We start from the raw sequence: 57671 nt of genomic DNA on the forward strand, positions 1-57671 counted from the left end.
ATCTTTTATTTCTTCCGTGATATCTTCTGTAACAGAGATTTTTAAGTATTCACTTTGAATTTCTATTTGAATTTGCTCTTTTTGAACGCCTGGGAGTTCTGCTTTTATGACCAATTCTTCGCCAGATTCATATAAGTCGACAGGAAATGTTAATAAACGGTTTCCTTTTTGAAAAAAGTGATTCATATCTGCGATTACATCACGTAGTGGCGTTTGTTCAAAAAAATCATCAATTTGTTTTAAGTAACTACGAATTGGTGGACGAGACGAAGAATCTTTTTTTTCATCACTCATGTTTTTTGCCTCCTAGAAATCAATTTGCAATATCATATGACAAATGTGTTCAAATGTGAGTGCCTATTTTTCATGTTTGCTCAAAAAAAATGGGTAAAATGTGAAATGGAGTGATTTTTTTATAGTTTTTGTCGCCATATTTAGTTGATTATGCTAGTATAAATAGGGTTGATATAGTAGTATAGAAACAGAATGAAAACTGAAAGAGGGTAAGAAGTATGTGTGGTTTTGTAGGATGTTTATGTGAAAACCCTAGAGAGTTTTCAGAAACAGAAAAACATCAATTTGAAAATATGAACACGATTATTTTCCACCGTGGTCCAGATGACGAAGGATATTTTCGTGATGAGCATGTACAATTTGGCTTCCGCCGTTTAAGCATCATTGACTTAGAGGCAGGACATCAGCCGCTAACTTATGAAAATGATCGATATGTAATTATTTTTAATGGTGAAATTTACAACTATGTAGAATTACGTGAAATGTTACTTGAAAAAGGTGCAACATTTGCAACGCAATCTGACACAGAAGTTATCCTTGCTTTGTATGCACACATGAAAGAAAAATGTGTAGATTATCTTCGTGGTATGTTTGCATTTATGATTTGGGATCGTGAAGAAAAAAAACTTTTCGGTGCACGTGATCACTTCGGTATTAAGCCGTTATATATCGCACAGCAAGGCGATACAACCTTCTTTGCATCTGAGAAGAAAAGTATTATGCATGTAATGCAAGACAAAGGGGTAAACCCAACTTCATTGCAACATTACTTTACGTACCAATATGGTCCAGAACCAGAAACATTAACAACTGATATTAATAAAATTGAACCTGGTCACTATTTTGTAAAAGAAATCGGTAAAGAGATGGAAATTCATCGCTACTGGAAACCGTATTTCAATGCTTCAAGTGCAACGAAAGAGGAGCATATTCAAGCGATTCGCGATGTGTTATATGATTCTGTAAAAGTTCATATGCGTAGTGATGTGCCAGTAGGTTCATTCTTATCTGGTGGTATCGATTCTTCTATCATTGCTTCTATTGCAAGAGAAATGAATCCAAATCTTTTAACATTCTCTGTTGGCTTCGAACGCCGCGGCTTCAGTGAAGTTGACGTAGCAAAAGAAACAGCAGAAAAACTAGGTGTAACAAACCATAGTGTCTTCATTACAGCAAAAGAATTTATGAATGAATTCCCAAAAATCATTTGGCATATGGATGATCCTTTAGCTGATCCAGCTGCTGTACCCTTGTACTTCGTAGCAAAAGAAGCACGTAAGCATGTAACAGTAGTTCTTTCTGGTGAAGGTGCAGACGAGCTGTTTGGCGGATATAACATTTATCGTGAGCCGAATTCTTTAAAAATGTTCTCTTACATCCCTACTCCAGGAAAAAGCGTTTTAAAAGCATTGAGTGGTGCGCTTAAAGAAGGATTTAAAGGGAAAAGCTTCTTAGAGCGTGGATGTACCCCAATTGAAGAACGTTACTATGGTAATGCGAAAATCTTCCGTGAAGAAGAAAAAGCTGAATTAATGAAGTATTACAATGAAAGTGTTAACTACATGGATATCACGAAACCATTGTATAATGAAATTAAAGATTATGACGACGTTAGCAAAATGCAATACATCGACATGTTCACATGGCTACGTGGTGACATTTTATTAAAAGCTGATAAAATGACGATGGCAAATTCATTAGAACTTCGTGTACCATTCTTAGATAAAGAAGTATTTGACGTTGCGTCTAAAATTCCAACAGAATTAAAAATTGCAAACGGAACGACAAAAGCAATTTTACGTGAAGCAGTGCGCGGAATCGTTCCGGATCATGTATTAGATCGTAAAAAACTTGGCTTCCCAGTACCAATTCGTCACTGGTTAAAAGATGAAATGCACGACTGGGCTGTTAATATTATTAAAGAAAGCAAAACAGAGCATTTAATCGACAAACAGTATGTATTAAACCTACTGGAAGCACATTGTGCGGATAAAGGCGATTATAGCCGTAAAATTTGGACAGTACTTGCATTTATGGTATGGCATCAAATTTATGTAGAGCATAAATACGATACAAATGAGTTTCATGAAGAAACAAAGCGTGCGTATAGCTTAGTATAAGCAGGAAAACCTTAAGATCGTATACGATCTTAAGGTTTTTTTCATAAATATGTATTGTAGTTGATACAATAAGAATAAGAGGGTGGACAAAATATGATTACGTTTGAAAAAGTGAATACAGAGACAAAAAAAGTTGTGGAGGAAATGTTTGCTTCTCATGGTTTTAATATGAAGGAAGTTCAATATTGTATAAAAGTCGATGATACATATATTGGTGTAATGGATTATACAGTGCAAGGTGAGCATGCTATATTGTCTAATTTAATGATTCATTTTGATTACCAAGGTTACGGATATGGAACAAATACTTATTTTACATTGGAAGAAATGATGAAGCGTAGAGATATAAAAGATATCAAGGTGTTACAAGGGGATCTAACGGAACAAGCTAAATCTTTTATATCGGGGCTTGGTTTTATATTGAGCGGTGAAATGTATATAAAACGCTTTTAGAAGGAAAGGGGATACCTAAGAGGAGAAATGAACATAAGGCAGGTGGATGTATGACGATGACGTCTGGCTTTTTACTAATAGGGAGTTGTTTTGTAGTAGCAGAAATATGCCAAATTTTCATTCGGAAAATGATGCGTAAAAAGCGTAAACCGTATGAATGGCAATACATTCCGGTATTTTGTATTCTGTTTTTTACTCTGTCTGTATTACAAAATGTGATTCACTTTCCTCCGATGTTAAACATCTTTTTGAAGTTTGGCTTAATATATAGTGGTAGTGGAATGATTATTCTATTTGGTTTATTTTGCATACGGCATGTTCATTATCAGTCATACATATTTATTTTAAATTGGCTCAATCGGGACGATGGAAACCGCCTTACTTAAGGGGGTTTTTTGTTTGGAACCAATTTTTTATGTTATACATAAAATAAAATAGGACGAGCATAATTATCAGCTCTATTAAATATAGAAAGGAAAGGATATATGAAGTTAGTTATAGATGCAGGTCACGGCGGTTACGATTCTGGTGCTGTTGGAAACGGTTTGGTTGAAAAAAATCTAACACTTCAAATTGCTAAACGTGTTCGAGATATATTACTTACAAATTATACAATTAATATTAAAATGACACGTGATAGTGATGTGCTTATCTCGTTATCAGAACGTGCAAATATTGCAAATTCTTTTGGAGCAGATTTTTTCATCTCATTTCATATTAATAGTGGAGGTGGAACAGGTTTTGAAAGTTATATTTATAATGGACTATCAGATAGCAGTTTTGCGGCAGCCAAACAACAAAAGATGCATGCAGCCGTTAATCCTGTTTTAACGAAATACGGTTTGCGTGATCGTGGTGCGAAAAAAGCCAATTATGCAGTACTAAGAGAAACAGCTATGGATGCTTTATTAACAGAAACAGCTTTTATTGATACAACATTTGATGCAAATTTATTAAAAAATCCGCAGTTTATAGAAGATTTATGTCAAGCATATGCGAGAGGAATTGCCGAAATTTTAGGATTAACGGCGAATCCAAATCCACCAAATCCAAATCCAAATCCAACACCTAAAAAGATAGGTATGGCCTATATTCGAGGAAAGAATGTAAATTTAAGAAGCGGTCCATCAACATCATCCTCAGTAATTCGGCAGTTAAATTCTCCAGAATCTTACGTAGTATATCAAGAAAATAACGGCTGGTTAGATTTAGGTGCAGGACAATGGATATATAACGATCCATCGTATATTAATTATGTGAAATATGGAAATAGTGATGGTAGTCCAATAGGAGTGGCAAATATTCGCGGAAAGAATGTGAATTTAAGAAGCGGTCCATCAACATCATCCTCAGTAATCCGTCAGTTAAATTCTCCAGAATCTTATTTAGTATACACATATCAAAATAGTTGGCTAAACCTTGGGGGGAATCAATGGATTTATTATGATCCATCTTATATCGAATATAATCAATATTAAAATATAAAAGATTATCAATAGAAGCAAATGAAGCCCTGTCTTGAATGTCTTGTAAGCAGAAGAACTTAGAGGGAGGGCTTTTTTGTGTGAAAATAATATATTAAAATTGCAAATTATAAAAGTATTAATTGGACTTATCATTGTACTAGCTATGCAATTCGTGTTGAAAAAAGAAATTCCGGATATGCACTAAGTACGTTATGTATTGATTGGAATGACAATTACTTTTGTTTGCCTGTTTATCCCGCATTAACGGGCAGTAAGACTCCCACCTCAAAATTCAGAAAAAGCAAAGAAGTTAGGTGGGGGATGAAGAAAATCCCCACTGATTAAAGTTTCACTTTATCTTTCGGATTTGTCGCATTCATTGATAGGATGAACTTGAGGGAATATATTCTAGAAAAGTTTTTTGAAATATATTGACAACTTTCAGTCTATACATTAATCTTTAAAATGTTAATGATAATCAATTTCATCCAGGAGGAAATATGATCCAGACTAAAAACATCTTTATTCTCTGCATTGTAATGTTAATGGTTGTGATTGCAGGGTGTGGCAAAGAAGAGAAGAAAGAAACGAATGCAGCAGCAAAAGGAAAAGAATCGTATGTAATTAAGCATGCGATGGGAGAAACAACGATTAAAGGGACACCTAAAAACGTCGTTGTCCTGACAAATGAAGGTGCTGAGGCACTTTTAGCCGTAGGAATTACACCGGTTGGTTCTACAAAACCAAGAGCCGGTGATGAATGGTATCCGCACCTAGCAAAAGAATTAAAAGATACAAAGGTTGTAGGAACTGAGCGTGACGTTAACTTAGAGGCAATTATGAAACTAAAGCCTGATTTAATTATTGGGAATAAAATGCGTCATGAAAAGGTATATGAACAATTAAAAGAGATTGCACCTACTGTGTATGCTGAAACACTGCGCGGAGATTGGAAAGAAAACTTTGCGTTATATACAAAAGCAGTAAATAAAGAAAAAGAAGGTCAAAAAGCGCTGACTGATTATAAGAAGCGTATTGAAGAGATAAGAGAGAAACTAGGAGATAAAGTATCATCTAAAGTTTCTATCATTCGTTTCGTTCCAGGTGATGTTCGTATTTATCAAAAAAATTCATTCTCTGGTGTTGTTTTAAATGATATCGGATTTAAGCGACCACCACTTCAAGATAAGGATGACTTTGCGATAAAAGGTGTTACAAAAGAGCAAATTCCGAATATGGATGGAGACTACTTATTCTATTTCACATCTGATAAAGATGCTGACAAAAATAATGAAGGAAATTCAATAGCGAAAGAATGGACAGAAGACCCACTCTTTAAACAATTACAAGCTTCAAAAAATAATAAAGTATTTGAAGTAGATGAAGTCATTTGGAATACAGCGGGCGGTATTAAAGCTGCAAATCTTATGTTGGATGACATTGAAAAATACTTTCTGAAATAAGAAAAGTAGAGTAAAAGACACATCACTATTTAAAGGTGATGTGTCTTTTACTTTTAAATGACAGAAAATTCTTTCTGTTAAACAAGGAGAAGTTGTACAATGAAATTAATGAAAAGTAAAGGAGTGGAGAAATGATGACAGGTGTTCATAAAGATTGGATTTTGTTTAATGGAAGAATTATAAATACGAAGGAAGAACAGCCAATGGTTGCATTTGAAGAGAGAGGGCTACAATTTGGGGATGGAATATATGAAGTATTTCGTTTATACAACGGTAAACCTCATTTACTAGATTTACATTTAGAGCGATTTTTTAAATCTATGAAGGAAATTCATCTTGTTCCACCTTTTACTAAAGAAGAATTAATTGAGCAACTTCAGCAATTAATTGAAAAAAATCAATTTCAAGAAGATGGGAATGTGTATATTCAGATTTCAAGAGGTATGCAGCCTCGAAATCATGTATATGAATCAAATCTAACGCCAACTTATTTCGCAAACATCGTTGCATTCCCGAGACCAGTATCTGTAATGGAAAAGGGAATAAAAGTAACAGTGGAAGAAGATATTCGCTGGAAGTTTTGCCATATCAAATCTTTAAATCTTCTTCCTAATATTATGATTAAGAATAAAATTAATGAAGAAGGGTATCAAGAAGCAATATTAGTTCGAGATGGAATTGTAACAGAAGGGTGCCATTCAAATTTCTTTATTATAAAAAATAATAAAGTGATTACGCACCCGGCAGATCATCTTATTTTACATGGAGTTGCTCGTCATCACGTCATTTCATTAGCAAAATCTTTACATATTGAAGTAGAAGAGCGAGAGTTTTCATTACAAGAAGTATACGAGGCAGATGAATGCTTCTTTACAGCAACACCTCTTGAAATATTCCCTGTCATTCAAATAGGAGATGAGGAATTTGGTAATGGAGAAAGAGGGGTAATTACGAAGAAGCTACAAGTTGCTTATGAGGAGAGTATTGCACCTTTAAAAGTAATAAACTGAATGTACAAGGAAAGAAAAGCTGGTATTACTCCAGCTTTTTTTCGTGATATAATCAAGCGTAGGATAAATTTTGAAAACGCTATAAAAGGGGATTGCATATGAAATATGAAGCATTTAAAGAAATAATTCACGGACGTCGCAGTGTTCGAAAGTTTACTGAACAAGAAGTATCTGTTAGTGACATAGAAGAAATTATTGATTGTGCTCGTTACGCACCAAGTGATACGAATTCGCAAACGTGGGAATTTATTGTCATTATGAATCGAGATAAAATTAAAGAGATTGAACAAATGACATGGGATGCTTTACATAAATTGGCTGCACAAGCAACGGAAAAAGGAGAAGAAAAAGCAGGTAAATTACTTACACGTTCGTTTGGGCCATATGCAACGGCTTTTTCTGATGCACCGGTCTTAATCGTATGTTTAGCAACGCCTTATGAGTCAAAGTTTCGTGAAAAAATATTTGATCCCATTGACTTCGTTTCAGATTCAGTATGGGAAGAAGAGGGAATTAAGAGTAGCTGTTTAGCTGCACAAAATTTAATGCTAGCAGCACATGCAAGAGGACTTGGGACTTGCCCGATGACAGGGCCTGTGTTATTAGCTCAAAATGAATTGCGACAATACTTACAAATTGAGCCTGAGAAACAAATCAATATGGTAATTTCACTCGGTTATCCGAAAGACCAGCCGAAAAAACTTGCTCGAAAAGAAATTAAGGATATTACGAAATTTATTTTTTAGGATATTGTATGAAAATTAAAAAAGACATTGGTACGCCCAATGTCTTTTTTAATTTTTCTAGAAGGGAATATTTTTTGCTAATAATGGGCTAAAATGGAGAATAAGAAGGAATTCCCAATTATTTCTTGAAAAAATTAATGATGTTAAAAAAGAAAGTATGGTACAGTAATGGTGAACAGAATGTTGTTCACGGAAGTTTAAAAAACTGAACTTAGAATAGATAATTATTTCTGTATAATAAATAAAGAATAAATTTACAGGGGGGATGAATTTTGAAGAAATTCATAATCGCTGGATTGTCTGCGTTATTATTGGTTGGATGTGGTGTTTCAAATGAAAAAGAAGAAACCCAGTCTGTAAAAGAAGAACAGGTTGTAAATGCAAGTGATGAGAGTGTAACGCCTTTTCCAGAGGGGGCAACTTCAATTGGTGAAGGAAAAGTAAAGGTAATCACACCAGATGGTACTTCTGAAGCTGGGAATGTACCAACTGTATTTGTAAAGAAGGATGCTCTCATTCAGCAAGTCGAATTAGAACTTACTAATTTTCAGAATGATAAAGAGACATTTGTATTCGTAGATAATATATTTGAAGCTAAACATCATGTTACTAGCATGACGCAGACAACAGTAGAGTTAAAACAAAAAACGTTAGAGACAGGGTATCACACGATAACTGCAGTTCAATTTGAAAATAATGATCCAGCAGGAAAAGTTATTAATTTTGTACAGGCTAAATTTGAAAATAAACCTGCACATTAAAAAGATAATACTCTGTTATGTTAGACAGAAAAAGGCACATCACGTTAAAGAGTGATGTGCCTTTTTGTTTTTATTTGCTTTAGATCTTCTATGGAGTACAATTTTATATGTGAATTTAATGCTACATGATAATATGTTTATCCCTTATAAATGCGTAGTTAGAAGAAATTGAATAAGTTACAATGAAAAGTACTTTGGGGAGATCCCAAAATTCTATTTTGACTTTGAAAATAATGAATACTATTTGAGAATTCCTGAGAAAATTGCACCTAATATGTCATATGGTATCGCATGTGATTTTCATGATGATGGAAATTTTCCGTTCATTGTTGGAGAAGAAGTGAAGGGGAGTGTCGCAAAACTAGGCAATGGATTTATTAATTTTAAAATTCCAGAAGGTGAATATACTGAATTTAAAATAAATGGCCCGGTTGACTTAGTTCAAAATACGAGAAGGTATATTTATGGCACATGGCTACTAAACTCGAATTATGAAAGAAGAGAAGGGTCGGATTTTGAGATTACCGATGTGTTGCAATCAATATATCCAAATCAAATGAAAATATACATCCCTATACTTTAAATATAAATATTTCGTAGGAATTTTGTTTGAATATGTCGAATGGAATATATTGCGTCGTAAAAACACGTTTTCTATTGTTTAGCGTGAAACGAGTAGGGAGGAGAATGAGTGATGAAACGTGCTCTTATAAATATTGATTATACATATGATTTTGTAGCAGAAAATGGTGCTTTAACGTGTGGAAAACCAGGACAAGATATTGAACAGCCTCTTGTAGAGATTACGAAGCAGTATATTGAAAACGGAGATTATGTTGTGTTTGCAATTGATAAACATGAAAAAAATGATTCTTATCATCCGGAGACACAATTATTTCCGCCACATAATATAGCAGGAACGAAAGGGAGAGACTTATACGGGGAATTACAACAAGTATATGAAAACCATCGGGATAAGGAAAATGTGTATTACATGGATAAAACACGTTATAGCGCTTTTGCTGGAACGGACTTAGAAATGAAACTAAGAGAAAGAGGCATACAAGAAGTTCACCTTGTTGGCGTATGTACGGATATTTGCGTTCTCCATACAGCGGTGGATGCTTATAATAAAGGATTTCACATCGTTGTACATGAAAAAGCAGTAGCCTCTTTTAATGAACAGGGACATGAGTTTGCTTTAGGGCACCTCAAGTCTTGTTTGCATGCAGAAGTGCAGTGAAGATAACCCAAAAATGAGAGCTATGTAAAAAGAGACCTTTAAAAATAAAAGGTCTCTTTTTTATACGTTCTAGTGCCTTATATGGATACAGCTTGCTGTTGCATGAGTTTTTTTATAAATGGGCTAATATTTTCTGGTAATTGATTCAAGCTGAAAAATTTCACTTCCAAAGACTCTGTGCCATCAGCTTGTAAATTTCCACCCTTTATTTCTTTACTCATATAAGCGATGGTGATGGGATAAAATTCATCACCATTCGGTAATTTCACAAAAAATTCTTCTCCTGAAAAAATATCTACTAAATCGAGTTTTCCAATTTCAATACCTGTTTCTTCTAGAACTTCACGTCTTCCTGCTTCTTCTGTTGATTCGCCCAATTCCATAAATCCACCAGGAACACCCCAAACACCACTTTTTCTCTTCTGTAGTAAAATTTGTCCTTGCTCATTTAAAACAGCAACAGCAACTCCAGCTAAATTGAGCGGTCGTGAACCTACAATTTCGCGTAAGTCTTCAATATATCCCATAGTATGGTCCTCCAAATGATAATAAATTAAAATTCCCAATTATGTATTCGGGATGACTTTACTATATTCCTTTATATTTGGATTTTTAAGACGTTAAAGAGGTAATGTTTCTACAAAACACAAAAATTTCATATACCATACTATGTTTTGGATGGGAAAAAATACAAAAGTATTAAACGAAATGTTTGATCTTTTTTGACTATTAGGTGTAATAAAGACAGAAAGAGATAATCTTTCATTCATATCTATCAGGAGGAATAAAGCATGCGTGATTTATTTCCAGAAGTAACAAATCGTCGTAATGGTGTTATTGGATTTGGACCTTCCTTATTTGAGGTGATGACAAATGCTTTCTTTAAACCAATGAACATGAAAAGTTTTCAAGTAGATGTTCAAGAGGATTCTGATAAATATAGTGTGCAAGCATATTTACCAGGATTTTCAAAAGAAAACATTCAAGTCGACTTTGAAAAGGATATCCTAACAATTCAAGCGACTCAAAATAATGAAGTAGAAGAACAAAATGAAAATGGCACATATATCCGAAAAGAATGTTCTACAGAATCATTCATTCGCCGTTTTACATTAGATAACGTAGATCAAGAAATCGTCGTGGCAGCATTTAAAGAGGGTGTTCTTACTGTCATATTCCCTAAACTAGAAGAGGAAAGCCAAAATCGAAAATTGATTGATATAGAGTAAAGAAGCTGGTCTATTCAGCTTCTTTTTTTGTTTGTAGTATTTAGAAATTTCTTAATGTTATAATGGTAGTTGGTGATGAACATGAGCTATGATGAAAAGCAAATGCGCCGGTTAGAGGCGTTAAAAGAAATTGCAGAGTTGTTAAATGAGGCAACCGATTTACAGGAAATGTTGGAAAAAGTATTACATACATTATTACAACTTATGAAATTACAAACAGGCTGGATCTTTTTTATTGATGAAAAAGGAACGCATCGTATGCTTGTTGATAAAAATTTGCCACCAGCGCTCACATGGAAAGAAAAAAAACCGATGTGTGAAGGGGACTGTTGGTGTGTAAATCGATTTGTGAATGGACGTTTAGAAAAGGCAACAAATATTATTGAATGTAAACGAATTGAAGATGCAATTGAATATAATTGGGGAGAGACCGAAGAGATTACACATCATGCGACGATTCCTCTTCGCGCTGGAGCAGAGAAGTTCGGTTTATTAAATGTTGCTGCACCTCATAAAACACATTTTTCAGAGGAAGAACTAGCATTGTTAGAAGCGATTGCCTTCCAAATTGGAACAACAATAAAACGAATTCAGCTAGTTGAGAAAGAGCGCAAATATGTGGTTGTGGCGGAAAGAAACCGACTTGCCCGTGATTTACATGATTCGGTGAAACAATTGCTATTTTCCATTATGTTAACTGCTAGAGGAACTCTTGATATGACAAAGGACAAAGAATTACAAGAGATGCTAAGTTACATAGGGGAATTATCGCAAGAAGCGCTGCAAGAGATGACATTATTAATTTGGCAATTAAGGCCGGAAGGATTAGAAAAAGGGCTTGCAGAAGCAGTGCAGAATTACGGAAAACTATTAGGTATTCAAGTAGTGATTCGAATTGATGGAGTTATTTCAATTGGTGATGAAATAGAAGAAGTGCTGTGGCGTGTAAGTCAGGAAGCGTTACATAATTGTAAAAAGCATGCTTCATGTGAGAGGGTATCTGTTAGTTTGAAAACAGAAAATAATAAGTTGAACTTTCAAATTAAAGATGACGGCATTGGGTTTGTTAGAGAAACAGTAAGAGATTCAGCACTTGGTTTAAAAAGTATGAAAGAACGAATTGAGCTGATGAAAGGAACATTTAGAATTAGAACGAAGCTGGGAGAAGGAACAAAGATTGAGATTCAATTACCGGTTTGAAAGGGAGAAGTTCATTGAAAATTAAACTATTACTTGTAGAGGATCATCATATTGTTCGGAGGGGACTCGTTTTCTTTTTAAAAACGAAAGAGGAATTTGAAATTATAGGGGAAGCGGAGAATGGGGAAGATGCATTAGCGTTTGTCAAAAAAGAAAGACCAGATGTAGTATTAATGGATGTGTCAATGCCGAAAATGGATGGAATTGAAGCGACAAAAAGATTGAAGCAATATGACGCTACAATTAAAGTTCTCATGCTAAGCAGTTTTTCAGAGCAAGATTATGTTCTTCCGGCACTAGAAGCTGGCGCGGATGGTTATCAATTAAAAGAAGTACAGCCGGATCAACTTGTTGCTTCCATTATCGCTGTATATCAAGGGAATGCAAATCTTCATCCAAAAGTCACTCCTGCGTTGTTAGGACGTTCAGTAGCGAAAGAGGAAAATCAAGATAGTTTATCTATGCTGACAAAAAGAGAAAAAGAAGTACTTCGTGAAATTGCGAAAGGAAGAAGCAATAAAGAAATAGCAGTAGAACTTCATATTACAGAACAGACAGTTAAAACCCATGTTTCAAATGTACTTGCTAAATTAGAAGTAGATGATCGAACGCAAGCGGCTTTGTATGCTGTGAGGCATGGTGTTGTATAGAAAAAATATATAACAATACCAAATAACGGTTTTTCTTCTTTCAATAATTAGGTACAATAAAGTGAAACTTTAATTAGTAGGGGTTCTTCATCTCCACTGATTATCAGCCCTCACCAATCGGGCTTTTACGGGCAGTTGATCTCCCACCTAACTTCTTTGCTTTCGCTGAATGTTGAGGTGGGAGGCTTACTGCCCGTTAATGCGGGATAAAGCTACTATGGAAGGAGAAGATACATCATGCCTGGTACAAAAAGTGGAATAGGAAAGATTCAGGCTTCATTAAATGGGTTATCACCGAAGCTTCGAAGTATTGCTGAACATATTATTAAACATCCGCAAGATGTTGTACATAAATCAATTACGGAATTAGCTGAAGTTACGAATAGTTCAGAAGCAACGATTTTTCGCTTATGTAAACATCTCGGTTTTCAAGGCTTTCAAGATTTAAAAATTACATTAGCTCGTGAAATTGTACACACACCAATGCAAAATATTCACGAAGAAGTATCTGCAGAAGATGATATGGTGACCGTTGCTAAAAAAGTTTTTCATGCGCATATTACTGGGTTACAAGATACATTACATTTATTAAATGGCGCAGGTTTAGAAGAGGCAATAAATCTGTTGAAAATAGCTGCACGCATTGAATTTTATGGGAATGGTGGTTCAGGTATTATTGCAATGGATGCGTATCATAAATTTATGAGAACGGGTATTTCATGTATTGCGCATGTCGATTCGCATTTTCAAATTATGGGAGCTGGCTTGCTAACAAAAGAAGCGGTCGTGATTGCCATTTCTCATTCTGGGAGCAATAAAGGGTTGCTTGAAGCGTTAGAAGTAGCAAAAGCAAGAGGAGCACATATCATTGCAATTACAAGTTATCAGAAATCAGCACTGAGTCAATTGGCTGATATTACATTATACACTTCAACACGTGAAACAGAATTTCGTACAGAAGCAAGTTCATCGCGGTTAGCTCAGCTTAGTTTATTGGATACTTTATATGTGGGACTGTCATTACAACGACAAGAGGAAACGTTGCAAAACTTACAGAGTATACGTGAAACGATTTCAATGAAGCGGATATAAAAGCAGTGTATCTATTTGCACTGTTTTATGCATCCTATGAACAACTGCAAGTTCTTGATAGGGAATTAATTTTAACATATGTTCCGAAAAGAAGTCCCCTTCCTCAAGGAGCGAGAAGGGCGTGGCCCAGTGAGTAGGTGGGGGATGAATTTTCGGTAGATGGTAGCTTACATGTTTTTTGTACGCGATTTTGCTCATATACGATATAATACATGTGAAAATAGAAAGAAAGGAGAGCATATATGGCAACCACAAAAGAGGGTGTACATATAAAAGGAACAAAAAAGTCACTGCCAGATGGATGGGCTACCTATGCCTTTCGATACGCGATTTTCCCCACACAGGAACAAGCAACGAGATTAGAGAGCGCGTTCGGATGTGAACGAAAAGTGTATAATGAATACGTTTCTGGTTTGTATGAATATCTAGAGTCTATAGGTTTTGAAAGTGGGTTCGTTCGTTATAAGGTGCCGAATTACACAACGATCACTGCCAAATATGATTACTTAGATAAAAGTAACGATTCTTTTGTGTATAATGACGCAAAAATGAGATTTCAGGCAGCCATTAAAAAATATAATGAGACGTATGCAAAACGCCCCGTACAATACAAAAAAGCAGTGCGAAAAAAGATGAAAACAATCGGATATGTTCCCACATTAAAAGACATAAAAGGTATGCCAAAGTTCCACAGTAAAAAACAAGGGAAATTCAGCTATACGACGAACCAAACAAATGGAAATATTAAAATCACGCAAGTAAATGAGTCTCATTTTTTATGTATTCCAAAATTTCAAGAGGGTATTTCTATTCATCTACATCGAGAATTACCGATGGAAGGGATTATAAAAAAAGCAACAATTAAGCGAGAAGGCACAAACTATATTGTTTCTCTCTCTGTTGATTCGTTTTGTCCAAATGAAAAACAGGTAGAATCCCTTACTTCTAAAGAAGTAATTGGATTAGATTACAGTCAAAGTGAATTGTATGTAGACAGCGAAGGACGAACAGCGCAGTATAGTCGATACAACAAACTCATCGAAAAACGACAACGAAGAATGAACAAATCCTTAGCGCGCAAGAAGAACCGTGCGAAAAAAGATGAAACAGGGAATATCATATATAGTCAGAATTATGAAAAACAAGTAAAAGAATATCAAAAAGTAACAACAAAAGCAAAAAACCAAAGAAAAGATTTTCTACACAAGAAAAGTAATCAGATAACCAATGATTATCACGCTATTGTTGTAGAAGATTTGAACTTAAATAACTTGGCGCAATGTTTACGGTTAGGAAAAAAACTACATGACAATGGATTTGGTATGTTTCGCACGATGTTACAATACAAATCTAAGAAAAAAGGCAAATACTACATCATTGCGGATCCGTATTTTGCATCGAGCAAAGTATGCAGTACGTGTCATCACAAAAAAGATACGCTGAAGTTGTCAGAAAGAATCTATATGTGTGACAATTGTGGCACGAAAATCGATAGAGATTACAATGCGGGTCGGAACCTAAAATATTATGGCATTCGTGTTCTACAGGAACAAGATCTACTCGCATAGTTTGTATCGATTTGAGTAGCGGTAGGGACGCCGCGAATTCAAGGCTTTGGATATGAGCCAGTAGGCTTGTGGAGGAAGGAGCAATAAAAGAGAAAGTCTTTTGACTTTTGAAGCCCCCACTTCAAACAGACTGTAAGGTCGTTAAGTGGGGGGGGAGTTCACATGTATTTCATGGGAATCAAATGAAAGCGTCTATTTGAAGGGAAAGTAGTGTCCCTTTAAATAGACGCTTTTTGTATGCTGCAGAAGGTGTTGCTTTAAAATGAGGTTTCTTCAAATTAGGCTATTTCTTTTTGTTTATCCCAAATACTACCCCAATTGCAATACCGATTCCTATTCCTAAAGCCAGATTATCCATAAGCAAACCAAAAGATACTCCTAACGCTGTTCCTATAGCTATACCGATTCCCATGGCTTCATTATTGTGTTTATTATTAGCCAAGAGAGTATACCTCCTTTTCTTAAATATATAAAGGTGGATCTTACTGCCAGCGAATAGCGGGATAAATTGTATACGAGTGATATATATACTGATAGTGTAGCAAAAATAAAAGAAATTGTATTTTTAGTACGAAAGCAAATGAAATGTTATATATAGTTTAAATGTATGATAAGCAGAGTGTTTTTTTCAATAATTTATTTTAAAGAATATTAAAAATCACTTAATTTAAGGGAGCTTATAATTTTTATGAAAAAAATTTTCTTTTTAAAACTTGATTTAAGAAAAAATATTTTATATACTAATTCATGTAAACGGTTTACTAGATTTGATTTTGCTAGAAATGAAGGGAAGATTCAGTATGGAAACAAGGGGGAGAGTAATCGGGATTGATATCGGTACCACAAGTACGAAAGCGGTTGTGTTTACAGAGAGAGGAAAAGTAGTTGCTTCGCATGCAATTGATTATCCAATAATTCAACCGAATGTAGGGTGGGCTGAGCAAGATCCTGATGTAATATGTTCTGCTGTATATAAATCTGTAAGCGTTGCCATTGAAAAGGGGAACGTACTGCCGGAAGATATTTCTTCAATCGGTATTAGTACTGCAATGCACGCATTAATTGCGGTCGATAAAAATGGATCTCCGTTAACTCGATCTATTATTTGGGCGGATAACAGAAGTACCGAGCAAGCTGAAAAATTATTGAAAGATATGAATGGACACGACATTTATCGCCGCACAGGTACACCGATTCATCCGATGTCACCATTATCTAAATTATTGTGGATGAAAGAAGAAGAACCGGAGTTATATGCAAGTACTCATAAATTTATTTCGATTAAAGAATATGTAATCTATCAATTATTTTCGCGCTATGTCGTTGATTATTCGATTGCATCGGCTACAGGTCTATTTAATTTAGAAACACTAAATTGGGATTTAGATGTATTAGAGATGTTACATATAACACATGCGCAATTATCAGACCCTGTACCAACGACTTATATTTTATCGGGAATGAAGCCGGAGTTAGCTCAGAAAATGGGGATTCATGAACAGACTCCAGTTGTAATTGGAGCAAGTGATGGAGTACTTGCTAATGTTGGTGTTGGTGCAGTATCGCCTAGTGAAGCAGCGATTACGATTGGAACAAGTGGTGCTGTTCGAACGATTTCATCGAACATTAATACGGATGAAAAAGGTAGAACGTTTTGTTATGCGTTGACAGACGAGCATTGGGTAATTGGTGGTCCGACAAATAATGGTGGGATTTTACTAAGATGGTTACGTGATGAATTTGGTAGCCCAGAACAAGAAGTAGCGAAAAAACTGGGAATCGATCCGTATGATTTATTAATTCAGTATGCGGAACGGGTACCAGCTGGAGCAGCCGGTTTGCTATTTTTACCATTCTTATCTGGCGAACGCGCTCCATATTGGAATGCCAATGCACGCGGCACATTCTTTGGTATCAATCTACAGCATAAACGAGAGCATTTTATTCGCGCTGTGATGGAAGGAGTTTGCATGAGTGTATATTCAGTCGCGCTTGCAATTCGTGATTTAACAGGACCTCTTTCTGAAATTCGTGTTTCAGGCGGCTTTGCGAAATCAGCGTTTTGGAGACAAATGTTGTCCGATATGATGGGGAAAGAATTACTTGTTCCTGAAAGTCATGAAGCATCTGCACTTGGAGCTGCAGCACTTGCTTTATATGCAATTGGGAAAATTGATTCACTTGAAGAAGTGAAAGATTGGATTGAAATTGTCCATCATCATGTACCGAATAAAGAAAATACGGCTTTATATTTAGAAATGTTTTACATGTATGAACGACTTTACGATCGTTTGAAAGAAGAATTCGATTGTATAGCTGCTTTCCAACGTAAACAATAGGGGGATTGGGAGAAATGGAAGTTGGGATCGTACTAGCGGCTGTTGTCATACTACTCTTGCTTATTACAGTAGTAAAATGGCATCCATTTGTCGCTTTAATTTTAACAGCAATCGGAGTTGGGCTAGCAATGGGGATGCCCTTGATTGCAACTTCACCAAAAGATCCAGGAATTATCGATTCTATTAAACTAGGTCTTGGTAATACGTTAGGATTTTTAGCAATTGTTTTAGCGCTAGGAACAATGCTTGGGAAAATGATGGCGGAGTCTGGCGGTGCTGAAAGAATCGCCAATACATTAATAGAGCGTTTTGGGACGAAACGTGTTCACTGGGCAATGATGTTTGTAGCATTTTTAGTAGGAATTCCGGTCTTTTTCCAAGTAGGATTTGTATTGTTAATTCCACTTGTGTTTACAATTGCATTAGAAACAGGGGTTTCTCTTATTACAATTGGTATTCCACTTGTAGCAGGACTTTCTGTTGTACACGGACTCGTTCCCCCGCACCCAGCAGCAATGGCAGCGGTTGGCATTTTCAAAGCTGATGTAGGAAAAACAATTTTATATGCATTAATTGTCGGACTTCCAACAGCGATTATTTCAGGACCGATTTATGGGAAATGGATTGGTGCTCGTATACATAAAAAGGTGCCAGTAGATGTAGCTGAGCAACTCCTTGAACGAGATACGAAGAAAGAGCTCCCTGGATTCGGTAATACATTATTTACAATTTTACTTCCTGTATTGCTCATGCTTGGAGCATCAGTAGCGGAGATTGCATTAGAAAAATCTAGTCAGCTTGCACAGGTGTTACATTTTATTGGAGATCCTGTAGTTGCGTTATTAATTGCGACGATCTATTCATTCTTTAGTCTTGGGTATGCAAAAGGATTTTCAAAAGATAAGGTACTACAATTTACAAATGATTGTTTAGGTCCAATCGCAAACATACTGTTAGTTATTGGTGCGGGCGGAGCATTCAATAAAGTGCTATTAGATTCAGGAATCGGTACTACGATTGCAGAAATGGCTAAAGAATCACACATTTCCCCGATACTATTAGGCTGGGGTATCGCAGCGCTTATTCGAATTGCGACTGGTTCTGCAACGGTTTCGATGATGACAGCTGCGGGTATTGTAGCGCCGATTGCAGCTAGTACACCAGGGGTAAATGTGGAGTTATTAGCGCTTGCAACAGGAGCTGGATCACTGATTTTATCACATGTGAATGATTCAGGATTTTGGATGATTAAAGAATACTTCGGAATGACTGTGAAAGAAACATTATTAACATGGACAGCGATGGAGACGATTTTATCTGTTGTTGCTTTAGGACTTATATCATTATTAAATCTCATTGTATAGAATAGGAGTTTGGTTACTATGAAACTAGGATTAATTGGATTAGGAAAAATGGGTTTTCCATTAGCTGAGCATTTAAACGACGACGGGCATGAGGTTGTTGTATACGATGTTAATAAAGAGCTTGTTGAAAAAGCTGGAGACCTTGGTATTACAGCTCGTCATACATTAAAAGAGATGATAGCAGAACTTGAAGCTCCACGTACGATTTGGGTTATGGTACCGGCTGGAGAAATTGTTGATTCAGTACTAAATGATGTCTATCCATTATTGGATAAAGGAGATATCGTAATTGAAGGTGGGAACTCCTTCTATAAAGATACATTACGCCGTGCTGAAGCAGCAAAAAGCTTTGGGCTTCATTATGTAGATATCGGTACATCAGGTGGTGTAGAAGGAGCACGCTATGGTGCTTGTTTAATGATTGGCGGGGAAAAAGAAATTTTTGATCGATTAGAGCCATTATTTAAAGACTTATCAGTAGAAAACGGTTATTCCTATGCAGGTCGCGTTGGAAGTGGCCATTTCTTAAAAATGGTTCATAACGGGATTGAATATGGAATGATGCAAGCGATCGCTGAAGGATTTGAAGTATTAGATAAAAGTGATTTTAATTATAATTACGAAGACGTGGCAAAGGTATGGGCGAATGGATCGGTTATTCGTGGTTGGTTAATGGATTTAACGGAAAAAGCATTTGCAGATGATCCAAAATTAGATGGAATTAAAGGTGTAATGAATTCTTCTGGCGAGGGGAAATGGACAGTAGAAACAGCGCTTGAATTACAAGCATCTGCTCCAGTTATTGCAATGTCATTGTTCATGCGTTATCGTTCTCAAGAAGATGATACATTCCATGGTAAGGTTGTTTCAGCACTTCGAAATCAATTCGGCGGACATGCTGTTGTGAAAAATGACTAATTGATAGATTAGGAGCTCATACGAAAGTATGAGTTCTTTTTGTATTTCTCATACTATTTTCTCAAGGCTTTTCCCTCTTTTTACTGTTTTTTGTATGGAATTTTCTGATAGTATAGAGATAGAAGCTAAAATAAAGGAGAGAAATAAACATGAAATTAGTCGTAATTAACGGAACACCACGTAAATTTGGCAGAACACGTGTCATTGCAAAATATATTGCAGAGCAATTTGAAGGAGAGTTATACGATTTAGCAGTAGAGGAATTGCCTTTATATAATGGAGAAGAATCACAACGAGAATTAAAGGCAGTAACAAAATTAAAAACTTTAGTGAAAGAAGCAGATGGGGTAGTACTTTGTACACCTGAATATCATAATGCGATGAGTGGTGCGCTTAAAAACGCATTAGATTTCTTAAGCAGCAGTGAATTTGTCCATAAGCCAGTTGCTCTATTGGCAGTTGCGGGCGGCGGAAAAGGCGGTATAAACGCGCTTAATAGTATGCGTATTGTCGCACGAGGCGTATATGCGAATGCAATTCCTAAACAAGTTGTATTAGACGGCTTATATGTGCAAGATGGTGAGCTTAGTGAGGATGCAAAACCGTTAATTCACGATCTTTTCAAAGAATTAAAAGCATATATGAGTGTATATAAAGAAGTGAAAAAGCAATTAGGTGTTGAGTGATAACTTGTTAGGGGTTAATGGTCTATTGTCCATTGCCTCTAACATTAATATGAAAACGATTCCAGCCACTAGAGTTTACAGAATAGTAACGTGAAATAGGGAGAGGTTTTAATAAAAATGATTGTACGTATTGAAATTAAGGTGGTGAATGAGGATGATTACACATTTTTCAGAATTAAAATTACAGACTGTATCTATTCAAGGAGTAGAACAAGTATATAGAGAACGTCTAGGACTTTCAATATTATCAAAAACAGATAAACAAATAAGCTTTCAATTAACTCCGCATGTTACATTATTTTTTGAAGAAGTATATGAACCGATTTCACCGGTTCATGTTGCTTTTCAAGTACCATTTTCAAAGTTTTACGAAACTGCAAAGTGGGTTCAAGAATCAGGTTTGCTTATTATAAAGTGGGAAGATGGTCATGAAATTGATGAAGAGGACGGGCGGTTAAATCTATATTTTCGCGATGGAGATGGAAATCTTCTTGAAATTATTGCACATAATTATATTATTGAGGAGGTTTTAATTCCATGCACACCGTTGAACATTTTGTATGTAAGAGAAGTAGGTTGCCCAGTCGAAAGTGTACCTATATTTAGAGAGTGGTTAAAATCTAATTTAAGCATGAAAACATTTGAAGATGGTGAAAGTTTTAACTTTGTAGTTGGTGGAACAGCTCATGTTGTTGCAAGTTGGAAGGGGAGACCTTGGATTCCGATTGCAATGAAAGCTTTGCCGCCGAAGATGCATATTTCATTTGGGACGCCGAGTCTTGATTTTATTCAAATGGTTCAGAAGCATCTAAGACAAAGCGATGTACCATTTCATTTTCATAATAATGAAATATCGTTTGTTCAAGAAGGATATTCTTTTGCTGTACAGCATACTCCGCATTTTCAAGCCGATATCCCCAATAAGTTGAACGTACCACTTTCTATATAAGTGGTATATTTTAAGGTTTTATTTCTTAATTATATGTTTGCAATCGAATCCTAAAAACAGGTGTTTTGACTTACGTTCAAAACACCTGTTGCTTAATTCATTTATTTGATATATAGATTAATGACTTGGATACGTTTCTTCCAAAAAACGAATAGATTGTTTGATTAGCGCTTTTAGAACATTAATATCAATATCTGCTACTTTGTTAATATATATACACGCTTTTCCAGATGTGTGTTTTCCAAAATCCTTTAATAAGTTCTCTCTCTCAGGGTCGCCGGTTGCGAAATATAAACTAATCTTGGCTTTTCGGGGGGAAAAGCCTACTAATGGTGCATCTCCTTCATGACCAGATGCATATTTATAATGGTATGTACCAAATCCAATAATGCTGGGTCCCCACATCTTTGCTGGATAACCTGTTGTTTCAGTAAAGATATCTAATAACTGATATGCGTTTTCTCGTTTTTTTAGGCTGTCAACATTTTCAATAAATTCGATTACACTATTGTTGGTTTCTGTTGTTTTGAGTTTGTACATAATGGAATCCTCCCCCTTTTAGATATAAGTTTTATCACATATTTAATTATAATACAGAGTTAGAATCAAAGTTGCAGAATTTCATGTATGGTTGAAAGAAATAAAAACTTTTGAATAAAAGTTTACTTTCCCTTTTAATTAAAAAATAAAAGACGATTTCACAGTAATCGTCTTTCATCCTTAAAAATAACACAAAATTATTTTATTTCATCTAACTTATCTTTTTTTTCTAAATAAATTGTTTTTTGTTATATCTCTAGAGATAATAAATAAAAATAAGTTAACCAAAACTAAAATGACATCTATATAAATGACCCAAAAATCACTTTTTATAAAAGAATTAGTCAAAACCAATATTAATAAGCTAATTCCTGAAATTAAACGTACTTTGTTTTGTTCTATTTTCAACATAAAATCATCTCCTATTAACTATATTACACTATTCTCAATGCGATTAATACACATATCAAGTTATACATATGTAATGAATACACTAAAAGTAAACTTATTAATAATAGTTTACTTTTAGTTTCTATAATACAACCTCATAAATGTTAATATATATTATGTATGGAAAATATTCACTTTATAAAAAAGGGGGAATATTATGACTGAAACAAACGAATCTTCAAGGGTAGATTTTAAAAAAGATGTGAAGTTTTCTATTATAATCCCTGCACATAATGAAGAGAAGTACATTAGAAAATGTTTGGATTCAATTGCAAGGGCATCAGAGACATATAAAGATCAAACTGAAGTCATAGTTGTTTTAAATCGTTGCACAGACAAAACAGAGGAAATAGCAAAGTTGTATAACTGTATTACATTAAAAAATAACGATAAAAACTTATCCAAAATCCGAAATGCAGGGGCCAAAATAGCTAGCGGAGAAATAATCATTACTATAGACGCTGATACCCAAATGACAGAGTCTATGTTGTCTAATGCAGACAAATATTTAGCTTCAGGTAAATACATTGGCGGTGGAGTAACTGGAAAGTTTGAAAGAATATCTTTAGGAATATTCGTTTCCGCAATATTAATAATAATCCCCTTATTTTTTAAGTATGGAGCTATATCTGTAGGGATTTTTTGGTGCTATAGAAAGGACTTTATGGCAATCAACGGATTTAATGAAAACATGCTTATGGCAGAAGATGCAGATTTCGCTAAACGGTTAAAAGAATGGGGAAAACAAAATAATAAGAAATTCGGTACAATTAAAAATGGAATGATAACTTCATGCAGAAGATTTGATAAATATGGAGACTGGGCTTTACTTAAAAATCCCAAAATAATCCTAGCCTATCTAAAAGGAAATGATAAAAAATACGCAGATAAAACATATTATGATAACCAAGAAAGATAACTGTGAAGATTCCTAAACATATCATCATCAAATAAGCTAGTAAAACAAGGTAAATAAAATTTCAAAAGAACTAAAAGAATCTTATTTATTTAGGATTCTTTTAGTTCTTTTGAATGTAAACTTTTGAATATTAATGTACATTCAGATCTCCATAATCATTAACTTTTTCTTGATACCCCAAAAATAAAATATACTCTTGAAATAAGGAGAAACTTCCAATAAATCCATTGTATGATGAGAGAGAAAATACAAAATCTATAAGGGAACCATATAAAAAGAGGATGTGAAACAAAATGGGAAAAACGAAAGCATTAGGATCAGCGAAGCATAAAGGGAATCAAACTCAGTGTCATACATCTTCTAAAAAAGGGCGTAATGCTCAAAACGCAGGGCAACGCAGTCACTAAAAAAACACTTCTGTCTCCCTTTCTTTTTCTATATAATATAAAGAAAGGGAGTGTAAGCTTATATATGAACAAATGGATACTACTTGTTATCTTATTATTTCCACCATTATGCATAATTTATATGACATATCGAATGAAAAAAGTTGCTTATGAAAAAGTAAGTGATAACGCTCCATATGTAATAATTTTAGGTGCGAAATTATTTGGGGATAAACCTTCTTTATCTCTTCAAAATCGGTTAGATATAGCTTTAATATATCTGAATTCTCATCCAGAAACAAAAGTAATTGTATCTGGAGGACAAGGTGAAGATGAGGATATTCCTGAAGCCCACAGCATGCGGAATTATTTAATAAAACACGGAATTGAAGAGAATCGCATCTTCGTTGAGGATCGTTCGACAAGCACATATGAAAACCTAAAGTTTAGCATCGATTTATATCATGTAACGCACGCGGTAGTTGTAAGTAATACATATCATCTATATCGAACAAAAATTATTGCTAAGCGATTAGGTATGCAAATGGAGGCACTTGCTGCACCAACGCCAAGGCGCTCAAAGAAGAAAGCGTATATACGTGAATATGCAGCAATTATTAAAACAACATTATTCGACCATTAGAGCTCAAATAAGGGCTCTTTTTTGTGAAGAAAAAGCGTATCATTTGAAAAGAAGGCAAGATTCTATCAGAATGAAAGAAACAACAATAAGGGAGTTGTATTTGTGATTCGATTTAATCATGTGTCAAAAGCATATGAAGACGGTACAAAAGCAGTAGATTCATTACATTTAGAAATTAAAAAAGGAGAATTTTTTGTCCTCATTGGTCCGAGCGGCTGCGGGAAAACGACAACGATGAAAATGATTAATCGTTTAATTGAAACGACAGAAGGCTCAATCTCTATCGATGGAAAAGACATTCAAGATTACAATATTCATGAACTGCGTTGGGATATTGGGTACGTTCTGCAACAAATCGCATTGTTTCCTCATATGACAATTGCCGAAAATATTGCGATTGTACCTGAAATGAGAAAATGGAGTAAAGAAAAAGTTCGAGAGCGTGTGGATGAGTTGCTTGATATGGTTGGATTAGATCCAGGTGTGTATAGGAATCGTATGCCAGATGAATTATCTGGTGGGCAGAAGCAACGTGTGGGGGTGGTAAGAGCACTGGCTGCTAACCCGAAAATCGTTCTGATGGATGAACCATTTAGTGCGCTAGATCCATTGAGCCGAGAACAGTTGCAGAAGGATATTGTAGAATTACAGAAAAAAATTCAAAAAACAATTGTGTTCGTGACACATGATATGCAAGAAGCGTTAACACTTGGTGATCGTATTTGTGTGATGAGAAAAGGGAAAATTGTTCAATTAGATACACCGGAAGGAATCATACATAACCCAGTAAATGATTTTGTAGAAGAATTTATTGGAAATCGTGTTCGCCCTTGGTATGAAGGGAAGGTTATTGAAGATGTGTTGCCCCTTGCGAGTGATAGACAAGCAGACAATGATGTTTCACCTCTCTCTATATATGCTTCACTACAAGAGGCGTTGATTCGTTTGAAAGCAGAAGGGGCTGTCCCAATTGAAAGAGATGGACAATACGCGGGGACATTAACGAGTCGCCATATTGTGGCGTATTTGGCTGAGCAAATGAAGGAGAGGGGGTAAATCGTGTCTGCATTATTACAAACGTTTCAAGAACGAAAATTAGAATTACTTAGTGCGCTGATTGAGCACTTACAAATTTCACTTATTTCTTTATTCTTTGCGGTGATGATTGCAGTTCCACTCGGTATTTTGTTAACGAGAAGAGAGCGAATTGCTGAGTTTATTATAGGGACATCCGCTGTTATGCAAACAATTCCTTCATTAGCTTTACTGGGTCTTTTAATTCCACTTGTCGGCATTGGTAAAGTGCCAGCAATTATCGCGTTAGTTGTATACGCGCTGTTACCGATTCTACGAAATACATATACGGGAATCCGTAAGTTAGATGCATCACTTATTGAAGCAGCAAGAGCGATGGGAATGAATAGCTTTAAAAGATTATGGAGAGTGGAGCTACCGCTTGCAATGCCGATTATAATGGCTGGAATTCGTACGGCAATGGTATTGATTGTGGGAACAGCTACATTAGCAGCTTTAATAGGAGCTGGAGGGCTTGGGAAACTTATTTTACTCGGTATAGATCGAAATGACCATGCTCTTATCGTATTAGGAGCTGTACCAGCCGCATTGTTAGCTTTATTCTTTGATGGAGTACTTCGGATGTTTGAAAGCACTAGACACTCTCCTAAGCGAATTATATTGGCAATATGTATCATCGCTGTAGTTATAGCTGCACCATTTCTTTGGAATACGCAAAAGAAAGATATTGTGATTGCTGGAAAACTTGGATCTGAACCAGAAATTTTAATTCAAATGTATAAGCAGTTAATCGAGAAAGATACTGATTTAAATGTAGAATTGAAACCAGGACTTGGAAAAACAGCGTTTGTTTTTGAAGCTTTAAAATCAGGAGAAATTGATATATATCCTGAATTTTCGGGGACTGCTTTATCTACTTTTGTAAAAGAGGATCCAAAAAGTACAAAGCGTAAAGAAGTATATGAACAAGCACGCCAGGGGATGGAAAAGAAATATCATATGGTGATGCTAAAGCCGATGGAATATAACAATACATATGCACTTGCCATGCCAAAGAATGTTGCAGAGCAGTATAATGTGAAAACAATCTCAGATTTACGAAATGTTGCAGTAAATGTTAAAGCTGGATTTACGTTAGAATTTGCAGATCGGGAAGATGGGTATAAAGGGATGCAAAAGTTATATAAATTCCAGTTTCCGAATGTCAAAACAATGGAACCGAAGTTACGTTATAGTGCAATAGAATCCGGAGATGTTACTGTCATTGATGCTTATTCTACGGATAGTGAACTTGAGCAATATGGACTAAAGGTACTAGAAGATGATAAAGGGCTATTTCCACCTTACCAAGGGGCTCCTTTACTAAGAAAAGAAACGCTTGATAAATATCCTGAACTTGAAAAGACATTAAATAAACTTGCTGGGAAAATATCAGATGAAGACATGAGAAAAATGAATTATGAAGTAAATGTAAATGGTAAAAGTGCAGAAAAAGTAGCGAGAAAATTTTTAGAAAAAGAGGGATTAATTCATTAATATTTGCAAAAAATATACAAATTAATGACTGATAATTAACCGTTCATAATAAAATGAACGGTTTTTTCGTGCATACTTATACATTTTTTCAAAAAAGTATTCCCTTTTTGTTCATTTTCTTTTAGAATAAGTAATGTTTTCCTGAAAAAATATAATAGAAACGTCTATTAGAGAAAAAGGTGACTTTAATAGTTGAACGGATAAACATAACACCTAGAATGACAGATGGGGTGGTACCGATAGAAAAGAAATTAGGATTTTTTCCATTAATCGCATTAGTAGTAGGAACAATGGTTGGTGGTGGTGTTTTTAGTTTACCGCATGATTTAGCAGTAGGTGCAAATAGTGGCGCAACGATAATTGGATGGTGTATTACAGCAATGGGAATGATTCCCCTTGCGCTTGTATACCAAACGTTAGCAAGACAAAAACCAGAGCTTGAAGGTGGAATTTATAGTTATGCGCGTGCAGGGTTTGGAGAATATGTCGGTTTTAACAGTGCTTGGGGATACTGGCTTGCAGGGATTTTAGGAAACGTAGCTACGATTATGTTATTGTTTAGTACGCTTGGATATTTTTTCCCTATTTTTAAAGGAGGAAACAACGCTGCATCCATCGTTGGTGCATCTCTTTTATTATGGTCACTGCATTTCCTTATTTTAATTGGAATTCGTGAAGCATCTATTATGAATTTTGTTGCAACAATTGGAAAATTAGTTCCGATTTTATTATTTATTGTAGTTATGGTTACAGCGTTTCGCTGGGATACATTTACACATGATTTTTGGGGAGAGGGAACCATTTCTGTTTCTTCTGTCCTTGGTCAAGTGAAAAATACGATGCTTGTTACACTTTGGGTATTTATTGGGGTGGAAGGAGCAGTCGTATTATCTGGAAGGGCAAAAAACAGCCGAGATGTGGGAAAAGCAACGGTTGTTGGATTGATTTTAGTTATGTCCATCTATATTTTAATCTCGGTCCTTTCCATGGGGGCTATGACAAGACAAGAGCTTTCTCTTCTAGAAACTCCATCAATGGGACATGTATTAGAACATGTTGTTGGACCATGGGGCGCGTTTGCAATTAATATTGGATTGGTTGCTTCACTTGTTGGGACATTAATTGGATGGTTCTTACTCGTTTCTGAAATTTCTCACGTAGCGGGGAAAGATGGCGTATTTCCGAAAGTCTTTACGAAAACAAATAAAAAGCAGACACCACATATTGCATTATGGATTTCAAATGGTGTCGCACAAACGCTGTTTATTATTGTTTTGTTTTCGGAATCAACGTATCAAATGATGTATTTTATTGCTTCTACATCTATTTTACTTCCTTACTTATTATCAGCACTTTATCAGTTGAAATTAGTTGTAACGAAGGAACTGAAACGTGCGAGACTAAAAAATGGAATGCTTGCTTTAATTGCCTCGTTATATTCTGTATGGTTGATTTATGCAGCAGGCTTAAAAAACTTATTACTTGTCTCAATCGTATATGGTATTGGACTTGTTGTTTATATGTTTGCTCGAAAAGAAAAAGGAAATCGCTGTTTTTCTGGCATGGAGAGATATGTCATGGTTGTAATCGTGATTGCAGCAGTAGTATCGCTTTATATGCTTGTAACAGGTAATATAAAAATGTAAAAAGTCCTCTTGAAGGACTTTTTTTCTTTGCATACAAGGAATTTTATTTTACTTACAGAATATCTAATATATAAGATGTTTAGGAGGGATGAGAATGGAAGAAAAAGAACAATTATTAAGAATTATAGAATTGGCAAGTGATTTACGAAAAGTATTAGTGCAAGAATCATTTTTTAATCATCATCCCGAACTACGTGGAGCAGTTGAAAATTTGGCTGGTTCTGTGGAGACCTTAGCAAACTTGCAGCATAATAAAGATGAAAATGCCGAGGATAAACTACGATATGTACTCGCTAAAATGAAAATTGCTCACAATGCGATTATGCAAGAGAAAAAAGCTTTTCCGTCTCACTAATATAAGTTTTACTTTTTAAAACCTGACGTATTCCGTCAGGTTTTTTGTTTCTAGTTTTCTTTTACAGTTCATACAATAAGAACAGTATGTAAAAAAGAAGGTGAGTATAGTGAAGCTATATAAAGCTCTTCACCCAAGTTTTATAAAACGGATGTATCACATGAGATTTCTTGGGAAGTTTGTTGAAGAAGGGGGGGAGAAAAAAGATACTTTTTCGGTACAATGTCTCTCACAAATTCCTTCCATTTTGAAGTCGCAAGTTGAAGGCGAAGTATATTTATTTGAAGGTTTATATGCGAACAAAAAAAATGAGAGAATCTTTGCGGATTTGAAGAAGAAAAAGTTAGAAAGACAATTGGTATTGTTTCGTCTTTATTATGAAAGAGGGAACTTGTACGTTGAATTAATATGTACAGAAGAACGGGAGATTGCGGGTGCATATAAGATCGTTCCATCGCCAAGATTAGTAGGATATAAAAAGAGAGAATCTTTAGAGCGAAAACTAGGCAATGGATATTTATCTTTCCTTATTCCTAAATTTCCACACGATTTCGAAGTACCCGAGTTGTTATGGTATGAAGGTAGATTATATGGAAATTTATCATTAAAATCATCCATTAGTTCAATTGCATATTGTGAGCAAAAAAAAGAATGTAAATATATAGAAATTGATGATTGGACCAAGTATATAGAAGTGAAAGCGGATGATCATTTGTATTTTGTACGAGAAAATATGTATGATCAGCTTCTAAAGAAAATCAAAGAAGAAGGAAAAAAGGTGGAAGTAGTAGACATAAAAGTGCAAAAAGAAGACCTAGAATGGAATGAGCGTGAATCCACATTTATACAGTATGTACAGGAGGTAATCCATAATAAAGGGTTGTATTTAGATGCAACAGATATTTTTAATTTTCATATTAGCGTAAAAACAAGTCTGTTAACCATTCTTGCTGGTATCCCAGGAATCGGAAAATCACGTTTCGTGCAGGCATATGCAGAAGCATTAGGATTAACATATGGGGAAGAATTATTATGGATTCCAATTTCACCATCTTATCAAGAACCACACGATATACTAGGCTATCTTCATCCAAATGGAACATATATCGAGAGTGAAACGAAGTTAATTCGAACGTTATTAAAAGCATATGAAAATCCGAATCAACTTTATATGATTGTATTTGATGAAATGAATATGTCACATATTGAACATTGGTTTACACCATTTTTATCTATTCTTCAATTAGAAAAGAAAAATCGTATTCTTTCTTTATATGAGGAAGGGAATGAGATAGAAAATATAGTTCCATCCAAAATTGAAATTGGTGAAAATGTTATTTTTATCGGGACTGTGAATTTTGATGAAACAACGAAAGAGTTATCGGATCGCTTATTAGATCGAGCAAACCTTATTACACTTCAAAAAATTCCATTCTGTGAAATCAATATGCAGCAAAATCAAGGGATACAGATCCCACCTTTACAAGTCACAACAGGAGAATTTCGTATGAATTGGTTACGAAATAAAGAGATGATTGATGTATTTTCTGAAGAAGAATTCGAAATATTAGACAAATTGCATAGCTTAATATCATCACATGATGCATCGAAAGGCGTTTCTTTTCGATGTGCTGCTGCGATTGCAACTTATTTGCAAAACATCCCCCAAAAAGATAATCAATCTTATATGATTAGCCGAGAAGAAGGTTTTGATTTACAAGTAAAACAACGTGTTTTAACAAAATTACGTGGTACAGAAATGGCGATTGGTCAACTTCTTCGGGAAGATGAAAAGAAAGGGCCATCGTTAGTAGCATTATTGCAATCTCCACTGGCTAATTGTGTCTCCGCATTCGAACATTCTCTAGCTTATATAAGACAAAAACGGCGTGAACTGGAGTTGTATGGGTATGCGAAATGAGGAGCGGCATGAGACGGAAATTGTAGATACAAAAGATAAGCTCCCGTTTGTATTAAAATTAATTATTGGAACTGAAGCGAAGGGAGATTTTATATTTTTAAATCGTCTTTGTAAACACACGACAACAATAGCGCATTGTGTTTATAAAGTGCAAGAATTAAAAGCATTACGTTTGATGTTACATTGTCAAAAAACGGTTCGTGTCACTTTTATATGGAATAAAGTGTATGAAGGGCAAAAAGATAAGAAAGAATGGCAATATGAATTGCATGAAAAAAAACAAAAAGTATTATTATATGAACATGGAAAAACCGATTATTTTTATCCGTGGCGCTGTGGTTTGTATCATTTTGAGGTACAAGTGGAAGAAGAGGTATATTATGGAGCTTTTCAAATTGTTCCTAAAAATTTTGTTGATGATCAATTTGAAATGATTCAAAATTATGTGAAATCAATTTTGAATGAAATTATGTTAGACCGCGGTTATTATAAAAAGACATTCTCAACATTAATTGATATTGAAGATTCTTCTTATTTAATGCTATTTCGAATGCTGCCACAAAAAATGAAAAAAATAAAACAGCTTTATAAAAAAATTGAAGAGAATACAAGGTATGTGGATAGCTATCAGTGGGAAATAAGGGAACGAAAATCGACGATGAAAAGTGTGATAATGAATGAGAAAAAGCCTCGTGCCAAGTATTATAATCGAAGGTTTATAGAACAAACAAATAGTTCAGAGAATGCTTTTCTAAAATTTACAACGAAACAATTTTATCAATATTTGCTTGAAGCTCAGATTTTTTTACAAAAGACAATCGAAATACTAGAACGAGAAACACATATAAAAAAAGAAGAATATCAATCTGTAAAAACAATTATGAAAACGATTGAAAGAAACGGATCTGTAACGGACAGGGAGAAACAAAAATATCGGAATATTCATTTGCTGAAAGAGGCAGACTTGCGGAAAGCATCTGTGAAAATACAAGAGTATAAAATTTTAAATCATATTGTAGATCAAGCTGTACTGTACTTTCGAAATTTGTTGAATTCTTCATTCTGGAGAGGGATTTCTGAAAAAACAAATATAACTATGCATGCTTTACCTGTTACTTATCGGCAATTATTATATCATTTAGAGTTTCTACCACGTTATAATCAACAATCTCCATCGTTATTATTTGTGTATAAACCAACGTTTTTAGTGTATGAGTATTATGCATTTTTCATCATCATTTCTTTATTACAACAGTTAGAATTTAAAGGTGAAATTCCATTACGTGAACAAATCCAAACCTATTTTTACTTAGATGGTTTACAAGACGGCACGACAGTTGTTTTAAATCGTGAAAATATCCAACTTCATGTAGCGTTTAATGATCTTATCGAAACACATCCACTCATTGCACTTAGTAAAGGAAGTCATTTCTATAATGGAGAAGATACGAAAAAGCCAGATATTCGTTTAGATTGCTATGTGAAGCAAGGGGAACGTTATGAATACCAGTCATCTATTATTATTGAGGTGAAATATAGCCCGATGTTTAATATTTTTCAGCCTGTTGGCAATACAAAAGCAACAGAACAAATGTACAAATATTGGTCCATTAAATATGTAGAGGAACAAGGTGGAAAACGTATTTTTCACCGAAGAGCGATCCATGAAGTGATTTGTGTATACCCAGGCAGTCATATGCATGGGAAAAAAATAGAAGCAGGTTGCGGAGTCTTTTTGCAATTATATCCATATACAACGAAGCAAGGGGAAGAAAAGTTAGCTGGAAAGCATGGTCTTGTACAAATTTTCGAGAAGTGGTTAAAAACCGTAGTAATATAAAAAGAAATCCTTTTTTTAGGAAAGGGTTTCTTTTTGTGTACTTTATATAAAGTGTTAGACATACACTTTATGAATAAAGAGAGTATAACGTTTAATCCCTCTAATAAATGTAAATTTTTTTTATCTTTGTAAAAATTTTGTATGAATTTAAAGCTGGAATAGGAGATTATTTTATTTTATAGAATGTATAATTAAGAAGTGAATAGTTTTAGGTTGCATACGAAGGTTTGTTCTTATATGATAGGTAGTGAAAGCGTTATCAAAAAATAGAACGGCGATGGGAAAGGCGGGTATATATGTTCCAGCGTGTTCAAACAAAGGAAGAACATTTTTGGTTCGAGCAACTGTGGGGAGATTTTTGTGAAGAGAGAGAGTTAATGTTTGTAGAGCGTAATTTAAATCCATCACGATTTTTATTAATAGAAGGTGGGCATTCTATCGGTACAGTAGAGTGTATTCGATATACGACACCTGAACATTCTAATTCTGAGTTTTTCTATCCGTTTTCTGAAAATGAGTTGGTGAAAGGTTTAAAAAATGTTTATGAAATAGGGAAGTTAAGTATTGTGAAAACGTCGCGCGGAAGAGGACATTTCAAAAGGTTAACAGCTATTTTATTTATACATGCTTTAGAAATGAAAGCGGAGTGGTATATTGCTGTTGTTACAAAAAGAATGTACATGTATTTACTTACACTTGGTTTTCCAATTGAGCCAATTGATGAACCGTTTCCTTTTCATGATACATTGCAAGGGGTACCTGTTCGGATTCATGCACGGAAAGGATTAACACATTTATATTCTTTAAAAGAGTTTCGGGATATTATTCAGGGAAATGCCCATGCTCAGACGTTAATTAAAGAAAGTAGTAAAAATATTATGTTAACTAAATGATGTGTCACAAATTTTTAGATATTATTGTGATTGATATCACATCCTTTTTTCTTCATGTATATTACGCTTTAGTTGTAATGATTGATTAGGAAAGGGTGGGGGATATGTTTTGCTATCAATGTGAACAAACGCCAACAGGCGGATGTAAAGTGATGGGTGTTTGCGGGAAGAATGAAACAATTGCAAGCTTACAAGATATAATGGTATTTGGATTAAAAGGAATTGCTGCTTATCGTACCCATGCTGCACAGCTAGGTTATACTGATCCATTTGTAGACGCTACAACTCATGAAGCGTTATATATGACATTAACGAACTCTAACTTTAATGAACAAGAACATATTGACATGGCTATGAAAGTTGGAAAATCAGCTTTACGAGTGATGGAATTGTTAGATGAGGCACATACGAATCATTTTGGTGTTCCAGAACCTGTTCAAATTACACAAAATCGTGTAGAAGGTAAGGCAATCGTTGTTACTGGCCATAATTTATTTGCATTAGAGGAATTATTAAAGCAAACAGAAGGAAAAGGAATTAATATTTATACGCATTCGGAAATGCTACCAGCACATGGATATCCACAGCTGAAAAAATATAAACATTTAAAAGGGAACATTGGTAAGGCATGGTATGATCAACGACGTCTCTTTGAAAAGTTTACCGGTGCGATATTGGCTACAACGAACTGTGTTATGCCAATTAAAGGATCGTACTCTGAGCGTTTCTTTTCATATGATATTGCCGGCCTTGAGGGAGTACGGAAAATTGAAAATGATAATTTTACACCATTGATTCAAAAAGCACTAGAGCTTCCAGAAGTACATATGGAGTCGGATGAACAGCTAGTAACAGGTTTTCATCATAATACAGTCTTATCATTAGCACCAGAAATCATCCAGGCGGTAAGAGAAGGGAAAATTAAGCGCTTCTTTGTCATCGCGGGTTGTGATGCCCCAGGTAAAGGCGGAGAATACTATCGTGAATTAGCAACATCACTTCCACAAGAAACGGTTATATTAACAACTTCTTGCGGAAAATTCCGCTTTAATGATGTGAATTATGGTGTTGTACCTGGTACGGAAATCCCACGGTACATTGATTTAGGACAATGTAATAATTCTATTTCTACAATAAAAATAGCAGCGGCTTTGGCTGATGCTTTTCAATGTGAAGTGAATGAATTGCCAGTTAGTATTGTTTTATCTTGGTTTGAACAAAAAGCAGTTGCGATTTTGCTTGGACTATTTAGTCTTGGGATTCAAGATATTCGTATTGGTCCAAAGGCACCTGAATTTATTTCACCTGGTGTGCTTGATGTATTACAAGAAACATTTGGTTTAAAACTTATTACAACTGCAGCGGAAGATATGAATATGATGTTATCATAACAAAAGGGATGTCTCGTAATGAGACATCCTTTTTATATAAAGTGACACTTCCATCAGTGGGAGGGTTCTTCGTTTGTCATACCAATCGGAATAAATAAAAAAGCGCCTGATATTTGACCAGGGGGGAGTCAATTATCAGGCGCGAACACACGATTGGAAAAAGCGCTAAAATCCAAATATACTTAAAATCATTTTGCGACGTTTCGGTTTTTCTTTTCGTTCATAAGTAGGCGTGATATCAGCTTTGATATCGGGTGTGATGTAAAGTGGTTCTTCGTTTTCAAGAGCAGCCTCTAATTGTTGAATTCTATTCATCATTTCTTCCATTTCTCTGCGATGCTGTAGTAATTGATAATTGACGACATCATCTGCTTTATCTTGCATTTTTTCTTCTATATGATTTAAACGGTGTGTAATTGTATTTAATTGTGTCACAAATTTTTCAAAATCAATTGATGGTTCTGTAGCTAGTGATGAAGTTTGTTCTATTTGAGAACGATGATATTCTAACATTTTATCTAAGTCGTCTTGAGTAAAAATGAAATGACCGTATTTGTTTTTTTCTATATCGAGATTCAATTGTTGTGCAATCCGAACCACTGCCTTTGGGCTAACACCTAACTTCTTCGCAATAATGGGTGTTTTATATTCCAAGGTAAATCCCTCCTATATATATCCTGTTGAATGATTTCGAGGTACTAAGCGTCTTCCCTGCATGGGTGACAAAAGAAGTGAGGAATCGGCAAAGAAAGTGCTTTTTCACGAGAATTAGTTTTTTGACATATGGATATTTCTAAAAAGAGAGAAAAATGTCTGTTTTTAGAAATTATTCCTGTTTGACGGAAAGAAGATAATTAGATTATCATAAATATAAATATCCTCTTTATGTATGCATATAATGTATAAAAAGGTGATTGCGAATGTAGAAACTTGTAAGATGATAAGAATAGCTTTTTTGTTTGAATAAATTTAGTAGGAGGTGGCTTCCTTGCTTACAGGGTAAGTAAGGAAACGTATTTGGACATATATAGTATAAGTATGGTGATTGTTTTGATTGCCTTAACTGCATTTTTCGTTGCGGCTGAATTTGCAATTGTGAAAGTAAGAAGTTCACGCATCGATTCTTTGATTGCAGAAGGGACTAAACGTGCAATTCCTGTGAAAACAGTCATTACAAACTTAGACGAGTATTTATCGGCTTGTCAATTAGGGATTACAGTTACTGCTCTTGGACTCGGGTGGTTAGGAAAGCCAGCGATAAAGCATATGTTTGACTCGCTTTTCGCAAAATGGGAAGTGCCTCCCCAGGTTGCTGATATTTTAGCTGTGACTCTAGTGTTTATGTTCATTACTTTTTTCCATGTTGTTGTGGGAGAATTAGCACCAAAAACATTGGCAATTCAAAAAGCAGAACAAGTGAGTTTACATGTTGCTAAACCACTTATTTTCTTTTATCGAATTACTTTTCCGTTTATATGGCTTTTAAATGGATCAGCTCGATATATAACAAGAATATTCGGCTTACAAACTGCAAAAGAGCACGAGGAAGTCCATTCGGAAGAGGAATTGCGGTTGTTAGTGTCAGAAAGTTATAAAAATGGTGAGATTAATCAATCTGAATTTAAATATGTAAATAAAATCTTTGAATTTGATGATCGTATTGCAAAAGAAATTATGGTACCACGGACAGAAATGCATATTTTAGATAAAGATACTTTTGTTAAAGAAGCATTGCAAAAAATGTCCAATGAGAAATATACAAGATATCCAGTTGTTGATGGAGATAAGGATCATGTCATTGGCTTTGTAAACTTTAAAGATATTTTCACAGATTTTGTGAAACACGGTGCTTTTAGTAAAGAAACGGTGCAGCAGTATACTCGTCCCATTATTCTTGTCATTGAATCGATTGCCATTCATGATTTGTTTTTAAAAATGCAACGTGAGCGTACACATATCGCTATATTAATTGATGAATATGGTGGGACATCAGGTCTTGTAACAGTTGAAGACATATTAGAAGAAATTGTTGGCGATATTCAAGATGAATTTGATACAGATGAAAAACCAGAAATTCAACATATTAGTGAAACGAAAACAATTTTAGAAGGAAAAGTACTTGTTAACGAAGTAAATGCATTATTAGGTTTATCTATTGATGATGATGACATTGATACAATTGGCGGATGGATTTTAACAAAACACCTAGAAATTACAGAAGGTGATATTGTTGAAATTGAAGATTATAATTTTTGTGTGAAGGAATTGGATGGCCACTATATCAAACAGATAGAAGTGACAAAACGAGCAGTTCCCATTTTAATTTCAGAAACTGAAAACAGGGTAGCACTGCAAGAACAAATAAGCTCGTAAACTCTGCATGTAGCAGAGTTTTTTTAGTAGGTAAAATGTTTTTGTATGCAAAGAGAGCATGTTATCATAAAATAAATCAAATCTTTAATTAGGTGAAATTTGATGAAGCATTAGAAATAGTAAATAACTCACGATATGGCTTACAGGCTGGAGTATTTACAAATGATTTAACGAAAGCAATGCGTGTAATTGATAAATTTGAGGTAGGTGGTGTCATGATAAAGGACATTCCAACTTTTCGAGTAGATCACAGATGTCATATGGTGGTGTGAAAGAAAGTGATACCGGTCGTGAAGGAATTAAATATGCGATTGAAGAAATGCAAGAGATGAAACTAATCTGTATTAAAAAATAACAAAAGGTACACTTACTATTTAAGTAAGTGTACCTTTTGTTTATTATGCATTATTTCATCTCTTGTTTAAAAATCGCATCTTCAACATAGATTTGTTCTTTATCTACCGCTGTGCTATGCGCAAGAACTAAACCAATTGGTGTATGTGTACCTTTATTTTGGACGATTGTAAATGGTACATTTTTTTCGTTTGCCAATTTAATGTATTTTGATAAATGTGGGTAAGAGATGCTGCCGTTTACATATAGTTGTAATGATTGAGAAGAGCGCATACTATTAGCTACTTCTGTATAAACATTACTTTGCATCACTTGACCGATAGTTAAAGCGATTTCTACACGCTCACGCAATGTGCTTAAGTACATATTGCGTTCTTCTGGTTTGTTTTGCTTTTGGCCATGAATGCCTTCTTGGAGATAGTCTTCCACATTTTTATTTACCATATTTTTCACACCTTTCATATCTTATTGTACGCAAGAAATGAAGAGGATGCAAAAAAGTCATTTCAAATACTGTATTCAAATTAATTTTATCAACAGAAATTAACAAAATGTGACAACAATCTCTTAACGAAACTTATTTTTTGTGTTAATATTCAAAATATATAGGGTATTCGTCGCATGGAAATGGAGGGAATGGGGGTTTTTCCAATCGATAAGGATATTAAAGAAGTATTTTGTTCGCACTTGAAAAACAACAGGCACCAATTCGTAGAGAACTGGAAAAACAAAATGATAATTTCCGAAAAAGATCCATTTAAGCAAGAAGTAGCTCGAAATGGAGAGGATTTATTAGAGTTAATCATTGAACTTATTATGGAAGATAAGGATATAGCTCAGCTACAGCCGTTATGTGAAAAAATTGCAATTGAGCGGGCAGGGGCAGATGCTAATATTGGAGATTTTGTCTATAATGCGAATGTAGGAAGAAATGAACTATTTGAAGCAATGTGCGAATTAGATGTTAAAGCTCGGGAATTAAAACCAATTATGACAAAAATACATACTTGTTTTGACAAATTAATTTATTATACGGTTTTAAAATACTCGGAAATCATATCAAGAAATTTAGAGGAAAAACAGCAATATATAAATGAAACACATAAAGAAAGATTGACGATTTTAGGACAAATGTCAGCTAGTTTTGTTCACGAGTTTCGAAATCCATTAACCTCAATTATGGGATTTGTAAAATTATTAAAATTAGATCATCCGAATTTATCATATTTAGATATTATTTCACACGAATTGGACCAATTAAACTTTCGTATTTCGCAGTTTTTACTTGTTTCAAAAAAGGAAATGTGGAATGAATCTGAACGATTTTGGCTAAATGATTTGTTTCATGATATTATTCATTTCTTATATCCAAGTCTAGTCAATTCAAATGTTTCAATTGAAAAAAACTTACCGTACCCTATTCAATTTGTAGGATATCGTAGTGAAGTGAGGCAGGTTTTCCTAAATATTTTAATGAACTCAATCGATGCTCTCGAAGTGATTAAAGAAGATCGGAAAATTATTATCGATGCATGTGAAGATGAAGAGAGGATTCATATTGTTATTAAAAATAATGGGCCAATGATTCCGGCAGAAAGTATTGAAACGATTTTTGAACCATTTGTCACGACAAAGAAATTAGGAACGGGTATCGGTTTATTTGTATGTAAACAAATTGTTGAAAAGCACAACGGATCGATTACGTGTTGCTCTGATTCAGAATGGACAGAATTTCATATTTCGTTTCAAAAATAAAGAGAAGAAGTCTACACCAAGAGGGAATGGTGTAGACTTTTTTAATTTGTAAGCACCACGGCTTCTAATTTTGGAGATTGATTCGAATAACCTACTAATGCAAATGTGTAAATTGTATTTGGTTCTACTTTTACGTCAGGAATGGTTACAAGTACCTTTTTTGTATCGGCAAGAGAAATTTCAATATCAGCTGTTCCAGGACTCACTTGTAAATAATCTGTTATTTGTTTAAATAAGACATTTTCAAATAAATAATCGCCACCTTTTATTGATACGTGAACAGCAGGGGTATCCGGTGAAAAGTGTGAAAATCTTATTTTTGCTTGACCTGATTGTAAAGGAGTATTATCAAGCATTGGTTGCAATTGTATATGAGTATCGGTACCGGTACCGATTGCTGCAAGGGTATAAGAGCGGTTGCCCATTATCGGAACAAGTGCTGAGAATATAGGTGTTTCATTGCCAACAGGAACGATATCAACTCGATACTGTCCTTGAGATAAGGACAAATAGGGGCTGTATTGTTTAAAAGTAATGTTTTTTACTACTTTTTGTCCGTTTACTAAAAAATCAACAGCTGGTGTATGAGAGGATGCATGGAATATTCTCATATAGGATGGTAGCGTGGCTTCTTGAGAATTGCGTTTTTCATACGCATGTACAAGTTTGATAATCGCATTATGATATTTCATATATAATTCCATATGTTTTTTTGGATTTGTATATTGATAGTACCGAGCAAGTTGTTCATACAGGGCTGCTTCTTGTCCGTATTTTTCAATTTCAGATTGCGTCATATAAACTCCTCCTTTTTCATCACTATAACTATATGCGTCTGAGAAAAGAGCTTATGCAAACAAACTTGCCAAAAAATATGAAAATACTAATAGATAATGTATCCTGCAATTTTGGGGTAGTAAGACTCTCACCTAAAGATTTAGAGAAAAGCATAGTAGATAGGTGGAGAGCTAACCATCAGTTGGGGATGAAAAAACACGAATGGAAGCTTCACTTTATATGTATACACATTGCAGCATTCCATATAAATCAAAAATTTCTAGTTGAACTTAGGGATTTTTTGATTTATAGGCTAACGCACATACAAAGTGGCAGTTGTCCTACATAATTTATTAGGGAAAATGAATTTTTAAGTAGTGGAGGGAGTGGAACAAATCATGTGGGGATATGGATATCCTGGTAGTTGCGGATATGGTTATAGTGGCTATGGCGGCGGAGGATGCGGCACAGGTTCTGGATTTGCATTGTTAGTTGTATTGTTTATTCTACTCATTATTATCGGGGCAAGTTGCGTCCGTTAATAACGAATAAAGAGCGTCATGCTGAACTGGTTAATTATTTTTAATCGGTTCTTTCTTTTTTAGATGCATTCGTATTCCAAATATCCGTTTGAACACAAAACCGTGCGACATTTTAACACAACTGAACAAATGAAGAAGTTACAATAGACAAATTAATAATAGTAAAGGTGATCTACAATTTGTACAATTAAATGTTAATTATGCATTTGAAAATTTGAAATTCTATTGAATAGAAGCATGTGTAAGTTACATAAGATGACATCTATCGAGTATTTGAAAAATCAGGTATTTATAAAGTGAAACTTTAATCAGTGGGGGTTTTCTTCATCCTCTACTGATTATCATCCTTCACCAATCGGGCTTTAACGGGCAGTTGATCCCCAACTATCTTCCTTGTTTCTTTCAGAATCTTGAGATGGGGGTTACTCTGAAAATAGCAAGATAAAGAAATGTTAAGGGAAATGGGAAAATAAGAGGAGCGTCAGCAATGATAAAATATACTACTAGTAAAAAAATATTAAAAAGAATCTTCCTGGCCTTTCTTAGGTGAATAGTGGAGAAGGGTCAGGAAGAAAAATAGTTTACACTTTAATTAAGTCTGTCTATTCATTACGTATACGCTGTTCTGTCTCGACATCGAAAAAATGCGCTTTTGTTAAGCTAAAAGCTAATGGCAGTTTATCGGTAGCTTTAATTTCTGAACGAGCATTGATTCGTGCAACAAAATTTTGATTCGCAAGTCTTCCGTGAATCATCGTTTCAGCACCTAATAATTCAGCAACTTCAACTGTAATTTCGACGGTTGATTCAGGGGAAGATTGAAGAACAATTGGTTCATCATGAATATCTTCAGGGCGAATACCGAGTATAATTTCTTTTCCATTATATCCTTGTTTCTTTAACGATTTTAGTTGGCCATCTGGTACTTTAAAACGAATACCTTCGATGTGAAAATAGTTATCTTGTAATGTTCCAGTAAAGAAATTCATAGCTGGGGAACCAATGAATCCACCAACAAAAATGTTTTCAGGAGCATCGTATACTTCTTTTGGAGTACCAACTTGCTGGATGAGCCCATCTTTCATAACAACAAGGCGTGACGCCATTGTCATTGCTTCTGTTTGATCATGTGTCACATATATAGTGGTTGTGTTTAAACGGCGATGAAGTTTAGAAATTTCAGAACGCATACTTACGCGCAATTTTGCATCTAAATTGGATAGAGGCTCGTCCATTAAAAACACTTTTGCGTCACGAACGATAGCTCTTCCTAGCGCAACACGTTGGCGTTGTCCACCTGATAATGCCTTTGGTTTTCGTTTTAAGTAATCTTCAAGTCCTAAAATTTTCGCAGCATCTGTTACGCGGCGATTAATTTCATCTTTTGGAAGTTTGCGTAGTTTCAAGCCAAACGCCATATTATCATAAACAGACATATGTGGGTATAGTGCGTAATTTTGAAATACCATCGCAATGTCGCGGTCTTTTGGAGCGACATCATTCATAAGTTCTCCATCAATATAAAATGAACCATCAGAAATATCTTCTAGACCCGCAATCATACGTAGAGTAGTTGATTTTCCGCATCCAGAAGGACCGACAAAGACGATAAACTCTTTATCTTCAATATGTAAATTAAAATCAGAAACAGCAGTTGTTTTATTATCGTAAACTTTAAAAATATGATCTAATACAAGTTCTGCCAAGATTACTCACTCCTTTTTTTGAATTAATTGAATTATAAGATTTTTTTAGGCGTAGGTAAATTGGCAGGGTGCACAAAAAAATGAGAGGTTTTTATGCAAGTTTACGAGATATCCAAAGAAAGAAATGCCATATAAACTGCTACAGCACCTTCAAATGTTTTTATATTAATTCCTGTTTTTTCAATGAATTTATCAATTCGATACTGCAAAGTATTACGATGTAAATATAATTGTTTAGCTGCAAGTGAGACATTTAAATTACATTGGAAGAATACTTTAACACTATCTATTAGTTCCTTGTCATTTGAAATGTGTGTTAATAATTGATTCGTGTACTTTTCTCTTTCTTCTTTCGGTAATGAGATCATTAATTGATAAGGGAGTAGTTGTTCAATGTGTGTAATTTTTTTTGATAAATAGGGAGAAAGAAATGAAAATAATTTTCGCTCCCACTGATACAGACGAGCAAGTTCATTTGTTTGCGTATAGTGTCTTCCAATAAAAAAGGATAGAGATATAAAAAAATCTGTTTCTAATGTATCAAGGGCTGTTTGCAATATATATTCCGGTATATTTTCTTCTAAGATGAGGACGCCGGTTTGCGAAGTTTCCCATATTGTTGTAGTGGTGAAAGAAAACATAGACTGTAAAGCGTCTTGGAATTCTTCTCGCTCTACTATAGGTTTCGTTGTGAAGAAGTGTAAAAAACGAACCGACACTATAGGAATGTTCTTATTTTTATATAATGCTTCATACCACGATTTTTCTTTTTCTGTTTCATAAAATGTATCAGTATGAATGGGCGTTAAGATGGATGAAAGCAATTGACGTTCCCTCTGATGTAAGCGAGATTTTCGAATCCCTACCTTGTTTCCTTCAACTAAAAACCAGCTATAATCCTCAGACAACACGGCTTCATTAATCTTTATATCTTTACCATAATATGTTTTTAATTGTTGAATCATAGGAACACTCCTTTTTATATGAATTAGGCTTCAATTTCCGCTATGCGTTAGTGCAGGATAAATTAAAAACTTGAGGGGAGGCTTTCTTTATCTTTTATTAATAATCAATCTTCATCAATCCAATTTTTATAGAAAGAATCTATTTTATAAAAGTAATTTTTCTTTTGTAGGCCATTCAGTTCATCGTTTTCATTTTAAAATAAATATAGAATAAGTTTGTTAAGGTATAAATGAAAATTTTATAAAAATTCAGAAAAATTTGTTGCAGAAGAAAAAGTTGTAATGGTATACTTCATAACAACTGGTAATGACAACGTTATATCATGATTAAAGTTTTCACTTATATAACCAATATATCAATGATAGTTTGTTAGTTCAACTGGTAGTGACATCATTATACCTGAGTGATAGAAAGGGGGGATTTTCTTATAAATGAAAACAAACTATTTGTAAACGCTTTATTTATGCGAAACAACATAAATTATTTGGCTTAAAATACAAATCCTTTTGTAAAAGATCGTTTGTTAGTTCAACTAACCATTAGTGTGTAATAAAAACACCGGTGGAAATTTTACTATAGAGGGGGAAATAGGATGAAAAAGTGGCTTATATTCTTTTTGTCAGCATTGTTATTTGTAGCAGCAGGATGTTCTAATGCCGGCGAAAAAGCAAACACGTCATCTAAAGGGGAAAAAGTAGAAATACGGTATGCATTGTGGGATAAAAAACAATTGCCTGCAGTGGAAAAGGTGATTCGAAAATTTAATGAAAAACATCCAAATATTAAAGTGAAAATTGAATTAACATCGTATGGACAGTATTTTCAGAAGCTTGAAACAGCAGCAACGGGAAATGCATTACCAGATGTATTTTGGATGAATGGACCGAATATCTCGAAATACGCTGCTGGGAAAGTGCTGATGCCTTTGGATGATAAAGCGAAAAAGGATAAGTATAAACTAGATAATTACCCGAAATCTTTAATTGATTTATATACAGTAGATAACAAAACATATGGTATTCCAAAGGATTTTGATACAACGGCACTTTGGTACAACAAGAAATTATTTGATGAAGCTGGAGTAGCATATCCGGACGATTCATGGGATTGGGGAAAAATGAAAGAAGCAGCAAAGAAATTGAATAATAAGGAAAAAGGTGTTTGGGGATTTGCGGCAGCGATGGGTAATCAGGGTGGGTATTACGATCTTATTTATCAAAATAAAGGGTATGTTCTTTCGAAAGATAAAAAAACAGTTGGATTTAATAAGCCAGAAGCAATTGAGGCATTCAATTATAACATTAGCTTTATTAAAGAAGGATTATCACCAACATTTGCTCAAATGACAGAGACAGCGGCTTCCGATTTGTTTTTATCTGGGAAAGTGGCGATGATTTTTGATGGGCCTTGGATGGTACCAGAATATAAGAAAAATCAAGATTTAAACGTTGCTGTTATGCCGAAAGGAAAAGAAAGAGCTGTTATGATTCATGGTTTAGCAAATGTGATTTCAGCAAAAACAAAATATCCAGATGCAGCTTGGGAATTTGTAAAATATTTAGGTTCTAAAGAGGCAGCAGATGTATTTGCTGAAACTGGGACAGTTATTCCTGCTTTTAGTGGAACACAAGAAGCATGGGTTAAATCTGTTCCGCAATTGAATTTACAGGCATATATCACGGGAGTCGATTATTCTTATCCATTACCAAATGTGAAAAATACAGGAGCATTATGGGAGCAAGAAACGAAAACTTTAAAAAGGGTATGGGGAGGAGAAGTGAGTGTTGAAGAAGCGACAAAAGAATTAACAGAGAAAGCAAATGAAATCCTTTCTAAAAAATAAAAAATAAGGAGAGGCATTCTCTCCTTATTTCCAATCAAATATTAAGGGAGGAGTGAAGAGATGGAGGATTTGTCAATAAAGGTAGGGGACCAAAAAATCACACAGATACAAAAGAACTATAAAAAGAAAAAGAGATTAGATTATGTATGGGCATATGTCATGATTGCTCCAACTATGTTAGGTTTGTTCATCTTCTATATGTGGCCAATTTTACAAAATATTTATTTTAGTTTTACAGCATGGGATGCGTTTGGTAGTTATGAATGGATTGGACTAGAAAACTATAAAAAGATGTTTACTGATAAAGATTTAGGAAAGGCATTTCAAAATACATTTATTTATATCGTGCTCACTGTTCCAATAGGTATATTTTTATCGATTATATTAGCAGTACTATTAAATCAAAATATTAAAGGGAAATCTTTTTATAGAACATTATATTTTTTACCTGTTATTACAATGCCTGCAGCAATCGCGATGGTATGGAAGTGGCTCTATAATTCTGACTACGGGTTACTAAATTACATACTATCATGGTTTGGAATTGATGGGCCTAATTGGCTTACAGACCCTAATATTGCCTTATATTCTATTATTATAGTTGCGATTTGGGGTGGAATTGGATATAACATGGTTATTTTTCTATCAGGCCTTCAAAATATCCCAAAAACATACTATGAAGCAGCGATTATGGATGGAGCTCGGCCAATTACTATTTTCTTTAAGATTACATTGCCGCTTTTGTCTCCAGTTATCTTTTTTGTAACAATTATGTCTTTAATTGGAGCATTTCAAGTATTCGATCTCATCTTTATGATGATTGGGAGAACTAGTAATGTAATTGAGAATACGCAATCTGTTGTTTATTTATTTTATCAAAACGCCTTTATTTTAAATGAAAAAGGATATTCTGCAGCGATAGCAGTTGTATTATTAATTATTATATTAATCATTACAGCGATTCAAATGATATTACAGAAAAAGTGGGTGCATTATGATGAATAAAAGAGTAGGTGTGGTCAATAAGAATACGATTATCATCCATGCGCTTCTTATCATAGGTGCTTTATTAACAATTGGCCCTTTTATTTGGATGATATTAACTTCTTTAAAGACATATGCAGAATCTGTTCAAGTGCCACCAGTTATAATACCGTCTCAATTTATGTGGAGTAACTATACGGAAATATTCACTTTGCTACCATTTTTTAAATTTATGATGAATACTTTGATTGTTACAGTAGTCAGAACAGTTGGTCAATTATTTTTATGTTCATTAGCAGCCTATGCTTTTGCTAGAATACAATTCCCAGGTAGAAACATACTGTTTTTGTTAACTCTTTCTGTTTTAATGGTTCCGGCTCAAGTGTTTTTACTCCCACAATATTTAATTATGGTAAAACTAGAGTGGTTGAATACATTACAAGCGGTAATTGTGCCAGGGTTGTTTAGTGCATTCGGTACCTTTTTATTACGTCAGTTTTTTATGGGAATTCCAAAGGAACTAGAAGAAGCAGCGAGGCTAGATGGTTGCAATCACTTCCAAATTTATTGGCATGTTATGCTTCCGCTTGCAAAGCCAGGATTAATTGCGCTTGGAATATTTACAACACTTTGGTCTTGGAATGAATTGATGTGGCCAATGATTGTAAATAATTCACCAGATATGATGACATTATCAGTTGGTTTATCTTCACTACAAGGGCAATATGCAACAAACTATCCAGTATTAATGGCAGGATCATTTTTAGCGATTTTACCGATGTTATTATTATTTATGTTTTTACAAAAACAATTTATTGAAGGAATTACGGTTACAGGTGGAAAATAAGAAAAATAGAATAGGAGAGGATACTTATGATTACAGCAGCCTTAATTGGAGCCGGGAGCCGGGGGATGTATGCTTATGCTTCTTACGCGTTAGAACATCCAACAGAGATAAATTTTGTTGCTGTCGCAGAAATAGATGATGTGAAAAGACAAAAGTTTTCTCAAATGCACAGTATTTCAGAACATATGCAGTTTGAAACATGGGAAGAATTATTAGAAAAAGAGAAGTGTTGCGACGTATTGCTAATTTGTTCGCCTGATCGGTTTCATTACAAGCCCGTTATGCGAGCAATTGAGAAAGGGTATAAAATTTTATTAGAAAAACCAATGTCACCAAGCCCTATAGAAACATTGGAAATTGCAGAAGCTGCAACGAAGCATAATGCATTATTAACCGTATGTCATGTATTAAGATATGCGCCATTCTATCGGAGTTTAAAGGAAATTGTTGATCAAAAGAAAATAGGGGATATCGTTTCGATTCAATGGAATGAAAATGTCGGTCATTGGCATCAAGCACATAGCTTCGTAAGGGGGAATTGGCGAAATAAGTCTGAATCAAGTTCAATGATTTTACAGAAATGTTGTCACGACATGGATGTATTGCAATGGCTTGTCGGCGCAGAGTGTACAAAAATTTCATCTTTTGGAAGCTTGACTCATTTTAAATCCGAACATGCACCAAAAGGTTCGACATTACGTTGTACAGATGGTTGTGAAGTTGAAGGAAGTTGTGAATATTCCGCTTTAAAGTGGTATTTACATGAGAGAGATGAGTGGCCAGCAAATGTAGTTTCCATTGATACAAACATTGAAAAGAGAATGGAAGCTTTAAAAACAGGGCCTTATGGTCGCTGCGTGTACCATTGTGACAATGATGTTGTAGATCATCAAGTTGTAAATTTATTGTTTGATAATGATGTAACAGTTGCTTTTACAATGTCTGCATTTACAAAAGAATGTTGCCGTACATTTAAAATTATGGGAACAAATGGCGAAATTCATGGACATGATGTTTTAAATGAATTGAAGATTAAATATTTTTCTGGTGAAGCTGAAACAATTTACCCAGAAACAATAGATGGTGGACATATGGGAGCAGACAATGCGATTATGACTGATTTCATTGAAAAAGTAAAAAGCAATATAACAGAAAGCTTAACGTCTGCGATGATTTCGGCAAATAGCCATTTAATTGCTTTTGCTGCTGAAAAATCAAGAATCACAGGTGAAACAATATCTCTGAAACAATATGTAACAGAATTGCAGGAAACAATGAAACAAGTGAAGTAAGGAATTTAGCTTGTATCGCAAGGTTCAATTCAAAATGAAGAAATACAAGTGAAAAGAATTTTAACTAATGGAGAACTGCTGTACATTTCAATATGAGAAAGTGGTAGTAATTCCTATTTCCTTTCGTTATAATAGCCGTAAACTGGTTATAACAACTTTATGGATGAGGGAGTAAAACATGATTGTAAAAGATAATCGAACACCACTATATTATCAACTGATGGATATTATTGTAGAGTTAATTGAAACTGGGAAATTACAAGAACATGATAAGCTTCCGTCAGAGCGTGAGTTATGTGAGATTCATGATGTAAGCAGAACAACAGTAAGACAGACAATGCAAGAGTTAGAGAAAGAAGGATACATTTATAAAAAGCATGGTAAAGGAAGTTTTGTCTCACCTCGTGTATTTAATCAAAGTCTTGTTCGTTTTTATAGTTTCACAGAAGAAATGAAAAAGTTTGGAAAAGTTCCATCATCAAAAGTAGTATCATTTTCTATTGTGAATTGCGACAAGAAAATAGCGAAAATTATGAACCTTGATTTTGAAGAAGAAGTGTATCAAATTACAAGACTAAGGTTAGCTGATAAAGAACCGATGTTGTTTGAAACATCTTATATTCCGGTAAAGTTTTTTCCATATTTAACGAAGACAGAGTTAGAAGAGACACCAATGTACGAGATTTTTCGTACAAAATATCAAATTCATATTACGCGAGCAGTAGAAAATTTCAAAGCGATTGCTGCAAATCAGGATCATGCAAAATGGTTGCAAATTCAAGTGAATGAGCCATCTTTATTGCTAGAGCGAATCACATACGCAAAAGAAAATATAATCGAATATACAGAAACAATTGCTAGAGGGGATAAATTTACTTACACAGTTGAATTACAATAAGTATTGCAATACTTATTGTAATTCAACTGGTAATGATGACGTGATGAGATATAAAAATATGTTAAGGGGGTTCTGCAAATGTTATTACATGCAAATGGAGAAATAAGAGAAACATATGGAGCATGTTTTACGGCGAAAGAGATTGCGCAACAGCCAGATCTTTGGGAGCAAGTATATTCGATTGTCCAAAGTAATCATCATGAAATTACAACATTCTTTTCACATATTTCAAGAAGGCATGAGCAAGTACGAGTTATTTTCACTGGTGCAGGGACATCAGCTTTTGTTGGAGACACAATTGCTCCATATATAAAAAGAGTGGCAGATTTAAAGAAAATGCATATTGAAAGTGTTCCAACAACAAATATTGTCTCAAGTCCTTATTATTATTTACAGCCAGACATTCCAACAATTTTAGTCTCTTTTGCTCGCTCTGGTAATAGCCCAGAAAGTGTAGCGGCAGTGAAGTTAGGGGAGCAGATCATTCATTCCGTTTATCATATTATTTTAACGTGTAATGAAGAAGGAAATTTAGCGAAACAATTTCAACATAAAGAGAATGCTTTAGTTATTTATATGCCAAAGGAGGCAAATGATCGAGGATTTGCGATGACAGGAAGTTTTACCTCCATGATGTTAACTGCACTTTTGTTATGTAACTATAATCATCTCCCTCTTTTACAGTCTAGCGTTATGGATATTGTTCGTTTAGGAAAGAATGTTATCGAAAAACAAGAACAGGAAATTCAGCGAATTGCAGAAAAAGAATTTCGTAAAATTGTATTTCTAGGATCAGGCGTATTCGAAGGGCTTTCTCGAGAGGCGGCTTTAAAATTTTTAGAGTTAACTGCTGGTCGTATCCCAGTTATGTTTGACACACCGCTTGGATTTAGACATGGGCCGAAGTCAATTTTAGACGAGGATACAGTCATTGTATTGTTTTTATCTAATGATGAGTATACGAAAAAATATGATCTTGATTTATTAAGAGAGATTTTTCATGAGAAAGAAAGAAACGATATTATTGTTATATCGCACCAAGATAATCAGGAAGCAAGGCAGCATTGTAATACGTTTTTATGCAATGACGGGCAAGATTTGAAAGATGACATATATATCACGTTCATTTATATATTATATGGGCAAATTTTAGCGTTATATAAATCTATTGCATTAGGAATTACTCCGGATAATCCTTGTCCGAGCGGAAGTGTAAATCGTGTCGTTCAAGGTGTAACAGTGCATCCATATAAGGGAAAGGAATAAGGGATTTATGAATTATTACGTTAAAGCATCTATGTATTTACTAGAAGATGGTGTACGTGAAAGTGGATATTTACATATTGTAAATGGCTATTTTCTAAAACATGTTGAAGAAATAGTAGACGGAGCAATGGTAATGGATTTTGAAGCAAGTATTATTGCTCCGGGATTTGTCGATACGCATATTCATGGTTTGGCAGGACATGATGTAATGGATAGCACATATGAATCGTTGAACAGTATTTCTATTAAGTTATTAGAAAACGGTGTTACGAGCTTTTTGCCTACAACATTAACTGATTCTTTAGAAAATACAACAAAATCTCTAAAGAATATAGCTAGTGCAAAAAAGAGAGGGACTGCAGGAGCAACTATTATTGGAGCTTTTCTTGAAGGACCTTGTTTTACTGAAGCATATAAGGGGGCGCAAAATCCAAAGTATTTTATTGACCCGACTGTTGAGTTGTTAGAAGAGTGGATTGCTGCATCAGAAGGGACAGTTAAAAAAATTGCAATGGCACCAGAAAGACAAGGTGCTATTGCATTTATACATCAAGCTGTAAAAAATAATATTCGGGTGGCAATTGGTCATACGGATGCAAACTATGAAGTATGTCAGAAAGCCATTCAGGCAGGGGCGACAATTTTTGTGCATACCTTTAATGGAATGAAGGGACTGCATCATCGTGAACCTGGCGTTGTTGGAGCCGTACTTTCTACTGAGCATGTGTATGGTGAAATCATTGCGGATGGACATCATGTACACCAAAGTGCAGTGAATATTTTGTATAAATGTAAAGGATATGAGAAGACCTGTTTAGTTAGCGACTGTATGAGAGCCGGCTTATTAGGAGATGGCACATATAATCTAGGAGAATTTGCTGTTCATGTAAAAGATGGAATTGCCCGAACAGAGACGGGATCTTTAGCAGGAAGTACACTTTCATTTATTGATGGTGTGAAGAATATAAAAAAATGGACAAATGCATCCTTATGGGAAAGTGTTCATATGGGTTCGCTTATTCCTGCAAAAAGTATTGGAGTTGACAGGGGAATTGGGAGCATTGCCCCAGGGAAAAGAGCCGACTTCCTTATATTAGCAGAAGATTTAAATCTTATAGGGACAGTCGTCGGGGGAGAAATGAAATATAAGAAGAAAAAAGAAAGGGTTTGAGAATATGCTTGTTTCAACTCAATTTATTTTGCGAAATGCACAAGAAAATGGCTATGCAGTTCCGGCTTTTAATATTCATAACTTAGAAACTTTAAAAGCGGTAGTTGAAACCGCGGTGGAACTTCGATCACCTGTTATTATCGCAGCGACACCGGGTACAATCAAGTACATGGGGAAAGAGTTTCTTGTAAATATGATTGAAGCGGCAAGAAAGTTATATGATGTACCAATTAGTCTACATTTGGATCATCATGAAGATGTAGAAGGTATTAAAAGATGTATTGATTTAGGGGTTCGCTCTGTTATGATTGACGCATCACATCATTCGTTCGAGGGAAATATTCAGATTGTTCAGGAAGTTGAGTTGTATGCGAAACAATATGGGGCAGCGGTAGAAGCTGAATTAGGGCAATTATCAGGAATAGAGGAAAATATAATAGTAGAAAACTCTATTTATACAGATCCTTATCAGGCAAAAGAATTTGTAGAACGTACAAATATTGATTCGCTAGCAGTTGCGATTGGAACAGCACATGGGTTGTATAAAGGGGAACCAAAATTAGATTTACAAAGATTAGAAGATATTCAAAGACAAGTTGATATTCCACTCGTACTTCATGGAGCATCTGGATTACCTGATAGTCTAGTGCAAGAAACAATTCGGTTAGGAATTTGTAAAGTAAATATCGCAACAGAATTAAAAATTGCATTTGTGACAGCGTTACGTCATTATTTACATACTCATCCAGAAGAAAATGATCCGCGCAAATACTTTTCAGATGCAATTACGGCAATGAAGCGGGTTGTTGCGGATAAAATAAAGATGTGTAAAAGTTTGAACCGTGTGTAAGGAGATACTTTTATGATTGCGACAATTACATTGAATCCATCTGTTGATATGCGATATGAATTAGAAGAATTAAAGTCACACAAGGTACATCGTACGAAATATTATGAAAAAACTGCTGGGGGAAAAGGGATTAATGTGTCAAGAGTACTTCGTTTATTAGGAGAAGAAGTAACAGGAATCGGTTTACTCGGCGGTACAAATGGGAAGTTTATAAGAGAAAAATTAAAGGAACTATCAATCACAGACGAATTTGTTTCCATTAAGGAAGAAACTCGTAATTGTTTAGCACTGGTAACAAAGAATTCGGCTTCGGCTACTGAAGTATTAGAAGCAGGTCCAGCTATTTCGGAAGATGAAATAGCTCTTTTTATAAGAAAATATGAAAAGATAGTAGAGAATGTTGAGTTCGTTGTTGCATCGGGAAGTTTGCCGAATGGTATCAAAAAATCATTTTATAAACAATTGGCACAAAAAGCTGCCGAAAACGGAAAGAAATTTATATTAGATACAAGCGGAGAAACATTATTTCATGGTATACAAGGAAAACCATTCCTAATTAAACCGAACCAGCAAGAAATTTGTCAGTTGCTTCACAAAAAGTATGCATCATATGAAGAAATGATTGATGCAGCAACTAAAATATGCCAGAGCGGCGTACAGTATGTCCTTCTTTCCCTTGGGAGAGAAGGGGCGATACTAATAACGGAAGAAGAGAAGTTTAGGACAATTCTTCCCAAAATACATCCTATAAATTCTGTTGGTTCAGGGGATGCGATGGTTGCAGGAATAACGTCTGCATTAGCAAAAGGATATGACGTAAAGGATGCACTTCGATTTTCCGCTGCTTGTGGAATGGCGAATGCAGTAGAAAAAGCAACAGGATATATCCAGCCTCAAATCGTACAGAAATTCTATAATGAAATTATAATTAGGTAAGAGTAGGAAGGGGAGGAATATGGGGAAGAGCTTCGTTTGTTTTGATATTGGAGGAACATTTATAAAATATGCGATGATTGATGAACACGGAACAATATATGAAAAAGGAAAAATGCAAACATCAATACAAAATCAAAGGAAAGAAATTTTGCATCGTATTTGTGAAACAATACGTAAATTAGAAAAGAATTATGCGATTCATTCTGTTGGTATATCGTCATGTGGGCTTATTGATCATGAACGAGGAGAAGTTATATTTTCTGCCAATATTCCGGGATATAGTGGTACAAAAATAGCAAATTATATTTATAGAGAAACAGGGTATACGGCAATTGTCGAAAATGATGTTCGTTCGGCTTGCATTGGTGAAATGTGGAAAGGTGCAGGTATCGGAAAAGAGAATATTGTTTTAATTACGCTTGGGACGGGAATCGGGAGTGGCATTATAATAAATGGCCAAATGCTGCAAGGGGCGAATGGATTAGCTGGAGAGCTAGGTCATATGACAATTGTTCATAATGGAGAAGAATGTAGTTGCGGCGGGAAAGGATGTTATGAACGATATGCATCGACTTCTGCACTGATTCGCCAATATAAAGAAGTATCTCTATCGAAAGGAGTATGTATAGAGACGATAACAGGAGAAGAAATTATAGAGCGCATAAATAGCGGAGAGCAATTAGCTAAAGATGTTTATGAGCAATTTTTGCAGTATGTCGTTACTGGGTTAGTGAATATTACCCATATGTTCAATCCCGAATTAATTATTATTGGAGGTGGAATCGCTGAACAAGGTGAATCATTTTTAAAGCAAATTCAAGAAAGATTCCAACAAACAATAATGGACATCTATCAAAAAAAGACGAATATTGTTTTAGCGGCATTACATAATGATGCAGGGATGTATGGAGCTTGTTATTTAGCGTTAAATCGTTGGAAGAACGCGCATTTGAATGCAAATTTAAAGATGTAATAATTGGTGATTTTTTCATGAAAAGATACTGGATTAATTTTAAACAGCCATTATTTTTCGAGTGTGAGGAATGATGGTTGTTTTTATGTGTTTTTTTACTCAAAAAGCCAGATAAATAGTGATTCGTATAATTATTTAGTGTTAAATGATGAAACATTCTAAAAATAATGTTTGTTTTTTAGTAATATGAATAGACCTATGTAATTTAAAGCTTGCAGCCGTTGGGAGAGTAAGGTAGAATGAAGGTGCTATGTAAGAGAAGAAACCTCGTATAGAGGATTAACACTTATATTCAGGATGATTTTTTGGATACTTATTTTCTGTAAATGTAATAGAAGAAACCTTAGGGAATTAACATTTTTTACCATATAATTCCCGGTAATTTTTTTCATTTTATGTAATAGAAAAAACCTCGTACAGAGGATTAGCATACTACTTTTTTCTCATGTCAAAAAAGTAGTTTGTACAATGCAATAAAATCATATTTTTCACTGAAACAAGTAGATCTCGAAATCTAAAAATAAATATTTGAAAGAAACCCTCCTAAGATTGAATGATCATAGGAGGGTTTCTTTTTGAAGAAAATGTCTAATTTTGTCGTAAAGTATGACAAGTAAACTAAATAAATAGGAAGGAAATTGACGGGAGTTTCGTCGAAGTTTACACAATGTCAGCTATTCCGTAAAGCTGATAGTATGGTAAGAAAATAATGGGTTTGTATGTTTTTTAGGATTATATTGTATAGAGAGGAGGATCCTTTTAGAGGGGGAAAGGGTTTAGTCTTTTGTTATATATCTGAATTTTCATTTTTATTCTAGTTTTTAGCACTCATTTGTATATTTTATAATAGTTTTTTGATAAATTCACTGCGCTTGCAGAGGATTCTTTTTTATGAAAGAAACGTCAATTTTCTTCATATATATATACAAATTGGAGAAATGGGGGAGCGCTATGCGCGATTACTTAATTAAGCCACTTGTTGGGCAGCCGTATCCAATGATTTCGCATGGGAAAGGTGTGTATTTGTATGATCAAAATGGTAATAAATATTTTGATGGTTCGTCAGGAGCGATTACGGCAGGTATCGGACATGGCGTAACAGAGATTGCGGAAGTGATAAAAAAGCAGGCAGAGGAGATTGCTTTTGTGTATCGCTCACAGTTTACGAGTGAGCCAGCTGAGAAGTTAGCAAAGAAGTTAAGTGATTTAAGTGTAGGGGATTTGAACTGGAGTTTTTTCGTAAATAGTGGTACGGAAGCGAATGAAACGGCGATGAAAATTGCGATTCAGCATTTTCAAGAGCGCGGTATTCAAGGGAAACATAAAATTTTGTCACGCTGGATGAGTTATCATGGGATTACGATGGGGGCCTTATCAATGTCGGGGCACCCACTACGTAGGCAACGGTTTGTGTCTATTTTAGAAGATTATCCAACAGTACCAGCGCCGTATTGTTTCCGTTGTCCGGTGCAGAAAGTGTATCCAACTTGTCAGCTTTCTTGTGCGACTGAGCTAGAACGATCAATTGAGCGGATCGGTGCAGAACATATTGCGGCTTTTATAGCTGAACCAATTATTGGCGCTGCGGGTGGTGCGGTTGTGCCTCCGAAAGAATATTATAAAGTGATTAAAGATATTTGTAGCCATTATGATATTTTATTTATTGCTGATGAGGTTATGACAGGTCTTGGACGTACTGGTGCATGGTTTGCGATGGAGCACTGGGGTGTGGAGCCGGACATCATGACGCTAGGAAAGGGCCTAGGTGCAGGTTATACACCGATGGCCGCGACGGTTGTAAGCGACCGTGTGATGGAACCAATTTTACGAGGATCGCGTTCCGTAATGAGTGGGCATACGCTTAGCGCTAATCCATTGTCAGCCGCGACGGCTTTAGCGGTTATTGAATATATGGAAAAACATAACTTGCCTGAAAAAACAGCGGAAAAAGGAGAATATTTAATAAAAGGATTGCAGAAAGTTCAGCAGCAATCGACAATTATTTCCGATGTGCGTGGGAAAGGATTACTAATCGGAGTAGAGTTGCAACCGTTTACAAAAGCGTCTGAACTCATTTCAGTCGCAGCGAAAAATGGACTCCTTTTATATCAAGCTGTATCAGGGCAGGCAGGAAAAGAGGATAGTGCGTTGCTTGTTGCACCGCCGATGACAACTACATATTCCGAGTTAGATGAATTACTTGAGATTTTTGCGAAAAGTGTGGAAGAGATGATGCAAAAAGGAGGGCATAGTATCGCATGACAACTATTACAAATACATTTGGAAAATTAAAAGAAATCGATGACATTATCTCGTTGTTTCATGATGATATGACGTTAATGTTTGGAGGATTTGGCGGGATTGGGTCTCCTCCGTCATTAATACAGGCGATTGTAGAAAAAGGAATTTCAAATTTACATTTAATCGGAAATGATACAGGGTTTCCGGATGTAGGGATCGGCCGCCTTGTAACAAAAGAACGAGTGAAGTCATTAATTACTTCACATATTGGTTCAAATCCAAATGCGGGAAGACAGTTAAATGAAGGGCGATTACAGATTGAGTTTTCGCCTCAGGGAACGCTGGCAGAAAGGATTCGTGCCGGTGGTGTTGGCCTTGGTGGAATTCTTGTTGATGTCGGCGTCGATACAATTGTGGAAGAAGGAAAGCGAACAGTCGAGATGAACGGAAAAACATATTTAGTGGAAACGGCTTTAACTGCAGAGGTATCGATTGTATATGCAAAAAAGGCAGATCCATTTGGGAATCTTGTGTTTGATAAAAGTGCTCGCAACATGAATCCACATGTTGCGATGGCTGGAGATATTACAATTGTTGAGGCCGAAGAGATTGTACCACTTGGAAGCTTAGATCCAGAGGAAATTGTTGTTCCAGGTGTTTTTGTAGATTACATTGTGCCGTCGGAAGGAGTGAATTGGAAATGGGTATGGGAGTAGAAGTGAGAGATAAGATTGCAAGGCGGGCTGCGAAAGAGATTCAAAATGGAATGATTGTTAATTTAGGAATTGGTA

54 protein-coding genes and 3 pseudogenes (2 of these 57 running past the window's edge) are annotated in these 57671 nt (G+C 35.0%); 47 read left to right on the plus strand and 10 right to left on the minus strand.

Features of this window, described 5'->3' with window-relative positions; translation table 11 throughout:
• Positions 1-294: the 5' portion of an Hsp20/alpha crystallin family protein gene (locus tag AAIE21_RS10050; RefSeq protein ID WP_343266645.1), read on the minus strand. The gene continues 174 nt to the left of window position 1, outside the view; only the first 294 of its 468 coding nucleotides appear in the window; its start codon is at positions 292-294; its stop codon lies off the left edge, out of view.
• A 218-nt stretch (positions 295-512) separates the two neighbouring features.
• Between AAIE21_RS10050 and asnB the strand changes: the two genes are divergently transcribed.
• The 10 genes and pseudogenes from asnB to AAIE21_RS10100 all read left to right on the plus strand — a co-directional run bounded on the left by asnB (position 513) and on the right by AAIE21_RS10100 (position 9556).
• On the plus strand, positions 513-2414 hold the full coding sequence (gene asnB / locus AAIE21_RS10055; RefSeq protein ID WP_343266646.1) for an asparagine synthase (glutamine-hydrolyzing): 1902 nt from the start codon (positions 513-515) through the stop codon (positions 2412-2414).
• A 93-nt stretch (positions 2415-2507) separates the two neighbouring features.
• Entirely contained in the window at positions 2508-2867 is a 360-nt protein-coding gene (locus AAIE21_RS10060) for a GNAT family N-acetyltransferase (protein ID WP_343266647.1), read from the plus strand.
• A 50-nt stretch (positions 2868-2917) separates the two neighbouring features.
• Positions 2918-3253 (plus strand): hypothetical protein, encoded by a 336-nt coding sequence (locus tag AAIE21_RS10065; RefSeq protein ID WP_343266648.1) that lies wholly within the window; start codon positions 2918-2920, stop codon positions 3251-3253.
• A 99-nt stretch (positions 3254-3352) separates the two neighbouring features.
• Positions 3353-4345 carry an N-acetylmuramoyl-L-alanine amidase gene (locus tag AAIE21_RS10070; RefSeq protein WP_343266649.1) on the plus strand — a complete coding sequence of 331 codons (993 nt, stop codon included), beginning with the start codon at positions 3353-3355 and terminating at the stop codon, positions 4343-4345.
• A gap of 488 nt (positions 4346-4833) precedes the next feature.
• A complete protein-coding gene (locus AAIE21_RS10075) occupies positions 4834-5796 on the plus strand; it encodes an ABC transporter substrate-binding protein (protein ID WP_343266650.1) in 963 nt (320 codons plus the stop codon).
• 134 nt (positions 5797-5930) lie between these two features.
• Positions 5931-6806 carry a D-amino-acid transaminase gene (gene dat, locus AAIE21_RS10080; RefSeq protein WP_343266994.1) on the plus strand — a complete coding sequence of 292 codons (876 nt, stop codon included), beginning with the start codon at positions 5931-5933 and terminating at the stop codon, positions 6804-6806.
• Between the two features lie 98 nt (positions 6807-6904).
• On the plus strand, positions 6905-7552 hold the full coding sequence (locus AAIE21_RS10085) for a nitroreductase family protein (RefSeq protein ID WP_343266651.1): 648 nt from the start codon (positions 6905-6907) through the stop codon (positions 7550-7552).
• A gap of 272 nt (positions 7553-7824) precedes the next feature.
• Positions 7825-8313 carry a hypothetical protein gene (locus AAIE21_RS10090; RefSeq protein ID WP_343266652.1) on the plus strand — a complete coding sequence of 163 codons (489 nt, stop codon included), beginning with the start codon at positions 7825-7827 and terminating at the stop codon, positions 8311-8313.
• Positions 8314-8494: 181 nt separating this feature from the next.
• Positions 8495-8896 (plus strand): annotated as a pseudogene (locus AAIE21_RS10095) (GyrI-like domain-containing protein); the annotation flags it as partial.
• A gap of 111 nt (positions 8897-9007) precedes the next feature.
• Positions 9008-9556, plus strand: coding sequence for a cysteine hydrolase family protein (locus tag AAIE21_RS10100; protein ID WP_343266995.1), 549 nt, complete (start codon positions 9008-9010; stop codon positions 9554-9556).
• Positions 9557-9633: 77 nt separating this feature from the next.
• Here AAIE21_RS10100 and AAIE21_RS10105 read toward each other — a convergent pair whose 3' ends face one another.
• Positions 9634-10083: an NUDIX hydrolase gene (locus AAIE21_RS10105; protein ID WP_343266653.1), complete on the minus strand. Its 450-nt coding sequence runs from the start codon at positions 10081-10083 to the stop codon at positions 9634-9636.
• Between the two features lie 264 nt (positions 10084-10347).
• Here AAIE21_RS10105 and AAIE21_RS10110 point away from each other — a divergent pair, with 264 nt between their 5' ends.
• From AAIE21_RS10110 to AAIE21_RS10130, 5 genes are all read left to right on the plus strand, one after another.
• Positions 10348-10785, plus strand: a complete 438-nt coding sequence (locus AAIE21_RS10110; protein ID WP_343266654.1) for an Hsp20 family protein — start codon at positions 10348-10350, stop codon at positions 10783-10785.
• Positions 10786-10866: 81 nt separating this feature from the next.
• Positions 10867-11985, plus strand: coding sequence for a GAF domain-containing sensor histidine kinase (locus tag AAIE21_RS10115; RefSeq protein WP_343266655.1), 1119 nt, complete (start codon positions 10867-10869; stop codon positions 11983-11985).
• Positions 11986-11999: 14 nt separating this feature from the next.
• A complete protein-coding gene (locus AAIE21_RS10120; protein WP_343266656.1) occupies positions 12000-12635 on the plus strand; it encodes a response regulator in 636 nt (211 codons plus the stop codon).
• Positions 12636-12872: 237 nt separating this feature from the next.
• Complete coding sequence (locus AAIE21_RS10125) at positions 12873-13727, plus strand: MurR/RpiR family transcriptional regulator (RefSeq protein ID WP_343266657.1); 855 nt, start codon at positions 12873-12875, stop codon at positions 13725-13727.
• A gap of 242 nt (positions 13728-13969) precedes the next feature.
• Positions 13970-15295, plus strand: coding sequence for an RNA-guided endonuclease InsQ/TnpB family protein (locus AAIE21_RS10130; protein ID WP_343266658.1), 1326 nt, complete (start codon positions 13970-13972; stop codon positions 15293-15295).
• A gap of 283 nt (positions 15296-15578) precedes the next feature.
• Here AAIE21_RS10130 and AAIE21_RS10135 read toward each other — a convergent pair whose 3' ends face one another.
• A complete protein-coding gene (locus tag AAIE21_RS10135) occupies positions 15579-15737 on the minus strand; it encodes a glycine zipper domain-containing protein (RefSeq protein WP_343267011.1) in 159 nt (52 codons plus the stop codon).
• 358 nt (positions 15738-16095) lie between these two features.
• On the opposite strand from AAIE21_RS10135, the gene gntK reads away from it, so the two are divergent.
• The 5 genes from gntK to AAIE21_RS10160 all read left to right on the plus strand — a co-directional run bounded on the left by gntK (position 16096) and on the right by AAIE21_RS10160 (position 21551).
• Positions 16096-17634: a gluconokinase gene (gntK, locus tag AAIE21_RS10140; RefSeq protein WP_343266659.1), complete on the plus strand. Its 1539-nt coding sequence runs from the start codon at positions 16096-16098 to the stop codon at positions 17632-17634.
• 14 nt (positions 17635-17648) lie between these two features.
• Positions 17649-18998: a GntP family permease gene (locus tag AAIE21_RS10145; RefSeq protein ID WP_343266660.1), complete on the plus strand. Its 1350-nt coding sequence runs from the start codon at positions 17649-17651 to the stop codon at positions 18996-18998.
• Positions 18999-19016: 18 nt separating this feature from the next.
• Complete coding sequence (gnd, locus tag AAIE21_RS10150) at positions 19017-19916, plus strand: phosphogluconate dehydrogenase (NAD(+)-dependent, decarboxylating) (protein ID WP_343266661.1); 900 nt, start codon at positions 19017-19019, stop codon at positions 19914-19916.
• A 149-nt stretch (positions 19917-20065) separates the two neighbouring features.
• Positions 20066-20602: an NADPH-dependent FMN reductase gene (locus tag AAIE21_RS10155; protein WP_343266662.1), complete on the plus strand. Its 537-nt coding sequence runs from the start codon at positions 20066-20068 to the stop codon at positions 20600-20602.
• Positions 20603-20756: 154 nt separating this feature from the next.
• Positions 20757-21551: a VOC family protein gene (locus tag AAIE21_RS10160; protein WP_343266663.1), complete on the plus strand. Its 795-nt coding sequence runs from the start codon at positions 20757-20759 to the stop codon at positions 21549-21551.
• A gap of 117 nt (positions 21552-21668) precedes the next feature.
• Here AAIE21_RS10160 and AAIE21_RS10165 read toward each other — a convergent pair whose 3' ends face one another.
• Together AAIE21_RS10165 and AAIE21_RS10170 are read right to left on the minus strand one after the other, a co-directional pair.
• The gene (locus AAIE21_RS10165) at positions 21669-22091 is read right to left on the minus strand and encodes a DUF1801 domain-containing protein (RefSeq protein ID WP_343266664.1); all 423 of its coding nucleotides are present in this window, start codon (positions 22089-22091) and stop codon (positions 21669-21671) included.
• A gap of 197 nt (positions 22092-22288) precedes the next feature.
• Positions 22289-22502, minus strand: a pseudogene (locus tag AAIE21_RS10170) (hypothetical protein).
• Between the two features lie 196 nt (positions 22503-22698).
• On the opposite strand from AAIE21_RS10170, the gene AAIE21_RS10175 reads away from it, so the two are divergent.
• The 10 genes from AAIE21_RS10175 to hcp all read left to right on the plus strand — a co-directional run bounded on the left by AAIE21_RS10175 (position 22699) and on the right by hcp (position 35106).
• Positions 22699-23460 (plus strand): glycosyltransferase family 2 protein, encoded by a 762-nt coding sequence (locus tag AAIE21_RS10175; RefSeq protein WP_343266665.1) that lies wholly within the window; start codon positions 22699-22701, stop codon positions 23458-23460.
• 471 nt (positions 23461-23931) lie between these two features.
• Entirely contained in the window at positions 23932-24489 is a 558-nt protein-coding gene (locus tag AAIE21_RS10180) for a YdcF family protein (RefSeq protein WP_343266666.1), read from the plus strand.
• Positions 24490-24591: 102 nt separating this feature from the next.
• A complete protein-coding gene (locus AAIE21_RS10185) occupies positions 24592-25545 on the plus strand; it encodes an ABC transporter ATP-binding protein (protein ID WP_343266667.1) in 954 nt (317 codons plus the stop codon).
• A gap of 3 nt (positions 25546-25548) precedes the next feature.
• Positions 25549-27060: an ABC transporter permease/substrate-binding protein gene (locus AAIE21_RS10190; RefSeq protein ID WP_343266668.1), complete on the plus strand. Its 1512-nt coding sequence runs from the start codon at positions 25549-25551 to the stop codon at positions 27058-27060.
• 218 nt (positions 27061-27278) lie between these two features.
• Complete coding sequence (gene arcD / locus AAIE21_RS10195; protein WP_343266996.1) at positions 27279-28706, plus strand: arginine-ornithine antiporter; 1428 nt, start codon at positions 27279-27281, stop codon at positions 28704-28706.
• Between the two features lie 94 nt (positions 28707-28800).
• Positions 28801-29061, plus strand: coding sequence for a LemA domain protein (locus AAIE21_RS10200; protein WP_343266669.1), 261 nt, complete (start codon positions 28801-28803; stop codon positions 29059-29061).
• A 109-nt stretch (positions 29062-29170) separates the two neighbouring features.
• On the plus strand, positions 29171-30982 hold the full coding sequence (locus AAIE21_RS10205; RefSeq protein ID WP_343266670.1) for an McrB family protein: 1812 nt from the start codon (positions 29171-29173) through the stop codon (positions 30980-30982).
• The gene (locus AAIE21_RS10210; RefSeq protein WP_343266671.1) at positions 30972-32822 is read left to right on the plus strand and encodes a hypothetical protein; all 1851 of its coding nucleotides are present in this window, start codon (positions 30972-30974) and stop codon (positions 32820-32822) included. Before AAIE21_RS10205 ends, AAIE21_RS10210 begins: the two co-directional genes overlap by 11 nt.
• Positions 32823-33118: 296 nt before the next feature.
• Complete coding sequence (locus AAIE21_RS10215; protein WP_343266672.1) at positions 33119-33715, plus strand: hypothetical protein; 597 nt, start codon at positions 33119-33121, stop codon at positions 33713-33715.
• 104 nt (positions 33716-33819) lie between these two features.
• On the plus strand, positions 33820-35106 hold the full coding sequence (gene hcp, locus AAIE21_RS10220) for a hydroxylamine reductase (RefSeq protein WP_343266673.1): 1287 nt from the start codon (positions 33820-33822) through the stop codon (positions 35104-35106).
• A 165-nt stretch (positions 35107-35271) separates the two neighbouring features.
• On the opposite strand, the gene AAIE21_RS10225 is transcribed toward hcp, so the two are convergent.
• Positions 35272-35760 carry a chromosome segregation protein gene (locus AAIE21_RS10225; RefSeq protein WP_343266674.1) on the minus strand — a complete coding sequence of 163 codons (489 nt, stop codon included), beginning with the start codon at positions 35758-35760 and terminating at the stop codon, positions 35272-35274.
• Positions 35761-36144: 384 nt separating this feature from the next.
• On the opposite strand from AAIE21_RS10225, the gene AAIE21_RS10230 reads away from it, so the two are divergent.
• Together AAIE21_RS10230 and AAIE21_RS10235 are read left to right on the plus strand one after the other, a co-directional pair.
• Positions 36145-37479, plus strand: a complete 1335-nt coding sequence (locus AAIE21_RS10230; protein WP_343266997.1) for a hemolysin family protein — start codon at positions 36145-36147, stop codon at positions 37477-37479.
• A gap of 98 nt (positions 37480-37577) precedes the next feature.
• Positions 37578-37834, plus strand: a pseudogene (locus AAIE21_RS10235) (aldehyde dehydrogenase family protein); the annotation flags it as partial.
• Between the two features lie 50 nt (positions 37835-37884).
• Here AAIE21_RS10235 and AAIE21_RS10240 read toward each other — a convergent pair.
• Positions 37885-38277, minus strand: a complete 393-nt coding sequence (locus tag AAIE21_RS10240) for a YueI family protein (protein ID WP_343266675.1) — start codon at positions 38275-38277, stop codon at positions 37885-37887.
• Between the two features lie 177 nt (positions 38278-38454).
• On the opposite strand from AAIE21_RS10240, the gene AAIE21_RS10245 reads away from it, so the two are divergent.
• Positions 38455-39588, plus strand: coding sequence for a BA2291 family sporulation histidine kinase (locus AAIE21_RS10245; RefSeq protein WP_343266676.1), 1134 nt, complete (start codon positions 38455-38457; stop codon positions 39586-39588).
• A 41-nt stretch (positions 39589-39629) separates the two neighbouring features.
• Here AAIE21_RS10245 and AAIE21_RS10250 read toward each other — a convergent pair whose 3' ends face one another.
• Entirely contained in the window at positions 39630-40385 is a 756-nt protein-coding gene (locus AAIE21_RS10250) for a DUF4397 domain-containing protein (RefSeq protein ID WP_343266677.1), read from the minus strand.
• Between the two features lie 378 nt (positions 40386-40763).
• Here AAIE21_RS10250 and AAIE21_RS10255 point away from each other — a divergent pair, with 378 nt between their 5' ends.
• Positions 40764-40907 carry a YjcZ family sporulation protein gene (locus AAIE21_RS10255; protein ID WP_343266998.1) on the plus strand — a complete coding sequence of 48 codons (144 nt, stop codon included), beginning with the start codon at positions 40764-40766 and terminating at the stop codon, positions 40905-40907.
• A gap of 602 nt (positions 40908-41509) precedes the next feature.
• On the opposite strand, the gene AAIE21_RS10260 is transcribed toward AAIE21_RS10255, so the two are convergent.
• Positions 41510-42613, minus strand: coding sequence for an ABC transporter ATP-binding protein (locus AAIE21_RS10260; RefSeq protein ID WP_343266678.1), 1104 nt, complete (start codon positions 42611-42613; stop codon positions 41510-41512).
• Positions 42614-42714: 101 nt separating this feature from the next.
• A complete protein-coding gene (locus tag AAIE21_RS10265) occupies positions 42715-43578 on the minus strand; it encodes a PucR family transcriptional regulator (RefSeq protein WP_343266679.1) in 864 nt (287 codons plus the stop codon).
• Between the two features lie 593 nt (positions 43579-44171).
• Here AAIE21_RS10265 and AAIE21_RS10270 point away from each other — a divergent pair.
• From AAIE21_RS10270 to AAIE21_RS10330, 13 genes are all read left to right on the plus strand, one after another.
• Positions 44172-45422: an ABC transporter substrate-binding protein gene (locus AAIE21_RS10270; RefSeq protein ID WP_343266680.1), complete on the plus strand. Its 1251-nt coding sequence runs from the start codon at positions 44172-44174 to the stop codon at positions 45420-45422.
• Between the two features lie 60 nt (positions 45423-45482).
• Positions 45483-46427, plus strand: a complete 945-nt coding sequence (locus AAIE21_RS10275; protein ID WP_343266681.1) for a carbohydrate ABC transporter permease — start codon at positions 45483-45485, stop codon at positions 46425-46427.
• Positions 46420-47253 carry a carbohydrate ABC transporter permease gene (locus tag AAIE21_RS10280; protein ID WP_343266999.1) on the plus strand — a complete coding sequence of 278 codons (834 nt, stop codon included), beginning with the start codon at positions 46420-46422 and terminating at the stop codon, positions 47251-47253. Before AAIE21_RS10275 ends, AAIE21_RS10280 begins: the two co-directional genes overlap by 8 nt.
• Positions 47254-47279: 26 nt before the next feature.
• Positions 47280-48545, plus strand: a complete 1266-nt coding sequence (locus AAIE21_RS10285) for a Gfo/Idh/MocA family protein (protein WP_343266682.1) — start codon at positions 47280-47282, stop codon at positions 48543-48545.
• A gap of 178 nt (positions 48546-48723) precedes the next feature.
• A complete protein-coding gene (locus AAIE21_RS10290; protein WP_343266683.1) occupies positions 48724-49443 on the plus strand; it encodes a GntR family transcriptional regulator in 720 nt (239 codons plus the stop codon).
• A 78-nt stretch (positions 49444-49521) separates the two neighbouring features.
• Positions 49522-50709 (plus strand): SIS domain-containing protein, encoded by a 1188-nt coding sequence (locus AAIE21_RS10295; RefSeq protein WP_343266684.1) that lies wholly within the window; start codon positions 49522-49524, stop codon positions 50707-50709.
• A 7-nt stretch (positions 50710-50716) separates the two neighbouring features.
• On the plus strand, positions 50717-51880 hold the full coding sequence (gene nagA, locus AAIE21_RS10300; protein WP_343266685.1) for an N-acetylglucosamine-6-phosphate deacetylase: 1164 nt from the start codon (positions 50717-50719) through the stop codon (positions 51878-51880).
• 4 nt (positions 51881-51884) lie between these two features.
• On the plus strand, positions 51885-52730 hold the full coding sequence (locus AAIE21_RS10305) for a tagatose-bisphosphate aldolase subunit GatY (protein ID WP_343266686.1): 846 nt from the start codon (positions 51885-51887) through the stop codon (positions 52728-52730).
• Between the two features lie 12 nt (positions 52731-52742).
• Positions 52743-53666, plus strand: coding sequence for a 1-phosphofructokinase (pfkB, locus tag AAIE21_RS10310; RefSeq protein ID WP_343266687.1), 924 nt, complete (start codon positions 52743-52745; stop codon positions 53664-53666).
• Between the two features lie 19 nt (positions 53667-53685).
• Entirely contained in the window at positions 53686-54639 is a 954-nt protein-coding gene (locus AAIE21_RS10315) for an ROK family protein (RefSeq protein WP_343266688.1), read from the plus strand.
• 951 nt (positions 54640-55590) lie between these two features.
• On the plus strand, positions 55591-56901 hold the full coding sequence (locus tag AAIE21_RS10320; protein ID WP_343266689.1) for an aspartate aminotransferase family protein: 1311 nt from the start codon (positions 55591-55593) through the stop codon (positions 56899-56901).
• A complete protein-coding gene (gene atoD, locus AAIE21_RS10325; RefSeq protein WP_343266690.1) occupies positions 56898-57596 on the plus strand; it encodes an acetate CoA-transferase subunit alpha in 699 nt (232 codons plus the stop codon). Before AAIE21_RS10320 ends, atoD begins: the two co-directional genes overlap by 4 nt.
• Positions 57581-57671 carry the start of a CoA transferase subunit B gene (locus AAIE21_RS10330; RefSeq protein WP_343266691.1) on the plus strand. 572 nt of this gene lie beyond the right edge of the window, so the window shows 91 of its 663 coding nt (coding positions 1-91); it begins with the start codon at positions 57581-57583; its stop codon lies off the right edge, out of view. Before atoD ends, AAIE21_RS10330 begins: the two co-directional genes overlap by 16 nt.

Source organism: Paenibacillus sp. 102 (assembly GCF_039549175.1).
In the GTDB taxonomy this organism is placed as follows: domain Bacteria; phylum Bacillota; class Bacilli; order Bacillales; family Bacillaceae_G; genus Bacillus_A.

Excerpts from the sequence above, each read along its gene's own strand:
- AAIE21_RS10290 (WP_343266683.1), top strand. The coding sequence starts at position 48,724 with ATGATTGTAAAAGATAATCGAACACCACTATATTATCAACTGATGGAT.
- AAIE21_RS10200 (WP_343266669.1), top strand. The coding sequence starts at position 28,801 with ATGGAAGAAAAAGAACAATTATTAAGAATTATAGAATTGGCAAGTGAT.
- AAIE21_RS10105 (WP_343266653.1), bottom strand. The coding sequence starts at position 10,083 with ATGGGATATATTGAAGACTTACGCGAAATTGTAGGTTCACGACCGCTC.
- AAIE21_RS10305 (WP_343266686.1), top strand. The coding sequence starts at position 51,885 with ATGCTTGTTTCAACTCAATTTATTTTGCGAAATGCACAAGAAAATGGC.
- AAIE21_RS10075 (WP_343266650.1), top strand. The coding sequence starts at position 4,834 with ATGATCCAGACTAAAAACATCTTTATTCTCTGCATTGTAATGTTAATG.
- AAIE21_RS10315 (WP_343266688.1), top strand. The coding sequence starts at position 53,686 with ATGGGGAAGAGCTTCGTTTGTTTTGATATTGGAGGAACATTTATAAAA.
- asnB (WP_343266646.1), top strand. The coding sequence starts at position 513 with ATGTGTGGTTTTGTAGGATGTTTATGTGAAAACCCTAGAGAGTTTTCA.
- AAIE21_RS10070 (WP_343266649.1), top strand. The coding sequence starts at position 3,353 with ATGAAGTTAGTTATAGATGCAGGTCACGGCGGTTACGATTCTGGTGCT.
- AAIE21_RS10060 (WP_343266647.1), top strand. The coding sequence starts at position 2,508 with ATGATTACGTTTGAAAAAGTGAATACAGAGACAAAAAAAGTTGTGGAG.
- AAIE21_RS10115 (WP_343266655.1), top strand. The coding sequence starts at position 10,867 with ATGAGCTATGATGAAAAGCAAATGCGCCGGTTAGAGGCGTTAAAAGAA.
- dat (WP_343266994.1), top strand. The coding sequence starts at position 5,931 with ATGACAGGTGTTCATAAAGATTGGATTTTGTTTAATGGAAGAATTATA.
- AAIE21_RS10155 (WP_343266662.1), top strand. The coding sequence starts at position 20,066 with ATGAAATTAGTCGTAATTAACGGAACACCACGTAAATTTGGCAGAACA.
- AAIE21_RS10280 (WP_343266999.1), top strand. The coding sequence starts at position 46,420 with ATGAATAAAAGAGTAGGTGTGGTCAATAAGAATACGATTATCATCCAT.
- AAIE21_RS10230 (WP_343266997.1), top strand. The coding sequence starts at position 36,145 with ATGGTGATTGTTTTGATTGCCTTAACTGCATTTTTCGTTGCGGCTGAA.
- AAIE21_RS10175 (WP_343266665.1), top strand. The coding sequence starts at position 22,699 with ATGACTGAAACAAACGAATCTTCAAGGGTAGATTTTAAAAAAGATGTG.
- AAIE21_RS10255 (WP_343266998.1), top strand. The coding sequence starts at position 40,764 with ATGTGGGGATATGGATATCCTGGTAGTTGCGGATATGGTTATAGTGGC.
- AAIE21_RS10065 (WP_343266648.1), top strand. The coding sequence starts at position 2,918 with ATGACGATGACGTCTGGCTTTTTACTAATAGGGAGTTGTTTTGTAGTA.
- AAIE21_RS10285 (WP_343266682.1), top strand. The coding sequence starts at position 47,280 with ATGATTACAGCAGCCTTAATTGGAGCCGGGAGCCGGGGGATGTATGCT.
- AAIE21_RS10265 (WP_343266679.1), bottom strand. The coding sequence starts at position 43,578 with ATGATTCAACAATTAAAAACATATTATGGTAAAGATATAAAGATTAAT.
- AAIE21_RS10215 (WP_343266672.1), top strand. The coding sequence starts at position 33,119 with ATGTTCCAGCGTGTTCAAACAAAGGAAGAACATTTTTGGTTCGAGCAA.
- nagA (WP_343266685.1), top strand. The coding sequence starts at position 50,717 with ATGAATTATTACGTTAAAGCATCTATGTATTTACTAGAAGATGGTGTA.
- pfkB (WP_343266687.1), top strand. The coding sequence starts at position 52,743 with ATGATTGCGACAATTACATTGAATCCATCTGTTGATATGCGATATGAA.
- atoD (WP_343266690.1), top strand. The coding sequence starts at position 56,898 with ATGACAACTATTACAAATACATTTGGAAAATTAAAAGAAATCGATGAC.
- gnd (WP_343266661.1), top strand. The coding sequence starts at position 19,017 with ATGAAACTAGGATTAATTGGATTAGGAAAAATGGGTTTTCCATTAGCT.
- AAIE21_RS10250 (WP_343266677.1), bottom strand. The coding sequence starts at position 40,385 with ATGACGCAATCTGAAATTGAAAAATACGGACAAGAAGCAGCCCTGTAT.
- AAIE21_RS10210 (WP_343266671.1), top strand. The coding sequence starts at position 30,972 with ATGCGAAATGAGGAGCGGCATGAGACGGAAATTGTAGATACAAAAGAT.
- AAIE21_RS10160 (WP_343266663.1), top strand. The coding sequence starts at position 20,757 with ATGATTACACATTTTTCAGAATTAAAATTACAGACTGTATCTATTCAA.
- AAIE21_RS10110 (WP_343266654.1), top strand. The coding sequence starts at position 10,348 with ATGCGTGATTTATTTCCAGAAGTAACAAATCGTCGTAATGGTGTTATT.
- AAIE21_RS10165 (WP_343266664.1), bottom strand. The coding sequence starts at position 22,091 with ATGTACAAACTCAAAACAACAGAAACCAACAATAGTGTAATCGAATTT.
- AAIE21_RS10320 (WP_343266689.1), top strand. The coding sequence starts at position 55,591 with ATGCGCGATTACTTAATTAAGCCACTTGTTGGGCAGCCGTATCCAATG.
- AAIE21_RS10240 (WP_343266675.1), bottom strand. The coding sequence starts at position 38,277 with ATGGTAAATAAAAATGTGGAAGACTATCTCCAAGAAGGCATTCATGGC.
- AAIE21_RS10270 (WP_343266680.1), top strand. The coding sequence starts at position 44,172 with ATGAAAAAGTGGCTTATATTCTTTTTGTCAGCATTGTTATTTGTAGCA.
- AAIE21_RS10100 (WP_343266995.1), top strand. The coding sequence starts at position 9,008 with ATGAAACGTGCTCTTATAAATATTGATTATACATATGATTTTGTAGCA.
- AAIE21_RS10130 (WP_343266658.1), top strand. The coding sequence starts at position 13,970 with ATGGCAACCACAAAAGAGGGTGTACATATAAAAGGAACAAAAAAGTCA.
- AAIE21_RS10145 (WP_343266660.1), top strand. The coding sequence starts at position 17,649 with ATGGAAGTTGGGATCGTACTAGCGGCTGTTGTCATACTACTCTTGCTT.
- AAIE21_RS10275 (WP_343266681.1), top strand. The coding sequence starts at position 45,483 with ATGGAGGATTTGTCAATAAAGGTAGGGGACCAAAAAATCACACAGATA.
- AAIE21_RS10295 (WP_343266684.1), top strand. The coding sequence starts at position 49,522 with ATGTTATTACATGCAAATGGAGAAATAAGAGAAACATATGGAGCATGT.
- hcp (WP_343266673.1), top strand. The coding sequence starts at position 33,820 with ATGTTTTGCTATCAATGTGAACAAACGCCAACAGGCGGATGTAAAGTG.
- AAIE21_RS10125 (WP_343266657.1), top strand. The coding sequence starts at position 12,873 with ATGCCTGGTACAAAAAGTGGAATAGGAAAGATTCAGGCTTCATTAAAT.
- AAIE21_RS10085 (WP_343266651.1), top strand. The coding sequence starts at position 6,905 with ATGAAATATGAAGCATTTAAAGAAATAATTCACGGACGTCGCAGTGTT.
- gntK (WP_343266659.1), top strand. The coding sequence starts at position 16,096 with ATGGAAACAAGGGGGAGAGTAATCGGGATTGATATCGGTACCACAAGT.
- AAIE21_RS10245 (WP_343266676.1), top strand. The coding sequence starts at position 38,455 with ATGGAAATGGAGGGAATGGGGGTTTTTCCAATCGATAAGGATATTAAA.
- AAIE21_RS10180 (WP_343266666.1), top strand. The coding sequence starts at position 23,932 with ATGAACAAATGGATACTACTTGTTATCTTATTATTTCCACCATTATGC.
- arcD (WP_343266996.1), top strand. The coding sequence starts at position 27,279 with ATGACAGATGGGGTGGTACCGATAGAAAAGAAATTAGGATTTTTTCCA.